Annotated in this window: 58 protein-coding genes, 1 other RNA gene and 6 pseudogenes (2 of these 65 running past the window's edge); 47 read left to right on the plus strand and 18 right to left on the minus strand. The window is 35.6% G+C overall.

The features are described from left to right. The 4 genes from AC5LWL_RS05480 to ssrA all read left to right on the plus strand — a co-directional run. On the plus strand, window positions 1-539 hold the 3' portion of the coding sequence (locus tag AC5LWL_RS05480; RefSeq protein ID WP_493433383.1) for an alpha/beta hydrolase. 205 nt of this gene lie to the left of the window's left edge; only the last 539 of its 744 coding nucleotides appear in the window; its start codon lies off the left edge, out of view; the stop codon is at window positions 537-539. A 30-nt stretch (window positions 540-569) separates the two neighbouring features. Beyond that, window positions 570-2,906: a ribonuclease R gene (gene rnr, locus AC5LWL_RS05485; RefSeq protein WP_493433384.1), complete on the plus strand. Its 2,337-nt coding sequence runs from the start codon at window positions 570-572 to the stop codon at window positions 2,904-2,906. Between the two features lie 101 nt (window positions 2,907-3,007). Next, a complete protein-coding gene (gene smpB / locus AC5LWL_RS05490) occupies window positions 3,008-3,475 on the plus strand; it encodes an SsrA-binding protein SmpB (RefSeq protein WP_493433385.1) in 468 nt (155 codons plus the stop codon). Window positions 3,476-3,636: 161 nt separating this feature from the next. Beyond that, window positions 3,637-3,972: a transfer-messenger RNA gene (ssrA, locus tag AC5LWL_RS05495) on the plus strand. A gap of 776 nt (window positions 3,973-4,748) precedes the next feature. On the opposite strand, the gene AC5LWL_RS05500 is transcribed toward ssrA, so the two are convergent. Beyond that, window positions 4,749-5,156, minus strand: coding sequence for an LAGLIDADG family homing endonuclease (locus AC5LWL_RS05500; RefSeq protein ID WP_493433386.1), 408 nt, complete (start codon window positions 5,154-5,156; stop codon window positions 4,749-4,751). Between the two features lie 325 nt (window positions 5,157-5,481). Here AC5LWL_RS05500 and AC5LWL_RS05505 point away from each other — a divergent pair, with 325 nt between their 5' ends. Continuing rightward, the gene (locus AC5LWL_RS05505; protein ID WP_493433387.1) at window positions 5,482-5,652 is read left to right on the plus strand and encodes a hypothetical protein; all 171 of its coding nucleotides are present in this window, start codon (window positions 5,482-5,484) and stop codon (window positions 5,650-5,652) included. Window positions 5,653-5,989: 337 nt separating this feature from the next. Beyond that, window positions 5,990-6,613, plus strand: coding sequence for a CPBP family intramembrane glutamic endopeptidase (locus AC5LWL_RS05510; RefSeq protein ID WP_493433388.1), 624 nt, complete (start codon window positions 5,990-5,992; stop codon window positions 6,611-6,613). Between the two features lie 844 nt (window positions 6,614-7,457). On the opposite strand, the pseudogene AC5LWL_RS05515 reads toward AC5LWL_RS05510, so the two are convergent. Both AC5LWL_RS05515 and AC5LWL_RS05520 read right to left on the minus strand, forming a co-directional pair. After that, a pseudogene (locus AC5LWL_RS05515) lies at window positions 7,458-8,775 on the minus strand (IS1380 family transposase). Between the two features lie 152 nt (window positions 8,776-8,927). After that, a pseudogene (locus AC5LWL_RS05520) lies at window positions 8,928-9,765 on the minus strand (IS1380 family transposase); the annotation flags it as partial. A 104-nt stretch (window positions 9,766-9,869) separates the two neighbouring features. Here AC5LWL_RS05520 and AC5LWL_RS05525 point away from each other — a divergent pair. From AC5LWL_RS05525 to AC5LWL_RS05555, 7 genes and pseudogenes are all read left to right on the plus strand, one after another. Further along, window positions 9,870-10,097, plus strand: coding sequence for a hypothetical protein (locus AC5LWL_RS05525; protein WP_493433389.1), 228 nt, complete (start codon window positions 9,870-9,872; stop codon window positions 10,095-10,097). 159 nt (window positions 10,098-10,256) lie between these two features. Beyond that, window positions 10,257-11,597: a transposase family protein gene (locus tag AC5LWL_RS05530; protein ID WP_493432582.1), complete on the plus strand. Its 1,341-nt coding sequence runs from the start codon at window positions 10,257-10,259 to the stop codon at window positions 11,595-11,597. Window positions 11,598-11,860: 263 nt separating this feature from the next. Beyond that, window positions 11,861-11,965, plus strand: a pseudogene (locus AC5LWL_RS05535) (2OG-Fe(II) oxygenase); the annotation flags it as partial. 87 nt (window positions 11,966-12,052) lie between these two features. Beyond that, window positions 12,053-12,703: a bifunctional transcriptional activator/DNA repair enzyme AdaA gene (locus AC5LWL_RS05540; protein WP_493433390.1), complete on the plus strand. Its 651-nt coding sequence runs from the start codon at window positions 12,053-12,055 to the stop codon at window positions 12,701-12,703. Further along, window positions 12,687-13,211: a methylated-DNA--[protein]-cysteine S-methyltransferase gene (locus AC5LWL_RS05545; RefSeq protein ID WP_493433391.1), complete on the plus strand. Its 525-nt coding sequence runs from the start codon at window positions 12,687-12,689 to the stop codon at window positions 13,209-13,211. Before AC5LWL_RS05540 ends, AC5LWL_RS05545 begins: the two co-directional genes overlap by 17 nt. Before the next feature lie 40 nt (window positions 13,212-13,251). Continuing rightward, window positions 13,252-13,549: pseudogene (locus AC5LWL_RS05550) on the plus strand (radical SAM protein); the annotation flags it as partial. Continuing rightward, window positions 13,548-13,717: pseudogene (locus tag AC5LWL_RS05555) on the plus strand (IS5/IS1182 family transposase); the annotation flags it as partial. The pseudogenes AC5LWL_RS05550 and AC5LWL_RS05555, both read left to right, overlap by 2 nt. Here the strand turns inward: AC5LWL_RS05555 and AC5LWL_RS05560 are convergent. Beyond that, a complete protein-coding gene (locus AC5LWL_RS05560; RefSeq protein WP_493433392.1) occupies window positions 13,679-13,966 on the minus strand; it encodes an FTR1 family protein in 288 nt (95 codons plus the stop codon). The pseudogene AC5LWL_RS05555 and the gene AC5LWL_RS05560 sit on opposite strands and share 39 nt — an antisense overlap. A gap of 217 nt (window positions 13,967-14,183) precedes the next feature. On the opposite strand from AC5LWL_RS05560, the gene AC5LWL_RS05565 reads away from it, so the two are divergent. After that, window positions 14,184-14,714 (plus strand): hypothetical protein, encoded by a 531-nt coding sequence (locus AC5LWL_RS05565; RefSeq protein WP_493433393.1) that lies wholly within the window; start codon window positions 14,184-14,186, stop codon window positions 14,712-14,714. A 174-nt stretch (window positions 14,715-14,888) separates the two neighbouring features. Here AC5LWL_RS05565 and AC5LWL_RS05570 read toward each other — a convergent pair whose 3' ends face one another. Then, window positions 14,889-16,451, minus strand: coding sequence for a multicopper oxidase family protein (locus tag AC5LWL_RS05570; protein WP_493433394.1), 1,563 nt, complete (start codon window positions 16,449-16,451; stop codon window positions 14,889-14,891). A 247-nt stretch (window positions 16,452-16,698) separates the two neighbouring features. Here AC5LWL_RS05570 and AC5LWL_RS05575 point away from each other — a divergent pair, with 247 nt between their 5' ends. The 3 genes from AC5LWL_RS05575 (at window position 16,699) to AC5LWL_RS05585 (ending at window position 19,714) form a co-directional block, all read left to right on the plus strand. Further along, window positions 16,699-16,902, plus strand: coding sequence for a DUF2933 domain-containing protein (locus AC5LWL_RS05575; RefSeq protein WP_493433395.1), 204 nt, complete (start codon window positions 16,699-16,701; stop codon window positions 16,900-16,902). An 84-nt stretch (window positions 16,903-16,986) separates the two neighbouring features. Beyond that, window positions 16,987-17,802 carry a prolipoprotein diacylglyceryl transferase gene (lgt, locus tag AC5LWL_RS05580; protein ID WP_493433396.1) on the plus strand — a complete coding sequence of 272 codons (816 nt, stop codon included), beginning with the start codon at window positions 16,987-16,989 and terminating at the stop codon, window positions 17,800-17,802. 457 nt (window positions 17,803-18,259) lie between these two features. Further along, window positions 18,260-19,714: an anion permease gene (locus tag AC5LWL_RS05585; RefSeq protein ID WP_493433397.1), complete on the plus strand. Its 1,455-nt coding sequence runs from the start codon at window positions 18,260-18,262 to the stop codon at window positions 19,712-19,714. 339 nt (window positions 19,715-20,053) lie between these two features. Here AC5LWL_RS05585 and AC5LWL_RS05590 read toward each other — a convergent pair whose 3' ends face one another. After that, window positions 20,054-21,559 (minus strand): transposase, encoded by a 1,506-nt coding sequence (locus AC5LWL_RS05590; RefSeq protein WP_493433398.1) that lies wholly within the window; start codon window positions 21,557-21,559, stop codon window positions 20,054-20,056. Between the two features lie 257 nt (window positions 21,560-21,816). On the opposite strand from AC5LWL_RS05590, the gene AC5LWL_RS05595 reads away from it, so the two are divergent. From AC5LWL_RS05595 to mdh, 9 genes are all read left to right on the plus strand, one after another. Beyond that, window positions 21,817-22,662, plus strand: a complete 846-nt coding sequence (locus AC5LWL_RS05595) for a fumarate hydratase (protein WP_493433399.1) — start codon at window positions 21,817-21,819, stop codon at window positions 22,660-22,662. Window positions 22,663-22,675: 13 nt separating this feature from the next. Continuing rightward, window positions 22,676-23,236, plus strand: coding sequence for a Fe-S-containing hydro-lyase (locus tag AC5LWL_RS05600; protein ID WP_493433400.1), 561 nt, complete (start codon window positions 22,676-22,678; stop codon window positions 23,234-23,236). A gap of 24 nt (window positions 23,237-23,260) precedes the next feature. Next, window positions 23,261-24,970: an FAD-binding protein gene (locus AC5LWL_RS05605; protein ID WP_493433401.1), complete on the plus strand. Its 1,710-nt coding sequence runs from the start codon at window positions 23,261-23,263 to the stop codon at window positions 24,968-24,970. After that, window positions 24,970-25,929 carry a succinate dehydrogenase/fumarate reductase iron-sulfur subunit gene (locus AC5LWL_RS05610; protein ID WP_493433402.1) on the plus strand — a complete coding sequence of 320 codons (960 nt, stop codon included), beginning with the start codon at window positions 24,970-24,972 and terminating at the stop codon, window positions 25,927-25,929. Before AC5LWL_RS05605 ends, AC5LWL_RS05610 begins: the two co-directional genes overlap by 1 nt. Beyond that, window positions 25,926-26,801, plus strand: coding sequence for a CoB--CoM heterodisulfide reductase iron-sulfur subunit B family protein (locus tag AC5LWL_RS05615; RefSeq protein WP_493433403.1), 876 nt, complete (start codon window positions 25,926-25,928; stop codon window positions 26,799-26,801). The genes AC5LWL_RS05610 and AC5LWL_RS05615 overlap by 4 nt, the downstream gene beginning before the upstream one ends. Before the next feature lie 136 nt (window positions 26,802-26,937). Beyond that, window positions 26,938-27,327 (plus strand): hypothetical protein, encoded by a 390-nt coding sequence (locus AC5LWL_RS05620; protein ID WP_493433404.1) that lies wholly within the window; start codon window positions 26,938-26,940, stop codon window positions 27,325-27,327. After that, window positions 27,302-28,666 (plus strand): 4Fe-4S binding protein, encoded by a 1,365-nt coding sequence (locus AC5LWL_RS05625; RefSeq protein WP_493433405.1) that lies wholly within the window; start codon window positions 27,302-27,304, stop codon window positions 28,664-28,666. The genes AC5LWL_RS05620 and AC5LWL_RS05625 overlap by 26 nt, the downstream gene beginning before the upstream one ends. Before the next feature lie 16 nt (window positions 28,667-28,682). Beyond that, window positions 28,683-29,618 (plus strand): F510_1955 family glycosylhydrolase, encoded by a 936-nt coding sequence (locus AC5LWL_RS05630; protein ID WP_493433406.1) that lies wholly within the window; start codon window positions 28,683-28,685, stop codon window positions 29,616-29,618. A 78-nt stretch (window positions 29,619-29,696) separates the two neighbouring features. After that, window positions 29,697-30,647, plus strand: coding sequence for a malate dehydrogenase (gene mdh, locus AC5LWL_RS05635; protein WP_493433407.1), 951 nt, complete (start codon window positions 29,697-29,699; stop codon window positions 30,645-30,647). A 394-nt stretch (window positions 30,648-31,041) separates the two neighbouring features. On the opposite strand, the gene AC5LWL_RS05640 is transcribed toward mdh, so the two are convergent. Further along, window positions 31,042-31,260 (minus strand): hypothetical protein, encoded by a 219-nt coding sequence (locus AC5LWL_RS05640; RefSeq protein ID WP_493433408.1) that lies wholly within the window; start codon window positions 31,258-31,260, stop codon window positions 31,042-31,044. Window positions 31,261-31,524: 264 nt separating this feature from the next. Between AC5LWL_RS05640 and AC5LWL_RS05645 the strand changes: the two genes are divergently transcribed. The 8 genes from AC5LWL_RS05645 (at window position 31,525) to AC5LWL_RS05680 (ending at window position 36,656) form a co-directional block, all read left to right on the plus strand. Further along, the gene (locus AC5LWL_RS05645) at window positions 31,525-32,148 is read left to right on the plus strand and encodes a class I SAM-dependent methyltransferase (protein ID WP_493433409.1); all 624 of its coding nucleotides are present in this window, start codon (window positions 31,525-31,527) and stop codon (window positions 32,146-32,148) included. 435 nt (window positions 32,149-32,583) lie between these two features. Next, complete coding sequence (locus tag AC5LWL_RS05650; protein ID WP_493433410.1) at window positions 32,584-33,288, plus strand: response regulator transcription factor; 705 nt, start codon at window positions 32,584-32,586, stop codon at window positions 33,286-33,288. Beyond that, the gene (locus AC5LWL_RS05655; protein ID WP_493433411.1) at window positions 33,285-34,706 is read left to right on the plus strand and encodes a HAMP domain-containing sensor histidine kinase; all 1,422 of its coding nucleotides are present in this window, start codon (window positions 33,285-33,287) and stop codon (window positions 34,704-34,706) included. Before AC5LWL_RS05650 ends, AC5LWL_RS05655 begins: the two co-directional genes overlap by 4 nt. Next, a complete protein-coding gene (locus tag AC5LWL_RS05660; protein ID WP_493433412.1) occupies window positions 34,703-34,909 on the plus strand; it encodes a hypothetical protein in 207 nt (68 codons plus the stop codon). Before AC5LWL_RS05655 ends, AC5LWL_RS05660 begins: the two co-directional genes overlap by 4 nt. A gap of 89 nt (window positions 34,910-34,998) precedes the next feature. Next, a complete protein-coding gene (locus tag AC5LWL_RS05665; protein ID WP_493433413.1) occupies window positions 34,999-35,334 on the plus strand; it encodes a hypothetical protein in 336 nt (111 codons plus the stop codon). Window positions 35,335-35,352: 18 nt separating this feature from the next. Next, window positions 35,353-35,508, plus strand: coding sequence for an SHOCT domain-containing protein (locus AC5LWL_RS05670; protein ID WP_493433414.1), 156 nt, complete (start codon window positions 35,353-35,355; stop codon window positions 35,506-35,508). 221 nt (window positions 35,509-35,729) lie between these two features. Further along, window positions 35,730-36,002, plus strand: a complete 273-nt coding sequence (locus AC5LWL_RS05675; protein WP_493433415.1) for a DUF2933 domain-containing protein — start codon at window positions 35,730-35,732, stop codon at window positions 36,000-36,002. 411 nt (window positions 36,003-36,413) lie between these two features. Further along, window positions 36,414-36,656, plus strand: a complete 243-nt coding sequence (locus tag AC5LWL_RS05680) for an SHOCT domain-containing protein (protein ID WP_493433416.1) — start codon at window positions 36,414-36,416, stop codon at window positions 36,654-36,656. A 595-nt stretch (window positions 36,657-37,251) separates the two neighbouring features. Here AC5LWL_RS05680 and AC5LWL_RS05685 read toward each other — a convergent pair. From AC5LWL_RS05685 to AC5LWL_RS05705, 5 genes are all read right to left on the minus strand, one after another. Beyond that, window positions 37,252-37,752, minus strand: a complete 501-nt coding sequence (locus tag AC5LWL_RS05685) for a DUF2269 domain-containing protein (RefSeq protein WP_493433417.1) — start codon at window positions 37,750-37,752, stop codon at window positions 37,252-37,254. Then, complete coding sequence (locus AC5LWL_RS05690; protein WP_493433418.1) at window positions 37,749-37,988, minus strand: hypothetical protein; 240 nt, start codon at window positions 37,986-37,988, stop codon at window positions 37,749-37,751. The genes AC5LWL_RS05685 and AC5LWL_RS05690 overlap by 4 nt, the downstream gene beginning before the upstream one ends. Window positions 37,989-38,073: 85 nt before the next feature. Then, window positions 38,074-39,138 (minus strand): sensor histidine kinase, encoded by a 1,065-nt coding sequence (locus AC5LWL_RS05695; RefSeq protein ID WP_493433419.1) that lies wholly within the window; start codon window positions 39,136-39,138, stop codon window positions 38,074-38,076. Further along, window positions 39,135-39,827, minus strand: a complete 693-nt coding sequence (locus AC5LWL_RS05700) for a response regulator transcription factor (RefSeq protein WP_493433420.1) — start codon at window positions 39,825-39,827, stop codon at window positions 39,135-39,137. Before AC5LWL_RS05700 ends, AC5LWL_RS05695 begins: the two co-directional genes overlap by 4 nt. A gap of 310 nt (window positions 39,828-40,137) precedes the next feature. After that, window positions 40,138-41,385: a type II restriction enzyme NmeDI-related protein gene (locus tag AC5LWL_RS05705; protein WP_493433421.1), complete on the minus strand. Its 1,248-nt coding sequence runs from the start codon at window positions 41,383-41,385 to the stop codon at window positions 40,138-40,140. A 214-nt stretch (window positions 41,386-41,599) separates the two neighbouring features. On the opposite strand from AC5LWL_RS05705, the gene AC5LWL_RS05710 reads away from it, so the two are divergent. Next, the gene (locus tag AC5LWL_RS05710) at window positions 41,600-42,133 is read left to right on the plus strand and encodes a hypothetical protein (protein ID WP_493433422.1); all 534 of its coding nucleotides are present in this window, start codon (window positions 41,600-41,602) and stop codon (window positions 42,131-42,133) included. Between the two features lie 273 nt (window positions 42,134-42,406). Here AC5LWL_RS05710 and cysK read toward each other — a convergent pair whose 3' ends face one another. Together cysK and AC5LWL_RS05720 are read right to left on the minus strand one after the other, a co-directional pair. Continuing rightward, window positions 42,407-43,354 carry a cysteine synthase A gene (gene cysK / locus AC5LWL_RS05715; protein ID WP_493433423.1) on the minus strand — a complete coding sequence of 316 codons (948 nt, stop codon included), beginning with the start codon at window positions 43,352-43,354 and terminating at the stop codon, window positions 42,407-42,409. 27 nt (window positions 43,355-43,381) lie between these two features. Beyond that, window positions 43,382-43,519 (minus strand): hypothetical protein, encoded by a 138-nt coding sequence (locus AC5LWL_RS05720; protein ID WP_493433424.1) that lies wholly within the window; start codon window positions 43,517-43,519, stop codon window positions 43,382-43,384. A 203-nt stretch (window positions 43,520-43,722) separates the two neighbouring features. On the opposite strand from AC5LWL_RS05720, the gene AC5LWL_RS05725 reads away from it, so the two are divergent. The 9 genes from AC5LWL_RS05725 to AC5LWL_RS05765 all read left to right on the plus strand — a co-directional run bounded on the left by AC5LWL_RS05725 (window position 43,723) and on the right by AC5LWL_RS05765 (window position 50,076). Further along, complete coding sequence (locus tag AC5LWL_RS05725) at window positions 43,723-43,833, plus strand: DUF2933 domain-containing protein (RefSeq protein ID WP_493436548.1); 111 nt, start codon at window positions 43,723-43,725, stop codon at window positions 43,831-43,833. Between the two features lie 239 nt (window positions 43,834-44,072). Continuing rightward, complete coding sequence (locus tag AC5LWL_RS05730; RefSeq protein WP_493433425.1) at window positions 44,073-44,414, plus strand: metal-sensitive transcriptional regulator; 342 nt, start codon at window positions 44,073-44,075, stop codon at window positions 44,412-44,414. 20 nt (window positions 44,415-44,434) lie between these two features. Further along, on the plus strand, window positions 44,435-44,641 hold the full coding sequence (gene copZ / locus AC5LWL_RS05735; protein ID WP_493433426.1) for a copper chaperone CopZ: 207 nt from the start codon (window positions 44,435-44,437) through the stop codon (window positions 44,639-44,641). 268 nt (window positions 44,642-44,909) lie between these two features. After that, window positions 44,910-47,342 (plus strand): heavy metal translocating P-type ATPase, encoded by a 2,433-nt coding sequence (locus AC5LWL_RS05740; protein WP_493433427.1) that lies wholly within the window; start codon window positions 44,910-44,912, stop codon window positions 47,340-47,342. A 587-nt stretch (window positions 47,343-47,929) separates the two neighbouring features. Then, complete coding sequence (locus tag AC5LWL_RS05745; protein ID WP_493433428.1) at window positions 47,930-48,640, plus strand: cytochrome c biogenesis CcdA family protein; 711 nt, start codon at window positions 47,930-47,932, stop codon at window positions 48,638-48,640. A gap of 109 nt (window positions 48,641-48,749) precedes the next feature. Next, window positions 48,750-48,953, plus strand: coding sequence for a hypothetical protein (locus AC5LWL_RS05750; protein WP_493433429.1), 204 nt, complete (start codon window positions 48,750-48,752; stop codon window positions 48,951-48,953). Further along, window positions 48,947-49,291 carry a TlpA disulfide reductase family protein gene (locus tag AC5LWL_RS05755; RefSeq protein ID WP_493433430.1) on the plus strand — a complete coding sequence of 115 codons (345 nt, stop codon included), beginning with the start codon at window positions 48,947-48,949 and terminating at the stop codon, window positions 49,289-49,291. Before AC5LWL_RS05750 ends, AC5LWL_RS05755 begins: the two co-directional genes overlap by 7 nt. A gap of 4 nt (window positions 49,292-49,295) precedes the next feature. Then, on the plus strand, window positions 49,296-49,526 hold the full coding sequence (locus AC5LWL_RS05760) for a hypothetical protein (protein ID WP_493433431.1): 231 nt from the start codon (window positions 49,296-49,298) through the stop codon (window positions 49,524-49,526). Window positions 49,527-49,758: 232 nt separating this feature from the next. Next, window positions 49,759-50,076: a hypothetical protein gene (locus tag AC5LWL_RS05765; RefSeq protein WP_493433432.1), complete on the plus strand. Its 318-nt coding sequence runs from the start codon at window positions 49,759-49,761 to the stop codon at window positions 50,074-50,076. A gap of 250 nt (window positions 50,077-50,326) precedes the next feature. Here AC5LWL_RS05765 and AC5LWL_RS05770 read toward each other — a convergent pair. Further along, a pseudogene (locus AC5LWL_RS05770) lies at window positions 50,327-50,734 on the minus strand (heavy metal translocating P-type ATPase); the annotation flags it as partial. A gap of 363 nt (window positions 50,735-51,097) precedes the next feature. Between AC5LWL_RS05770 and spoIIP the strand changes: the two are divergent. From spoIIP to lgt (AC5LWL_RS05785), 3 genes are all read left to right on the plus strand, one after another. Further along, window positions 51,098-52,225 carry a stage II sporulation protein P gene (gene spoIIP, locus AC5LWL_RS05775; protein WP_493433433.1) on the plus strand — a complete coding sequence of 376 codons (1,128 nt, stop codon included), beginning with the start codon at window positions 51,098-51,100 and terminating at the stop codon, window positions 52,223-52,225. Window positions 52,226-52,569: 344 nt separating this feature from the next. Beyond that, on the plus strand, window positions 52,570-54,105 hold the full coding sequence (locus AC5LWL_RS05780; protein WP_493433434.1) for a multicopper oxidase family protein: 1,536 nt from the start codon (window positions 52,570-52,572) through the stop codon (window positions 54,103-54,105). Window positions 54,106-54,227: 122 nt separating this feature from the next. Continuing rightward, window positions 54,228-55,046: a prolipoprotein diacylglyceryl transferase gene (lgt, locus tag AC5LWL_RS05785; protein WP_493433435.1), complete on the plus strand. Its 819-nt coding sequence runs from the start codon at window positions 54,228-54,230 to the stop codon at window positions 55,044-55,046. Window positions 55,047-55,464: 418 nt separating this feature from the next. Here lgt (AC5LWL_RS05785) and AC5LWL_RS05790 read toward each other — a convergent pair whose 3' ends face one another. The 3 genes in view from AC5LWL_RS05790 to AC5LWL_RS05800 are tightly spaced (each overlapping or abutting the next) and all read right to left on the minus strand, a layout consistent with a single transcriptional unit that may run on beyond the window. After that, the gene (locus tag AC5LWL_RS05790) at window positions 55,465-56,022 is read right to left on the minus strand and encodes a TVP38/TMEM64 family protein (protein ID WP_493433436.1); all 558 of its coding nucleotides are present in this window, start codon (window positions 56,020-56,022) and stop codon (window positions 55,465-55,467) included. Next, a complete protein-coding gene (locus AC5LWL_RS05795; protein ID WP_493433437.1) occupies window positions 56,019-56,702 on the minus strand; it encodes a response regulator transcription factor in 684 nt (227 codons plus the stop codon). Before AC5LWL_RS05795 ends, AC5LWL_RS05790 begins: the two co-directional genes overlap by 4 nt. Beyond that, on the minus strand, window positions 56,702-57,671 hold the 3' portion of the coding sequence (locus AC5LWL_RS05800) for a sensor histidine kinase (protein WP_493433438.1). Its footprint extends 410 nt past the window's final position; the window shows 970 of its 1,380 coding nt (coding positions 411-1,380); its start codon lies off the right edge, out of view; the stop codon is at window positions 56,702-56,704. The genes AC5LWL_RS05795 and AC5LWL_RS05800 overlap by 1 nt, the downstream gene beginning before the upstream one ends.

Raw genomic sequence — 57,671 nt, forward strand, 5'->3', positions numbered from 1 at the left:
GGTGGAAGGATGTAATGGCAGGTTATGAATTTCTGAAAAATCAGGGGTATGATGAAATAGCGGTTGGAGGACTTTCTCTTGGAGGCGTATTTTCACTGAAATTAGGTTACACTGTACCTGTGAAGGGTATTATAACAATGTGTGCACCTATGTACATAAAAAGTGAAGAAGTAATGTATGAAGGTGTTTTAGAATACGCACGCAATTATAAAATGCGCGAAAGAAAATCAGAAGAACTAATTGAACAAGAAATGGCTCAATTCGCGCCTATGAATACATTAAAAGAGTTGCAACAGCTAATTGCGGATGTCCGTGCAAACGTGGATCTTATTTATGCACCAACCTTTGTGATCCAAGCAAGAAATGATCATATGATTAATACCGACAGTGCCAATATTATTTATCAAGAAGTAGAAGGAAGTCCTAAAGAAATCAAGTGGTACGAAAATTCTGGTCATGTTATTACCCATGATAAAGAAAAAGAAACGGTATTTGCGGACTTTTATGCGTTTTTAGAACGTTTAGATTGGAAAGAATAAAAGAAAAGCACCTATAAAGGAGGTTGCAAATTGGAAGATATTATACAGATTCACATAGACAAACTTTTAACTTATATGAAAGATGAAGCATACAAACCATTAACGGTACAAGAGCTGGAGGAAGCATTTGGGATTGAAGACTCTGCTGGCTTTAAAGATTTTGTAAAAGCGCTTGTGCAGATGGAAGAGAAGGGATTAGTTGTACGTACTCGAAGCAATAGGTATGGCCTCCCAGAAAAAATGAATTTAGTACGAGGTAAAATTGCTGGACATGCTAAAGGATTCGCATTCGTCATTCCAGAAGAGAAAGGGTTGGATGATATATTTATCCCACCTAACGAAGTGAATAACGCCATGAACGGTGATATTGTATTGGCTCGTGTTACATCGGAGAGTTCAGGTCAAAGACGAGAAGGAACGATTGTCCGGATTATTGAAAGAGGCGTACAGCAAATCGTCGGTACGTATTCTGAAAGCAAACATTTCGGGTTTGTTATTCCAGATGATAAAAAAATCGCAACAGACATCTTTATTCCAAAGGGAAGTACAAAGGGTGCTGTTGAAGGACATAAAGTAGTTGTAAAATTAACGGCTTATCCGGAAGGTCGGAAAAATGCTGAAGGTGCAATCGTAAAAATTTTAGGACATAAAAATGATCCAGGTGTAGACATTTTATCGGTTATACATAAGCATGGACTTCCATTGGCTTTTCCTGATGAAGTATTAGAGCAAGCAGATAAAACGCCTGAAACAATCGATGAGAAAGAAATAAAAAACAGACGAGACTTGCGCAACGAAACGATTGTTACAATTGATGGTGCAGATGCGAAAGACTTGGATGATGCAGTTACTGTTACGAAGCTGGAAAAAGGAAATTATAAGCTTGGTGTACATATTGCTGATGTTTCCTATTATGTAACGGAAACTTCTCCAATTGATGTAGAAGCAGAAGAGAGAGGCACGAGTGTTTATTTAGTAGACCGTGTTATTCCAATGATTCCACATCGTCTTTCAAATGGAATATGCTCCCTTAATCCGAAAGTGGATCGTTTAACATTATCTTGTGAAATGGAAATTAGTCCTAGCGGCGAAGTAGTAGCACATGAAATTTTCCAAAGTGTTATAAAAACAACAGAGCGAATGACTTATTCCGATGTTAATGCTATTTTGCAGGATAAAGATGAAGAGCTAACAAGCAAATATGAGCCACTTGTTCCAATGTTTGAGTTGATGGAAAAGCTTGCTCAAATATTGCGTACGAAAAGAATGACACGGGGTGCAATTGATTTTGATTTTAAAGAATCAAAAGTGCTAGTGGATGAAGATGGAAAACCCCAGGATGTTGTGTTAAGAGAACGTTCTGTTGCGGAAAAATTGATCGAAGAATTTATGCTTGTTGCAAATGAAACAGTTGCAGAGCATTTCCATTGGATGCAGGTTCCGTTTATTTATCGAATTCACGAAGATCCAAAAGAAGAAAAATTAAGAAGGTTTTTTGAGTTTATTACTAATTTTGGTTATATTGTGAAAGGTACTGCCAATTCCGTTCATCCACGTGCTTTGCAGGAAATAATCGAATCGGTACAAGGTTCTCCAGAAGAAATGGTTATTTCAACTGTTATGCTTCGTTCCATGCAGCAGGCTAAATATTATCCAGAAAGCTTAGGACATTTCGGGTTATCAACGGAGTTTTATACCCATTTTACATCGCCAATCAGACGTTATCCGGATTTAATTGTCCACCGCTTGATTCGCACGTATTTAATTGAAGGGGATATTAGTGCGCCTACTCAAGAAAAATGGAACAGTAAGCTGACAGATATCGCGGAACACTCTTCCAATATGGAGAGAAGATCAGTTGAGGCAGAACGTGAAACCGATGAATTGAAAAAATCGGAGTATATGTTAGATAAAATTGGTGAGGAATATGATGGTATCATCAGTTCTGTAACCAACTTCGGTATGTTTGTAGAATTAACCAATACAATCGAGGGGCTAGTCCATGTAAGCTATATGACAGATGATTATTATCGTTACGATGAGCGTCATTTTGCGATGATTGGTGAAAGAACAGGCAAGGTGTTTAGAATCGGTGATGAAATTACTATTCGTGTTGTAAATGTCAATAAAGACGAGCGAGCAATTGATTTCGAAATCGTTGGAATGAAAGGAACACGCCGGAGAGATCCGAAAAAAGACGGGAAAGTTTTCTCTACTGGAAGCACTTCTAAATCTCCACGAAAAGGAAAATCAAGTCGAGATAAAGAGAAAAGCAGTGGCAGTGGTGAGTCAAAAAGAAAAGGCAAAAAAGAAAGAAAGTTTTTCGAGAATGCGCCAAAAGCAAAAAGAAAGAAAAAACGGCGTTAAACGGATAGGGAAGGAAAATCTCCTTCCCTGTCGCAACTTGTAAAATTGTTTGTATAGCTATTATTTGATACAATAATGGCTATAGTCAGGGGGAAGAGATAATGCCAAAGGGCCAAGGTAAAGTAATTGCACAAAATAAAAAAGCAAATCATGATTATTTTATAGAAGAAACATATGAAGCTGGAATTGTTTTGCAAGGTACAGAGATAAAAGCAATTCGCGGCGGCAGAGTTAACTTAAAGGAATCGTATGCCCGCATTCAAAATGGGGAAGTATTTTTATATGGAATGCATATCAGCCCGTATGAACAGGGAAACAGATACAACCATGATCCTTTACGGACAAGAAAACTTTTGCTTCATAATAAACAAATAGCAAAACTAATTGGTGAAACAAAAGAAGTCGGCTATTCCCTTGTACCGTTAAAGCTTTATCTGAAAAATGGGTTTGCGAAGGTTTTAATCGGTTTAGGTAAGGGTAAGAAAAATTATGATAAACGTGAAACATTGAAAAAGAAAGAAGCGAGCAGGAATATCGAGCGGGCACTTCGCGAAAGACAAAAAATGTAATCCAATACTTTACAATTGAAATTTAAGTGAAGTATGTTATAATAATTTATGTCGATAAGACAAGCAAACTAAAGCTCCTATTTTTGAGCTTCCTAACGTTAACGCAATATGCGTGAATCGAGTGATGTAACAATCACAAGATTTTATCCGAATGGGGACGTTACGGATTCGACAGGGATAGTTCGAGCTTAAGTTGCGAGTCGAGGGGATCGTCCTCGTTAAAACGTCAAAGCCTATAACTGGCAAACAACAAAACAACTTCGCTTTAGCTGCTTAATAGCGCTTAGCGGTTCCTCCCTCCATCGCCCATGTGGTAGGGTAAGGGACTCAACTTAAGTGGGCTACGCCGGATTCCACCGTCTGAGGATGAAGGAAGAGAACAATCAGACTAGCTCATCGGACGCCAGTCAGCAGGCAGAAGAATGAGCGAAATACGAATATGTTGACTACACTCGTAGAAGCTTAAGTGCCGATGTTTCTGGACGTGGGTTCGATTAACATTTAGTCGCCTTGTATGGCAACATACAAGTGAAAATCCGGCTTTATCGGTGAAACCTAAGTCACTTAAATGTGATAAGGCAATGCCGAGCGGTATGTGAAGCAATTCAACAGCCGTGTATCGACTTATAGGCTGCCAAGCAGTTGGTAGTACTAGGATGCGAAATTCTGCTGAAAAGCAAATTTATATTTCGTATAATACGCCGGGGGACCTAAATTTTAGGTTCAAGATATAGTCAGTGCCATGACGAAAGCATGGAATAACATGTCCCACCGTCTCCACCAAATACATATTTGGTGGTTTTTTATTTGTCTGTGACGTAGAGCATAAAATTTCCTTTTGGAAACTTTATGCTTTTTTAATAAAAGGAATTTTATGCTTTATTTTATAAATAAAAAGGGGGAATTTGCTTTTTCTAGATAAATAATTTATTAATGAGCCGAAAAACATACTGTCATAACTAGCAAATGGTATTTAAACCAATACTTGTGTGTATAAAATTGAATGTAATCTATTTCTAGCTCATGTATGTTTTATATATCAAGCTCGATGTTACGTTAGAAAAATGCTTAACAATATAATTGCCTATATTCTTTTTATTAAGATAATGTTGCTATTATTAGCATTAAATCATCTTTTTTTGCCTTTAATACATCATCTTATAAATCCTTAAGAAAGAAATGGAGAAAAAATATAGATAAAATATAGATAAATCAAGACTTGGTAAAATGTGATTAAATTCATGGCAAATATATCGTTAAATTCACATTGTCTTTAAATCTTAAAAAAATTTTCCTCAAATAGAAGTTTTTCTTTTAATAATTTTTCTGTATATTTTCCATTTCGTGGGGTGACTTCATTATAATGGTTTAAAATCCATCTGGCCCGCTTCTTTTTTCTGTGAATTCTTAAAAAGGGATAAATCTTTTCTAAAGTAAAAAAGACATCTTCTTTTTTCTTTATAAATAACGTATATGCTTTTAGATGATGCTCTGGATTGTAATTTTTTTTATTCACAATCCTTCCCCCTATTAAAGACTGAACATATATAAGAAGTTCCCAGTCGGTAGATGTGATTGTTATACACGGTCTCCTATTTTCACCTTTATGCATTTTAGTTAAAGTAATACTGCCCTCACCATCTATAATTCCACCTACATATGCTGCTTCCCAAGCTTTCATAAAAACTCTCCTCGTAAATTTTATAAGTTTAAAAATAGAACTATTGGTATAATTATACTTAATCAAAAGAACTTGTGTTCTTTTTTTGATCTTTGTAAGAAATAATTCATACTTTCTAATTTTAAAGACTCAAACTTCGCAGAATGAAATCGGCAAATAAGCATTGATGTAGTTGGGAAGATCGTCCACCCAAAGCTGTAGTTGATTTTTGATTAGTTTTTGTATTTTCTTATTTGTCTTTTTTCTTACTAGAATCTGGTATAAAATAATTATATGAAATAAATAAATATCCATATAATTTACGAAAAATCAGGAGCAAATATAAATGACCAAAGACAAAAAAGATAATATCAGATTAGTAAATAACTCAATGTTGAACAGTGCAAACTCTTTAGGTAAACCATTGACGGAACTCTCAGCTGCTTGGAACAGCGCAAACTCTTTGGGTAAATCATTGACGGAACTCTCAGCTGCTTGGAGTACTACATCTCTATAAATAATGTAGTTAAGTTTTAGCTCACTGCATTTGGAACAAACGATACATTTATTTATCTAAAAAACCTTTAGTATCATTATGGTTTATTCCTAGGAAATCTAATGGTTTACGTCACAGTCTATGTGACTTGAATTATAAGTTCGCCGCTTTGGCAATGTTATGCTTCAAAAAACTTTAGGCAGACTATTGCTTCAAACTTGGCGTTTATCTTGAACTGTAGATTGTATCTATAGTTTTTTTTATGTTTAATAACGTATAAAAGGATTGGAAAAGTAAGTTGTTGGGAAATTAAATGAAATGAGTTAGTATAAGAAATATAAGAGAGGAGTAATCAGCGTTGAATTTATCTATGCTAAAAAAAGCGATTCTATTGATAAGTATAACCTTAATTTCTTTTTTACTCGAAAACTTAAAATTTCCGAAATTTATTTTTTTTCTTAAAGATATTCCTGAGTCATTAACTTTTAAAATCGAGAATCGAATAGTGGTTATAGGATTTGTTATTGTATTATTCCTTGTTTGTGGAAAACAGTATAAACATTTATTTAACATTACCCTACTTAAAGATAAGAAAAGTTATGTATGGATCTTCTTCGTTTTAGTAGCAGTAGTTATTTTAAAGCAAGCTTCAATGGGTTTTCCAGGTTCTTTTGGTATGATTAAAATGCCACAGCTTCATCCATTTCATTTATTAATAGTATTATTTCGAGTTGCCGTTCTAGTTCCTATACAAGAGGAGCTATTGTATAGAGGTCTTTTGATATTGGTTCCTTCAAAAAGAATCCAATATCTAATGCTAATCGTTTCTTCCATACTTTTTGCGAGCATCCATAGTAATCCTTTTCAAATGGTTTGGTTAGGATTTGGATTAGGTTTTTTAGCAATTCGTTTTAATAATATTTGGATTCCCATAATAGCCCATGCAATTTGGAACTTGCTAGCAACATTTGTTCAACTATAAAAAACTAAAAAGCTAGGGATCCCATTTTTTATGCAAACCTGAACGAAGCGCTCTATAAGATGGAGATTTCAGGAGATCGTTTTCTAGCAGAATTAGCAAATGGAGTAGATAAATAAGTAAAAAGAGCAACAAACAATTAAAAAATTGGTTGTTGCTTATTAAGTGGTATAGAAAACCTCTGGCTATGCTGTACTACACCCCAAAAGTTAGATTCTATACTCTAACTTTTGGGGTGCAGTACATTCACACTGGTGGTTTTGATTTAGTTGCCGGGCATGTTCACTAGCTAGGCGGGGCAAGTCTGCTAACTGACTTCCGTTTAGTTGCTAAACCTAAACTTATTCCCAAAATCATAGAGAAAAACATCCTATATTTCTTTAATTCTCTCATACAAATTCATTCTTTTTTATTTTCTCCACGTGCTTTTTATTAACTTCACATTAATTTCATCTCATTTCAAAATGCTGATAGCTACATTATCCTATTTCTACTAGAATACTGTCTTTATCAAACTAATTTTCAAAATTCACCATTCCTTTTTGAGTATGTATATTTGATAGGATTATTAAATAGTTAATAGGTCTGTAAATGGGTATTTTTACCAGTTTTTTTATCCAGAGAAATCAAACAATATATACCTGAATTATTCATACATCCAAATAAAAGCTTGATTTGACATCGAAGCCAAGCATTTTTCTGTTGTGTTATTTAAAAATAGGGTGTGATTATGATAATTATCATGAGGTACAGTTAGTAGCACTAAAAAATGGCCACTTTTGGACATACTTCTCCCTTGGTTTGAAGGAGGCCTTTAAAAAATGTTAGGATGATCATTATTTGTGGTTCATTCTAGCTTGAGGCTCTGAATTCGTTGTAGTACCTTCCAGAAAAACGATTGATACACAAAGCTGGAAGATAATTTAAAGTAAAAGGATCGTCCTGATTTCACCAATTTACTGGCAACTTTAACGATCCTTGTTCGTATCGTCTGAATTTGCATGTTTTTCTGTTCTTCTGGAAAACAAAGTGTGCGTAACCAATTCGTTAGGTTATACGCTAACAAACTTAGCATCATCCTTACTTCGTTTGTCTCAAAGTTATGGCTGCTCATTCGATCCAGGTAAAAACCATTTTTTGCTTCCTTGATATAGTTCTCCATCGTTCCTCTTTTTTGGTAGGATCGAACAATGTCTTTTGGAGAGAATGCATCTATCAAGTTCGTTACAAAGAATGCATGCGTAAAAAACAATTCGCCAGCCGGACGAACAGATTGGATGATCACTTTTCTTGGTTTGGACCATGATTTTGCTTGATATTCGGTTTCCTCATAATAGCATTCCGACTTTGTCACGTCGGTTGGTGTGGTTGAGGGATGAAGTTCGTCGGCAAGTCGCTGCAAGTTTGCATTGGATTTCAAACGAATGACATAATAAACGGATTCCTCTTCACAAAGCTCATACAAAGCCGGAACAGCAAAACCACTATCTCCACGTAAGAATGGTATCGTCTCTGGAAACTTTTCATTGTAATGGCTGATGAGTGGTTGTACAAAATCCACAACACCGTTGGAAGTATAGACATTGCCTGGTCGCAGTTTACCCTTTATAAAATCACCTGTTACGCCATCGAACGCAACCAATGGGTGAAAACCGATGGTCCCATAATGCGTGTTGAAAGCTGTAGCTTCTTGGTCTCCGTATGTATCCGCATGGGTGGAATCCAAATCCAGAATGATTGCTTTGGAATCTCTAAATTGATGTACGTTGTCCAAAAGTTCTTGGTTTGCTTGATTTAATTGTTTGATGGATTGGTTATCAAATCGTGGGAACAGACGAGACAAACTGGGTTGAGAAGCTAACGCATTTGTGTCAACAATTTGTGTAAAAACAGGATCGTTCGTCAATTGATCAGCAGCGTCATCTTCAGGATATCCAGCAATGATTTGATAGATTTTTTGACGAAGCTAATTGCTCATTTGAATGAACAAAGTAACGTCTGTCGTCCTTTAGCTCTAAATGCTTCTCCAATGTGGAGAAGCAACCAATTTTCTCATCGAATTCTCTAAACAAGAATTCACCCGTATCGGATGATAGAGCACCTCCATCATTAGACAACTTAATTTGACGATTGAAATCTAGTGTTATTTGCGGTAAAGTAGCCATTATAAGAACCCTTTCTGTTGGTTATTTGTTCGTACTTTAACTGTAACAGAAATGGGTTCTTTTTTCATTTATTTGATGCATGACTAACACAGCTGAATCCCTTGATATACAAGGGTTCGTAAGTGATCTTTGAATTTCTATGAATAATTCAGGTAACATTCTGTTTTTGTCACATTGGTGATGTTAGAAGATGGATAATATTCTTGTGCTATTTTTTGAAGCGTAGCATTTGATTTCAGACGAATCACATAATAAACCGATTCCCTTTCGCATAAATCATACAAAGCAGGAACCGCAAAACCACTGTCCCCACGAAGAAACTGGGATGTCTCAGGAAATATCTCCTTGTAATGTTCGATCAGTGGTTGAATGAATGCCACCACACCGTTAGATGTATAGACATTTCCTGGGCGTAATTGAGCTTTTAAAAAATCGCCCGTTACGCCGTCAAAGGCAACGAAAGGATGAAAACCAACTGTTCCATAATGAGCATTGTACGCCGAAGATTCTTGGCATCCGTAGGTATCGGCATGAGTAGAATCCAAATCCAAGATGAGTGCCTTCGATTCTCTATACGAATGAACTTTATCGAGTAGTTCCTGATTGGCATGCCCCAATTGCTCGATGGATTCGGTATCAAATCGTTTAAAAAATCGAGATAAACTAGGTTGGGAAGCTAAGGCAGGCGTTCCAAGGATTTCAGTAAATACAGGATCTTCGGTTAAATAATCAGCTGCATCATCTTCGGTATATCCAGCAATCATTTGATAAATCTTTTGACAAGGTAGATTTTCATTGGAATGGACATAGTAGGCTCTCGTGTCTTTCAAGTGTAAGTGTTTCGCCAATGTCTTAGAGAAATCGATTTTTTCATCGAACTCTCTAAACAAAAGTTCACCTGTATCCGAAGAAAGAGCACCTCCATTATTTGTTATTTGTTATTTTTATTTGACGATTGAAATCTAGCGTTAATTGCGGTAAAGTAGCCATTATAAGAATCCTTTCTGTGGTTATTTCGTTGTTGTTTTAACCTTATCAGAAATGGATTCTTTTTTCATTTATTTGATGCACGAAATAGTTATGGAGGGATTCTTATGGGAAAATGCAATATAGACCATTCTTACGAAAGTGTAGTTAAAAAGCTTGAGATTCAACAAAACTTACTACCTGAATCTTTAGTTGAAGATTTATATAGCTTTCTAAAAAAAAATCATTCACAGCAAATATTAAACATACTATTTCATCTTTTAAAAAAATATGATTTAGCATCTGAGGAAGAGCAGAATAGAAGAAATAAAGAATTAATTCTGCTTATAAGCTAAAGAAAGATTTCATCATCATATATTAACGGGCTGTATGAATGTTACCTCAGCTCTGAAGAGTAAAAGTTTTTCGAGATAATTCCACCTAACACTCGCCAAATATAGGATAATTAGGATATACAAAACCCTATTATATTGATATTTGGGAGGATTTTTTTTATGATAACTAGAAAAGACAAACGTGATAAAGAAAAAGGGATAAACTTTTTATTCGAGTTTCTGAAAACGCAGAAACACTTTTTTAAAGATTTTAATAAGTTGCTTAAAAAAGTAAAGGATCCAAGACACCAGGGCTATACCATTTATGACCCAGAAGTCCTTTTGATGATGGTTATTTTAAAAAACACCTGTAATCTAAAAAGCATGCGTGAAATGACGAATGAATTCAACAAGGACGAGTGCATTGAAAATATAGGAAAAATTTTAGGGATTGAACATTTGGAAGAATTACCCCACTATGACACAATCAATAATTTTCTTTCTCGGTTGAAACCAGCAGAACTTGAACATATCCGAACGTACATGATCAAAGAATTATTGAAAAAGAGGTGCTTTGATTCTTATCGGATTGAGGGGAAATATTGGGGCGTTATCATTGATGGTACAGGCATTTTCACGTTTAATGAAAAGCATTGTGACCACTGCTTGAGACGAAATTACAAGGAAAAGGATAAGGAAACGGGTGAAGAAAAAACAAAGACCATCTATATGCATCACGTCCTAGAAGCTAAATTGGTTGTTGGAGATATGGTGCTGAGTGTTGACTCAGAATTTATTGAAAATGAATCGGAAGACGTGGAGAAACAAGATTGTGAACTAAATGCTTTTTATCGATTGGCTACAAGACTTAAAGACACATTCAAACGGCTGCCCATCTGTATCATTGCCGATAGTCTTTATGCGTGTGAAAAGGTCTTTAACCAATGCAAGAAATATAAGTGGAACTATTTATTTCGATTCAAGGAAGATCGCATCAAAAGTATTGCCAGTGAGTTTCAGGTATTAAAAAATATGGAAGACAATGTCTTGAATATAAATGAAGATAGCCAACAAGGAAGAATTACTTGGGTGAACGGAATTGTTTATAGGGAACATCAACAAAGTGTGCTGGAATACGAAATGGAGACGAAAAAGGGAAAACAAAAGTTTCTTTTCCTTACCAACATAAAAATCACAAAAAAGAATGCCAAAAGGCTCGTTAACACTGGACGAAGCCGTTGGAAAATAGAAAACGAGGGATTTAACAGACAAAAAAACCTACGCTATCACATTCAACACGCAAGCAGTAAAAATTACAATGCCATGAAAAATCATTATTTATTGGCCCAGATTACAGAAATCATAATGGTGCTTCATGAGCAAGGGTCGAAAGCATTGAAGCGCGTCAAAAAAACGGTAAAAGAAATATCCTCGCGACTGTTAGAAGCCTTGCGCGGGCAAACACTAACAAACGAGGATATAGTACAACTGGGAAAACCAATGCAAATTAGATTTACCTAGTGCCATAATTATAACAAAAGGATGTGGTGTTGGGAAAGAGAAAAGTAGTTATCCACAATTTCACAATGGAAATGACGAAATTGGCTTGTCTTTTTTGGTAAAAAGGACGAAAATGACAATGGTAAATTTTTACATGTGAATAAGTTACTTTAACATCTTTCACATTTTTTTATCAAAGTTTACTCCTCGGAGCTGATGTTACCTCACATAGCTTGACAATAGTAGACCTAAAGTGCACTTTTTTAAGGATTTCTCTTTTTGAAATTGGTAAAAAAGGATATTATAAATATACGGTTCGTCACGGTGTAAGTACAATTACTTCTGGTGAACGAAACGGTCTTGGAATCATTTTTCACGATTCTAAATAAATGTTCAATTTCAATATCTTGCTATTTTATTCCCGGAATCATACATTCTGAATTCATAGAGGATATAATGTAGAAGAGGTGAGATATATGAAGGACAATATCAACAATCGATTTTATATGAATCATGAACATGACGTGTTAAATGATATTGGAATAATGACAGACGAAAAGTGGCAAGCAATAATAGACAATGACGCTTCGTACAATGACCAGTTTTTTTATGCTGTTAAAACAACGGGGATTTTTTGTAAACCATCATGCAAATCTCGCATTCTCAAAAAAGAAAATGTACGGTTATTTCAAAATGCCGAACAAGCTCTCAAAGCAAATTTTCGTCCTTGTAAACGCTGCAAGCCTACTAATGAGAGATTGCCTGATAATGAATGGATTACACTTGTTACTGAATTCATTGATAAACATTTTACAGAAAAAATAACGCTAGATACGCTAGCGGATATGAGTCATGGGAGTCCCTATCATTTGCATCGAACATTTAAAAAAATGAAAGGTATTACGTCCACTGAATATATACAACAGGTTCGATTAAACGTGGCAAAAAAGTATTTAATACAAACAAATAAAGCTATTGCAGATATCTCCGTATGTGTAGGTATGGCTAACACACCCTATTTTATTTCTTTATTTAAAAAGAAAACGGGGTATACACCAGCACAATATCGTCAGCTGCATCGTCAAAAAAATAATATGGAGGAAATGAAGAATGGAATTAAAGAATAAGCCAGAATTTTATTGGTCTTTGCTGTGTTATGAAGATTGGAATTTTTATATAGCATCCACATCTAAAGGGTTATGCTATGTTGGCTCACAGAACAAACCATTCGATGAATTGTCTGAGTGGGCTAAGAAACGTTTTCCAGGGAGTCTCCTTTTTGAAGACTATAAAAAGCTTAGACCTTATGCAGTTGAAGTCATGGAGTATTTAGAAGGCAAACGGAAAACTTTCACTGTTCCATTTGATTACAATGGAACACCATTTCAGATTGCAATATGGAATGCTCTTTGTCAGATTCCATATGGGCAGACAAAGTCTTATTCCGACATTGCAAACGATATAAATAACCCTGCTGCTGTTCGTGCCGTTGGGATAGCAATTGGGGCTAATCCAATTTTAATCACAATACCTTGTCATCGTGTAATAGGGAAAAATGGATCATTAACTGGTTATCGTGGTGGTTTAGAAATGAAGACAAAACTTTTGGTTATGGAAAAACGAGATATCCAATAATGAATGAGATTTGCCCTGCAAAGAATGAGAGGGGTTCATTCTGAAAAGTGACTTACTCTATAAGTACCCAAAAACAATTCTTCATAAAGGTACTGGCTTTCTTTTGGGATATACACATTCACTAAACCCTTATGCGAGCTGCTCGTTTGGTTGTTCCTATTGTTGTTATGTACACCAAATGCCTGACTCTCTTTAGAGAGGGAGAATGGGTTGATATTAAAAACGGGGCATCTAGTTTATTAAGAAAAGAACTTGGGCGTGCGAAAACTAAAGGGCCCGTATCTATTTTTATGTCATCAAGTACCGACCCATATCAACCCATAGAGTATAAGGAAAAAGGAAGCGATGAATAAAGGATTGGTTGATCCCTCCGTAGCTTTTATTCTACCCATGTTAAAGCGAATTTCAATAAAAAGAAGTTCGAAAAGAAGGTCGTTCGTGTTGAAACAAGATGCTACCAAGCTCAATTAGATGAAGAAATTAATGTTGACCGTGAGGAAATAGGCAATTAATCCTGCAGCTATCAATTTCATATATCCTCCTAAAAATACTTCAGAGGACTCCTCTATTTCTTTAAAGAAACTAAAAACGATGTAACCTCCAACTGCACATACTATAAAGCCAAAAACTACTCCAAAATGAACATATTTTGATAATGATTTACGATCCATTTTTATTAATTGTGCAAGTATAATTCCAATTACTAACGCTGCTTCTAGTCCTTCGCGAAAAGCCAATAAAAAGCTGGATACCATATTTTTTCATCTCGTGTATAGTTGATAACGAATCTCATTTCTAATAATAATTTAGGCTATAAATTATTGTCAATAAATTTTTTATAAGAAATAAAGTCTCTGAGTAAGAAGAGGCTATTTGCGTAAGAGAGTCACAAATTGTTCATATTTCTTCAACTGTGTCTGCATAAATTTTTGAGACTATTACTAGGTGAACAATTTATGAGGAGGAAAAAAAGTGAATAAAAATAAGTATTTTATGATTGTTGGAGCCTTTATTATTATTATATTTATTGGTTGGTTTTATATAAAGCAGTTGGCACTACCTAATATATTGTCAGAGAAAAACACCATCGCAGCGCAAGGTGAAAATACACAATCAAACGATTCTACAAAAGATAAAGAATCTGAATCCTCCTTATCGAGATTAGATATACAAGGCACAGTTTCTGTAAAAACTACATTTTTACCAGATAAAAGTACATCTGATGAGTTAGTGTTTGAAGTTGAAATGAATACTCACTCTGGAGATGTATTACAATATCAGTTGGATAAGCTGGTACAACTTGCATTTGGAACAGTCGTTAATACAAATGGTGAATTTGAATGGGAACCAATCAAAGAGGACTCTCATCATTTAGTAGGTTATCTAAAATGGAAAGGAACAATATCTAAAGATAGTATTACACTTCAATTGAAAGACATTGATAATATTCCTTCAAGATCATTTACTTGGGAAAGAGATGTTGTCAACTTAAAAGGAAAATAAATATAATCTATATGCAATTATCTAATGATGCTATTTATGTAACAGTAAAGTACATTTGTTGGATTATTACCAATAAAAATATCACAAGGATTTTTTATCAGAACAAAAAAGGATAAAAATAATTAAAGAATACGGTGGCTATCTTACGCCCACCGTATTCTTTTTCTAGTTTGGTTATTCAGGTTTATTATCTGTGTTAGGATCCGGCGCAAAGTTTGCTTTGTATCCATCATATTTAATAATATCTACCATTCCTGCGGTTGCATGATGCAAATCATGGCAATGGAACAACCAGTTACCTGGATTATTTGCTTCAAAAGCAACCACATACTCTTCGCCTGGTTTCACATTGACTGTATCTTTTATAATGGCTGCACCTTCTAATGCCTTTCCATTTTTGCTTAGTATTTGAAAAGAGTGTCCATGGAGATGCATTGGATGATCGGCAGAAGAACTATTGGTTAGTTTCACTTTTACTAAATCTCCTTTTTTAACCGTAAGTCCATCAATATTTGGAAAGGATTTACCGTTGATTGTCCAAATATTATCCATGTCATTTCCATTAAGATCCATTGTATACTCCACATCGTATTTTTGGTCTAAAGAAAAATGATCATTTTTTGTTTTGCCGTAATTAGTATAGGAGAATATAGGTAAGTTATCCTCTTGATTTGATTGATCCTTTGATTCATTAGTTCCTTCATATTGAATCATCGTTTTCATTCCTTTTGTGTCTGTCATATTTCCATGGCACTCCAAATACCATTTGCCAGGATTATTGGCAACAAACTCAATATCATAGCGTTCACCAGGAGCAATCGAAATTAACTCGTTTTTGATTTCCTGTGGTTCATTCAATTCCTGGCCGTCTATAGCCACTACTTTAAAGGTATGGCCATGAAGGTGGATATTGTGAGATAAATAGCCGATATTGGCTAAACGAATTCGAACCTTTTCTCCTTCTTTTACTTTTAACGGTTCTATTGCATCACCGCTTTTCCCGTTCATCGTAAAAATATCATAATTATTCATGCTATGAGCCATACTTTTATTCGAAGTGTTTTTTTGGTCACTTGATTTTGTACTTTTCTCCATATTATTCATACCTGCCATATCGTCCATGGACATACTGGAATCATCAGGATTGCTCATCCATTCGTCTAGCATCAGGGTGTAATCTCGGTCATATGTTTTTTCTTTTGGATCGACAATAAAAGATCCATATAATCCTTTATCTAACTGATTTACAGCATTTTGATGAGTATGGTACATATAAGTTCCGGGAACTGAGGCAGTAAATTCATAGGTAAAGGTTTCCCCTGGCTGGACAGCGTTTTGTGTTACACCTGGAATTCCGTCCATTTCATTTGGGACAGTAATACCATGCCAATGAATGGATGTAGGCTCAGGTAATTCATTTTTAAAATTAATTTTCACCTTTTCTCCTTCTTTTACACGGATTTGGGAACCTGGAACAGAACCGTTAAATGTCCAAGCTTCCACAGTTACTTTATTATTTAATTGATGGGAAACTTTTTTTGCCACCAGATTAAATTCATTGCCTATCAATGTTTTCGTATTGGTTGTTACCATCTCTTCAACTTTGGTGTTTTTTCCGTTTTCTTCCGTTCTTTCTTGATTTTTTTTATTCTCATCTGTACCTGTGCTCTTATTAGCCGAACACGCTGCCAATATAAGAATTAGAAAAACAAATAATGCAGTAAATTTAAGCTTCATCTTTATACCTCCATTTATTGTAATCAAAAATGATTATAATAAGGAATGGTGCAGAAATTGTGAAGTTTTTAACAAATTAAAAAAATAAACGATAAAAATCACTTGTATGTAAATAAATAGAAACCTTTCGTTCAATAAAAAGAAGAAAACCCCCATTGATGGAAGTTTCGCTTTATAGTGTTTGATTTCTTCATAATTTCTCCTTATTTTATTTGTATGATTAACAAAATGATTAGGAGTGATTTGAATGGAATGGTTATTATTATTGATCTGTCCAATTATGATGCTTTTTATGATGAAAGGAATGGGAGGTCATGGTCATCATAAAAATGATCATGATACATCCGATTCAAAAGTTTTGGATACAAAATTGTCAAAATTGGAATTAGAAAATGAAAAATTGAAAAAAGAAATTGACGCTCTTTCAACAATGGTGAAAAAAGAATCATAATTTAAAAAGATATTGCCTTTGGAAGAAAACGGCTTTGTTTTATAAAGGGTAAGATAGAGTATTTTTAAAGAGGAGAGATACAAATTGGAGAATATTCAGCCGTTAAATAGAGTGGCAGTTGAACTTGGGCCGTTTACTGTATATTGGTACGGTATTATTATAGGGATAGGAATATTAATGGGGTGGCTTATATTACGAAGAGAGTCAAAAAAATTAGGAATATCCCAAGAAATATTTGCTGATTTGTTAATCTTGGCAATCCCCATTTCCATTATAAGCGCAAGAATTTATTATGTATTGTTTGAATGGGACTATTATTCTGAAAATCCAGGAGATATTATTGCCATTTGGAATGGTGGCATCGCAATACATGGAGCAATCATTGGTGGAGTTATAACAACCATATTTTTCACTAGAAAAAGAGGGGTTTCATTTTGGAAACTTACTGACATTCTTGCACCAAGTATCATTCTGGGTCAAGCAATCGGACGGTGGGGAAATTTTTTCAATCAGGAGGCCTACGGAACCGAAGTAACAAGACTCTTTTTAGAAAACTTCTATTTGCCGGATTTTATTATCAATCAAATGTATATTAATGGATCTTACTATCATCCTACATTTTTGTATGAATCACTGTGGGATATTGTAGGATTTGTTCTTTTGGTTGTTCTTCGTAAATATCCTCTAAACCGAGGAGAAATATTTCTCTCGTATTTGGTGTGGTATTCAATCGGAAGATTTTTTGTGGAAGGATTAAGAACGGATAGTCTAATGTTGACTAATTCATTGAGGGTGGCCCAAGTGATTTCCTTAGTTCTAATAGGAACAGCGATACTGCTTATTTTGTTTAGACGCAGGAAAGGAACTCTAAAATACCGAGATGAAGAGACTTCTAATTAGATTAATGGTATAAAAAATTAACAGAGAAAAGAGGCAAGCATTCTATAAAGTGCTTGCCTCTTTTTTAATAAATTATAAAGTAGTTAAATTCTAATAAAAGCTTTATCTAAAAAGATAGCGTTTGTACCAAATTTGCACATTGTACTCATAATCACATCGAAGATCGGAAAAAGAATATAGGAAATACTGTACAGTTGATACTACTGAAAAGAAAGCCTTATTATTTCCTATTACTAGTGACTAGTTTAAAACAATTAAATTGCTGTTGTTAAATTTATCACACATCAGAAAACTATGTACAAAATATTTACTAAAAAAATTCAAAATAACTGCACATTTATAATCTAAATTTAAGTAAGAAAAAATTCAATTTATTTTTTCTTGGGATATATATGATTTTAGCTTTAATTATGTTGTATTGTAGCGATGAAATTACATGTAAAAGGAGTGTAAAACAATGGCTTTTCCTATTGCGAAAATACATCAAAAGTCGACTAAGACTATAGGAGAAATAAAATTTATTCCTTTATTGGTAACACTGGTTCTTGGTGCTTTGATTTGGTTTATTAATCCACCTGAAGGCTTGTCTAATCAGGCATGGCACTTATTCGGAATTTTTGTTGCGACGATTGTAGGCTTGATAATTAAGCCAATGCCAATGGGAAGCGTAGCAATCCTATCGCTGACTGCAACTGTCATTACGCAGACACTTTCCATTGATCAGGCTCTCAGTGGATTTCAAAATACAACTATCTGGCTAATTGTCATCGCATTTTTTATTTCGAGAGGTTTCATTAAGACAGGATTAGGTACGAGAGTTGCCTATATGTTTGTTAAAAAATTTGGAAAAAAAACACTTGGTTTATCCTATTCATTAGTTGCCAGCGATTTAATTCTATCACCCGCGATGCCATCAAACACGGCCCGGGCAGGCGGTATTTTGCTGCCAATCATCAACGCTCTTTCTGAAACTTACGGATCAAAGGTTGGTGATGGAACGGAGAGGAAAATTGGTGCTTTTTTAACAAAAGCATCTTTCCAAGGGGACATGATTACGTCAGCAATGTTCTTGACTGCAATGGCTGCCAACCCTCTGGCTGCTCAAATTGCTGGGGACATTACTGGTCAACGTATATCTTGGATAGAATGGGCCACAGCTGCAATTGTTCCAGGGGTGCTTAGCTTAATTTTGATTCCATATGTCATCTATATACTGTATCCGCCAGAAATTAAAGAAACACCTGCAGCATCAAAGATGGCTGAACAGAAATTAAAAGAAATGGGACCATTGAAAAAAAATGAATTTTATATGATCAGTATATTTCTTTTAATTCTGGTTCTATGGATTTTCGGATCAAATATAAATATAAACGCAACTACAACTGCTTTTATTGGTCTTGGGGCATTGCTTGTAACACAAGTATTGACATGGTCAGATATTAAAAAAGAGGAAGGTGCCTGGGATACATTGATCTGGTTCTCTGTTTTGGTCATGATGGCTAGCTTCCTATATGAACTAGGTATGATTCCATGGTTTAGCGAAATAATGCAAGGTGCTGTAAGCGGCATGTCTTGGATTTGGGCATTAGTTGTCTTATCCATGGTTTACTTCTACTCCCACTATTTGTTTGCGAGCAACACGGCCCATGTGAGTGCAATGTATGCAGCATTCCTAGCTGTTTTGGTAGCTGCTGGAGCACCGGCGATTGTTTCGGCACTATTATTAGCTGTATTTAGTAATTTATTTGGCTGTTTAACCAATTATAGCAGCGGACCAGCTCCTGTTTTCTTTGGAACTGGGTATGTAACCCAAAACAAATGGTGGTCACTTGGATTTATCATCTCCATCATTCATATTGTTATATGGTTCGTTGTCGGAGGTGCATGGTGGAAGTTATTAGGACTTTGGTGATCCTGATTTCTAGGAGATAGAACTCTTGAAATCTACTTGCCATACTAAAGGTTTAAATACTATTAACTGAAATTGTACTACGATTAGGACGATGATGTTGATTACATATCTTTATGTGCAAAATATGTTGATATTAATCTCTAAAAATATAGAGGAAAAGAAAATATAAAATATTTCTCAATATACTCTCGGAATTTCTAAGTGAAAAGCCATCAAAATTCCAAATAATTACTGGGAATAACGAATGTTTTGATGAACGAGAGTCTATTTTCAAAGATTTTCAAAAAAAGTGCATGCCAAAATAAGCCTAACCTATACTATTTTTTAAAAATCTTACGATTAGGCTATGGAAGGAAAAATGTGACCTTTAAGAAAGGCAAGTTCATCTTTTTGATGGGCGTACCAAGCGTCTATGTGCTGACAAATCATGATTCCAAAAATACGGATGTACCACATCATGGTTGACCGATGTTTTCCAGCTTCTAAATGATAATCAATCTTCTCTCGCTTGTTTGAGCGTTCTATGGAAGAGCGTCGTTTATAGATTAATTTCCATTTATCTGTTTCCCTTGACGTTTTCGGGAATAGACGTAGATTATCCTTACTGTGCGTATGGTAGGTTCGTCCGTACTTAGCGGTGGAACAAGGTGTTTTACAAGTGTTTTTCTTCCCGCAAGCCATTGGACAACGCCATTTTTGGCGATTCTGTGTGTGATCGTGGCCGTTTGGTTTCATCTTTTTCCCGATTGGACAAATAGGAACGCCTTCTGGTGAAATTTGAATATCACTTTCCGTTTTCATGTTTTTCTTGGACCGTTTGTTTAGATCTATGATAGGTTCCACCTGTTTATGGTCAATCAGTTGATAAATGGCTTCGGCATCATGTGCAGCGTCAAGAAGCATTTTATCTACCGCGCCCAAGTTGAATCGTTGTGAAAATTCAGTCCAACTAACGACAAAGCTGACCGAGTCGTGGCAAGAAGCTAAATTAAGACGCGGATATAAGGGTAAGTCGTATGGACTGTCGCATGCATTAATCATGTAGAGATGATACCCGTTGAAGTACTTTTCTCGATGACTATCCCAATCGCTGTCACAGTCTGGCTGGGAGTGCGTGCGGGCATGATTGCATTTCACTATACCTTGGGCGCGACAGTTACAAGTGGGCTTGCTTCGGATGTGGGATAAAGTGACAACGGGCGTACCGTCGCCGGCAACGTTCAGTTGTTCCAGATTTCCGAGTAACCCTAACTTGGCTGAAATGGTAAGAATTTGATTTTGAAAGAAGTGGAAAAGGCGGTCTGACGGAAGTTCCTTTTTATGATCGAGTCTAGGGAGGATCCATTCCACCAATCGCTTTATCCGGCCAGGTTTAGAGATAGGCGCCTTTTCCCCTTTCTTTCCTCTTTTGGGTTTACGCTTGCGGGACCTTTTACTTTTCTTTTTATGGGTGACGTTCTTTTTATCAAAGACCCATAAGCGGTCAAAAAAGTCGTGAAATGTACCAACACCAGGCGTATCGCCCGGTTCAAACCCACTAAGAATGGCATAGAGAGGAACACGCACAAGCTCATCGACCCATTTCGTAATACTCATGGTGGGATTCGTTAAAATCAACAGTAGATAAGATCGCATCATGGATGCTGGATCTCGAGGTAATGGTCCTTTTTTTCCGTAAATATCGGCTAACAGTACGGTGATTTCGGAAAGATCAGTAATCCAAAGTTTAGTGATGACAGGCCAGTCCCTATTTACAAGTGTTAAGAGACCACCTGAATAGTGTTTTTGGAGTTGATCCATTACAAAATTTTGATAGGTTTCTTGCGGAATAAAAATCGGTTTCATAATAAACACCTCAATCATGGTTAGTAAGGAAAAATGTCCCTTCAACCGCGATTATTGGGGTGATTTTGAAAAGTCAAGTGTTTTTCGTTGGATTTAGCTACAATATTTTGACAATTCATTTCCAATTCGAAATATTGCTCTAAATAAAAAAACTCCTACAAAGTAGGAGGGAAATCATTTGGATGGGGGAAGGAAACCCTTGTCCTATCTAGCTCGGCAAATGCCGAGAGTCTATCTCAATAACAGGAGGAGAAAAAATGCGTGAAATATCTGTAAAACTAGTAAGCAGCTCGATCAGAGATCTTTGTATACATGCTGCTTGTGATCTTCCAAAAGATGTGGAAAACCTGATTATGACTGGTCTTAAAAAAGAAGAGTCTCAATTTGGAAAATATAGCCTTGAGAAAATTCTTAAGAATATCAAACTTGCTAGGGCAGAGGATGCACCAATGTGCCAAGATACTGGAATGACTGTTGTGTTTGTTGAAGTTGGTCAGGACGTCCGAATTGTGGACGGGGATTTAACAGAGGCTATTAATGAAGGAGTGCGTCAAGGGTATGAAGAAGGGTACTTGCGCAAATCTGTCGTCTCTGACCCTGTTTTAGATCGAAAAAATACAGGTGATAACACCCCAGCTGTTATCCATATGAAAATCGTTCCAGGAGACAAAGTGAAGATTGAGGTTCTCCCTAAGGGAGCAGGAAGCGAGAATATGGGTGCAGTAAAAATGTGCAAACCAGCTGAAGGCATTGAAGGAGTCAAGGACTTTATTGTGAATACTATCAAGCAAGCAGGAGGAAATCCCTGTCCACCGGTTATTGTTGGAGTTGGAATTGGTGGAACAATGGATAAATGTACATTATTAGCGAAAAAAGCATTGGCAAGAAAAGCGGGTAAACAGAATCCAAACTCTGCTTATGCAGAAATGGAAGTAGAACTGTTAGAACGGATCAATAAACTTGGAATTGGACCACAAGGGTTCGGAGGTAAGGTAACAGCGTTTGCCGTTCATATTGAAACCTATCCAACACATATTGCCATGATGCCTGTCTGTGTCACTTTAAATTGCCATGCAGCACGTCATAAAGAAGCGATATTATAAGGGGGGGAACATTATGACAACCATAAAAAAATTAACCACACCATTAACATATGATCAAATTAAAGATTTGAAGGCAGGAGACCAAGTGTCAATTTCCGGAATCATTTATTCTGCACGTGATGCAGCTCATAAAAAAATGGTAGAAGCCTTGGAAGAAAACAAGCCTCTTCCGATTGAAGTGGCAGGGCAAATCATTTATTATGCAGGTCCGACTCCTGCCAAGCCAGGAAAAGTGATTGGATCTTGTGGACCAACAACTAGCGGTCGCATGGATCCTTACTCGCCGCAAATGATGAAACAGGGGTTGAAGGGCATGATCGGTAAAGGTCCACGAAGCAAAGAAGTAATTGAATCGATAAAGAAAAACGGAGCGGTCTATTTTGCAGCAATTGGCGGAGCTGCTGCTCTCATTGCCGATACAATTAAGAAGGCAGATATAGTCGCCTTTGATGAACTGGGGCCTGAAGCAATCCGTTGTATGGAAGTGAAGGATTACCCTTGTATAGTGGCTGTTGACAGTGAAGGAAACGACTTGTACGAGATTGGAGTAGAAAAATACAGAGTAGAATCTTAAACACTATAAGGAGGTGAAATAAAAATGATTAGTTATGATGTTGTAATTGTAGGCGCTGGAGGGGCTGGAATGATGGCGTCCCTTTCAGCCAGTGAAGATAAAAGCTTGCGTGTCGCTTGTATTTCAAAAATCTTTCCGACACGTTCACATACTGGGGCCGCACAAGGCGGTATCAATGCAGCAATGAGCTACAGAGATGCAAATGATTCACCTGAGAGCCATTTCATGGATACGGTAAAAGGAAGTGATTTCCTGGCTGACCAGGACGCAGTAGAATTTTTCACAACGAATATGCCAAAGGTGATTTCCGAATTAGATTATTACGGGGTACCCTTTTCAAGGGATGAGAATGGTCGCATCGCCCAGCGTCCGTTCGGCGGTGCATCAAGTCCAAGAACTTGCTATTCTGCTGATAAGACTGGACATGTCATTTTACATGCTCTTTATGAACAGTGTCTAAAAAATGGTGTAAAATTTCATAATGATTGGCATCTTCTGTCGCTTGCAGTAGATAATGGAAATTTTGAAGGAATCATCGCTATGGATATACGGAGCGGTGAAATACATGCCATACAGGCGAAATCCGTTGTCATTGCAACAGGAGGATTTGGGAGGGTTTATTGGAGCAGAACGACTAATGCAATCAATATGACGGGGGATGGTACGGCTGCTTGTTTTAACGCGGGTATTCCTTTAAAAGACCCGGAATTTATCCAATTCCATCCAACAGGCCTTGCATCTACCGGTATTCTTCTCTCAGAAGCATGTCGCGGGGAAGGTGGATATTTAATTAATAGAAATGGGGAACGGTTTATGGCCCGATATGCCCCGGATAAAATGGAGCTTGGTCCGCGCGACCTCGTTTCAAGGGCAATTGAGACAGAAATTAAAGAAGGCCGTGGTTTTGGGGAAGCCATGGATTCTTATGTAGTAATGGATCTTCGCCATTTGGGTGAAAAGAAAATAATGGAGCGATTGCCACAAGTAAGGGAACTGGCCATGGATTTTGAAGGTGTGGACCTCATTATAGAACCAGTTCCAATTCGCCCGAGTTGTCATTATACAATGGGAGGTATTCATATAAGTGATTATCGAACTTGCAGCACACCAATTGATGGAATCCATGCTGCAGGTGAGTGCTGCAGCGTTTCCATTCATGGAGCAAACCGTCTTGGCGGCAATTCAGTGGCTGACGTAGTACTTTTTGGAAAGTATGCTGGATTAGGGGCGAAGGAAAGCGCCAAAAAACGTTCCTTCACAACGACGAGAAAATTGATGGATGAAACAGAAAAATGGAAAGAGAAGTTCCATTCAATCCGCTTGAAAAAGACTGGAATAAATATGTTTAAGATTCGAGATGAACTTGCCGAAACAATGTGGAACAATGTAGGCATTTTCCGCAAAGAGAGCGAAATGAAGCTTTCCTATGAAAAAGTGTCTCAATTATTGGTAGATTATAAGGATGCCGTGATTGAGGATTCCTCCGTAAAATATAATATGGCATTTATTAACTATGTCGAAATCGGAAATATTCTAAAGTTGGCAAAGGCAATTACATTGGGTGCATTAAATAGGAAAGAAAGTAGGGGATCTCATGCAAGGGCTGATTATCCAAATCGTGACGATGTCCATTTCCTTAAACATACATTGATATATCAAGAAGGAGACCATTATCGTTTAGAATATAGCCCGGTGAAGATTACAAAATATCAACCGGAGGAGCGAAAATACTAATGTATAATACATTATATTTTAAAGTTAAGAGATTTGATGGGGGAGATGAATGGTATCAGAATTATCAGCTTCCATATGAAAAGGGGAAAACGATCCTATGGGCTTTAACGTCTATTCGAGAAAAGCTTGACCCTAGCCTTGTATTCACTTCAGCCTGCCGCCATGCAATTTGCGGTAGTTGTGCAATTAGAGTCAATGATCATTCTTTTCTGGCTTGTAAGACTTCACTGGATGAAGTGCTTGAAACGTTTCAAACAAACTATTTAACTTTTAAACCTTTAAAGAATTTTGAAGTAATAAAGGACTTGGCTATTGCTTGGGAGCCGAAGATGGAAAAAATGGAACAAGTGAAGCCCTGGCTACTTCCTTCTGTGGAAGGAAGCAAAGAAACCGGATTTATTCAGAGTGAAGATGATTATCACGAAATCGCAGTTCCTACCGATTGTATCTTATGCGGCGTTTGTTCTTCTGAATGTAATCAACTTTCCTTAAATGATGGTACATATTTAGATCCATTCATTTTAAACAGAGCATACCGGTTTGCCGTTGATTCAAGGGATAAGTGTCCCGAAGAACATATTCAGCCAGTTTATGAAAAGGAGTTATGGAAATGTATGCATTGTATGCAGTGCGTAACAAAATGCCCGAAAGGAATTCCGTTGACTGATCAAATTGCCTACTTGAGACAAGAGTCAATCAAGATGGGAGAAGTGAAAAATCAAGGTGCAAAACATGCTTTTGCCTTTCATGATGATGTCAGGAATAAAGGACGTTTAAATGAAATGATGCTACCTATCAAAACAGATGGCCTTGTCAATACCGCAATGAGAAAGGTTCCGTTTGCGATAAGAATGATAAAAAAAGGGAAGATAAATCCGTTTCATATACCGAAAGCAGTTGAAGGTATCGAGGGAGTAAGAGAAATCTACCATTTTGCAAAGGAGGTTAACAAACAATGAGATACGCTTTTTTTCCAGGCTGTACACTTGAGTCTGCTGCCGAAGAGCTAATGATTTCTACAAAAAAGATAGCAGCTGCTCTAGAAATTGAATTAATTGAACTTAACGGCTGGACCTGCTGTGGGGCAAGTCATATCCAGGACGTAGATGATTTTTTAGCAACATCCATTAACGCTAGGAATATTTCACTTGCTGAGGATTTGAAAGTAGATAAATTATTGACTGTATGTAATACCTGTACATTAATGCTTCGTACAGCGAAACTTAAAATGGATAAGAACGAGAAGTTGCGTACTAGAGTGAATGAAGGGCTTGGGAAGGCTGGTATTAAATATAAAGGAACGGTTGAAGTAACCCATTTATTATGGGCTTTGATTCAAGATTATGGGTTAGAAAATTTGAAGAAAAAAGTTAAACGCCCACTTACAGACCTTAAAGTTGCCAATTTTTATGGATGCCATATTCTGATGCCGCCAAATGTAATGGGATTTGAAAACCATATGAATCCACAATCAATGGAAATGGTGGCAGATGCTTTGGGAGCTGAGAGTGTTCATTTTGGTCAAAGGCTAGCATGTTGTGGTTTTCATGCCGTATTTCCGGCCGAGAAAGAAGTGATGAACCTGACTGGGAAAAATTGCTTATCATCTAAATATGCAGGTGCAGATTGTATTGTTACTCCTTGTCCTTTATGCCAAATGCAGCTGGATGCATACCAGCCAGATGCACAAAAAGGGTTTAATGAAGATATTACGATTCCAATCCTTCACTTGCCACAGCTAATTGGTCTCGCTTTAGGATTCTCCCCAGAAGAACTGGCAATTCAAAGGCATGTGGTGGATGCGATACCAGCTTTAAAGAAAATAAGATAGTGATCATTATCATAATACAGTCATAAACGTTCCATAAAATAACCATAGATTCTGCAAATTCTTTTATTAGAATTACATTGTTCGTATTTTCTGAAAATAGAAATATACAAAAATTACATTGTAGGTGGTGAGTATATTGAAATTTAAATTGATTTTAATCACGTCTTTATTATTACTTCCTAGCTCCATTGCTTTGGCTGATGAAGGGAACGCAAACAAAACCAATTCTTCAAATGATATGGAAATGTTTATGAATGAAGGTAGTTCCCACGAAGGTCATACGATGAATTCAGAAGAACAAGGAAATACAACAAATGAAACAGGGAGTACGGCACACAATGAATCTGGTGCTGGTAAAGAAGGAGGGCATAACCACTCAGAACAGGACATCAAAGAAACCCCGCCTAATTACAAAGTGTTAAGCGTATTTGGAGCCATTAACCTATTATTTTTAGTTATAGGGTTTTGGAATAAAAGAATAAGAAAGAGGGGAAAGATAGATGTCACTACTGGACAAAAAGCATAAACAAACTAATCAACCGATTAACTTATTGAATATTCCAATAATCAATGCGTTTATTAAGAGTAGATGGTATCCCGGTATTTTTCAATGGGCAGCTTTTGTTGTTTTTTCCATCATTGTTTTTCAATTAGTAGTAGGTACAGTCAGTCCACAAACTAATTTTGGCACATCGATGACATGGGTGTTGTGGTGGCCGATTATTCCCGTTCTTTTTATTGTGGCAGGGAGATTTTGGTGTGCCGTTTGTCCGTTTGGAAAACTAAGCGACCTCGTTCGAAAATTTGCCGGAAGTGAAAAGCGAATGCCAAAGTTTCTAAAGAAATACGGCATTTGGTTCATTGATTTGTTTTTTATCATGATTACATGGAGCGACCATGTGTGGGGAATTGTAGAATCACCAAGAGGTTCAGGCTATTTGCTGCTTGTACTTGTGACAATGGTAGTCACGACATCTGTTTTATATGAACGGCGTACGTTTTGTAAAACGCTTTGCTTTCTAGGAGGATTAGCAGGAAACTACTCACGCTCGGGAATGCTGGAATTAAGAGGGACACCAGAAATATGCCGTACATGTAAATCACAGTCATGTTTTAAAGGAAATGAAAAAGTAGAAGGATGTCCAATGTTTCAATATGTTAGGACGATGGATTCAAGTGCTGAATGTAATTTATGTGGAAATTGTGTGAAATCTTGTCCTAATAACTCGATTAGAATTTCTCCTCGTGTACCGACCAAGGAAATATGGAGCATTAAGAAACCGAAACTTGAACATGCCTCTCTTGCGGCTGTCATTATGGGAATTGTATTTGTACAAAACATTACGATGTTAGAGATTTGGGAAGATATTCTTAGAGTGATTGGTTCATTGACAGGTACAACAAACTATACTGTAAACTTTACCGTTGCTTTTGTCATTTCCATGATACTTCCTATTCTCTTATTATTAGGAACAGCAAAACTAGCTAGTATGTTAAAAGGAGATAAAGAAAAGGTAAAAGAAAACTTCGTACGGTTTGGTTATGCGATTATTCCTTTGGATTTAGCTGGACATTTAGCTCATAATCTATTTCATATTTTAACGGAGGGGAAAGCGATTTGGTTTAACTCAGCGGCGTTATTTGGAGCCAGCTTGAGCGGTGATTTGAGCTTGGCATCTGTCTCATCTGTTCAGTGGATTCAATATGCTATTATCATATTGGGGTTTGTTGGTTCCATTTATACGGTCTTTCGCATCGGTAAGAAGGGTTCGTTTAAACAATTAGCTCCATACTATGCTTTTATGCTTCTCTTAACTGTGGCAAATCTCTACTTATTTTCATTGCCAATGGTTCATCGAGTGTAAAAAGAAAGGAGAAAAAATGAAATTAAAGCTTTTGGCAGGAATGACAGCTGTAGGATTGCTCCTTTCCGGGTGTAGTTCTGATGGTGAAAAAGAGGATTCAAAAAAACTGGATAAAGGATATAACGTGGAACATGTTCATGGCGTGGCTTATTCAAAAGACGACTTGATCTATGTGGCTTCCCACAATGGAATGATTGTGACAAAGGATCGTGAAAAAAAGTGGTCATTTGTTGGGAAAGATGATTTTGATTTTATGGGATTTCATCTACAATCGGATGGAACAATGCTGACGAGCGGACATCCAGGACAAACTTCTGATTTGCCCAATCCGCTCGGATTGCTGGAAAGTAAAAACAATGGGGAAAATTGGGAGGCGAAAGCATTAGGAGAAGAAGTTGATTTTCACATTCTAACCTCAAATGAAAAGAATCCAAATATTATGTATGGTGTCATTCAAATGGGAAGCGGAGATTATAAAGCGGGAATCTATAAGAGTACTGATAAAGGAGAAAGCTGGGAGAGGGTAGAAGGAACTGGTTTAATGAATAATTTGCAAGGTATTTATTCACTGCTTTCCCTTCCAAACAATGAAAACGGATTGCTTGCTGGTACGAATGCAGGTGTTTATCGTTCAGAAGATGGTGGAGCAACATGGAAAAGCGTATACGAAAAAAGGTTAATTACTGCATTAAGTGTCATTCCGGGTTCCTATGATCTGATCAGCTACTCTATAACTGAGGGGGAGGCTGGAATGATGATCAGTAAAAATAATGGGGCAACGTGGGAAAAAATCGGACTTGATCTTAACAAGGATGCCGTTTCCTATATTGCTATTCATCCTAAGAAAACAGAAAAGATAGTTGCAGTGACTTTTGAAAATAACCTCTTGTTAAGCGTTGATGGTGGACAAAACTGGGAATCATTAATGGAAAAAGGAAAATTGAAAGATTAAGTAAGGAATAAGTATAGAGCATTGGAAAATTTTATTTCATTGCTCTTCTTTATATATTAAAAAAGGGGAAATAAGGTTGTGGCGATTAAACGAAAAAAAATATCGGTTATCGGTAGTGGATATACTGGAGCAACAACATCTTTTTTATTGGCACAAAAGGAATTAGGAGATGTTGTATTAGTGGATATTCCACAGATGGAAAATCCAACAAAGGGGAAAGCACTGGACATGCTTGAAGCAAGTCCAATTCAAAGGTTTGATGCTAGAATTACAGGAACGGCTAATTATGAAGATACGAAGGATTCAGATATTGTAGTGATTACTGCAGGAGTTGCCCGCAAGCCTGGGATGCATCGTAATGATTTAGTTCAAATCAATCAACGGATTATGATAAATGTTACAAATGAAATTGTAAAATATTCACCAAACTGCTTTATTATTGTTTTAACAAATCCTGTTGATGCTATGGCTTATACAGTATTCAAGGAATCAGGTATTCCTAAAAATAGAGTAATAGGTCAATCAGGTATTCTTGACACCGCTCGCTTTCGAACTTTTGTTGCCCAAGAGTTGAATCTTTCTGTGAAAGATATAACAGGTTTTGTACTAGGTGGACACGGCGATGATATGGTACCGTTGCTTCAATATTCTTATGCAGGAGGCATACCTCTTCAAAATCTTATTCCGAAAGAAAGGCTTGAAGCAATCGTTGATCGAACTCGTAAAGGGGGAGGGGAAATTGTAAACTTAATGGGGAATGGAAGTGCTTATTACGCACCAGCAGCATCATTGGTTAACATTTGCGAATCTATATTAAAAGATCAGAGACGTGTTCTTCCTACTATTGCTTATTTAGAGGGGGAATATGGTTATAAAGGCATTTATTTAGGAGTCCCAACGATTATTGGCGGCAACGGGATGGAGAAAGTCATTGTATTAGATTTAAGTATGGAAGAAAAAATAGCTTTAGATAAGTCAGCAGATTCGGTAAAAGAGGTCATTGCTATTTTAGAAGATTTGAATAGTTGAAGACCAATAAAGAAGGGGAAGTATTGAAATGGAAAAGGGGAAAAGGGGAAAAGGTCTCCCTTTACATCTGGGTGACCTTTTATAGGAAAATAATGGTCCAGTCATACTTTTTACGTCAATTCCTTTTGTTCTGATTCCTTTGCAACTCCTGGTTGTTGTGATTTTCGTGTCCATCTTCACTGTAAGGATTTGATTTTGATAGAGTCGACTGTTTATCCAACTGATTACCAAAAAGCAAGTAGGCTGCGAGAAAGAAAAAGGTAAAGAGAGGTTTAAACAGCCATTTCTTATCATAATCTGTTTCTTTTTTGTATGGTTTTGATAAGATTTGAAACAATAGCAATGTACTGACTGAAAGGGTAAGAAAAATATTTATCATGGTAACAGATTGATTTTAAGTAATCATTTCCCCAAACATAGCACCCATCATTCCTGACATAGATCCTTCAAGTGCAGGGAGTATCCCGAGAGTTAAACCGCAAGCTGTTCCTGCAAGAATACCAATAAGAATGGAGAGGATAGTAGATTGAAAAAGGTTGCCTTTAAAAAGTGAACCAAATAAGGTTCCGCATGTTAATCCAACATTCATGGCCGTTGCCATTGATAGAATCATCCTTATCATTCCTCTTAATCTTGTTTTAAAGTAAAAAGCCATCGTCACAGTTAAAATTGTCACCAATAAAAGAGTAATCAGTACAAAGTAATAAAATCAGTTCATTTAATCAACTCCCCTTTACTTGCTACATCATATGTCTTGCAGAGACAGGCCATGCAAGAAAGTTAGAAAAAGATTTAAAAGAGAAAAAATATGCATGGTTTCTCTATATTTTTATGTGAAAATAAAAGAAAGCTACTTAGTAGAAAGCGGGTGATATTTTTGAATCCCACTATTAATGAAAAAATCAAAATGAGATATAACCGGGTTTCTAAAATTTATGATTTAATGGATCGGATGATTAAAGAACAATGGAGAATAAAGCTACTTTCTCAAGTCTCTGGAAAAGTGCTTGAAGTAGGGATTGGGACAGGAACGAATTTGAAATTTTATCCAAAACAAATTCAGTCTCTAACGGGAGTTGATTTTAGTGAAGGCATGCTTAAATATGCGAAAGAAAAGGCATCAAAAGAAGAATGTAAGTTTCCAGTTGAATTAATAGAAGCAGATATACAGGAGCTGCCATTCCCAGATCATACTTTTGATTCGGTGGTATCTACATGTGTGTTTTGCTCCGTTCCTGATCCTGTAAAAGGTCTAAAAGAGTTAAGAAGAGTATGTAAACCATCAGGACGCATTTATATGCTGGAACATATGAGAAGCGAAAACAATCTGGTTGGGTTAGCTATGGACTTGCTTAATCCAGTAACTGTAAGACTCTGGGGGGCGAATATCAATAGAGAAACATTAAAAAATATTCACCTAGCTGGACTCAAAATAGAAAAAAATGAGCTTCTAATGAGAACGATTGTGAGAAGCTTGATCATAACTCCTAACAAGGCATAACACATTGATTGTATGTACGAAGAGTGAGTTTCTTGCCCACTCTTTTTTGTACATCTTTTGCGTTCTTTTTGATGGTTTGCCTTTTTTCCTTCTGCACTTTTTTCATCTTCTCAATCTAATTTTGTTCGTCCACTTATAATATTTCTTCACCATTTCTTCATATTTTCTTGTTAGCATAATTACATGTGATGAAAAGAACGAGAAGGTACAACATGAGGGTTATTTTGTTTGAAATAGGAAATTTTCCTGTGCGGTCTTAGGGACTTATTGTAGCTTTAGCCATTTTACTTGGCATAGGGGCGTTACCTATTACTTATCAAAAGGTGCAAAATACCAGAAACATGTGATTGAAATAATGTACTTATCCTTTAGTGATGCTAAAATGGACTCAATTAGGGAAACTAAACATAAAAAAGTAGGATATGAGGGATTCTTATGAATAAATTACAGGTACTTATAGTAGATGATGAATGGAATGTACGAAATCTTCTTCGTATTTATCTTACCAAAAATGGTTTTGAGGTGAAAGAGGCTAAAAATGGATATGAGGGAGTACAATTAGCTGACCAATATTCTTTTGATCTTATTATTTTAGATATCATGATGCCGGATTTGAATGGATGGGAAGTGTGTCAGAAAATCAGAGAGTCAAAGAATACGCCTATTTTGATGTTATCGGCTCGTACAGAGATAAAAGATAAGGTGAAGGGATTAACAGAAGGGGCAGATGACTATTTGGTGAAACCCTTTGATCCAGAAGAATTAATGGCTCGTGCGTTTGCACTCTTGAGAAGATCAAGCATCTCACAGACAACACCCGTACAAAAAACGATTACCTATTTAGACCTAACGATATATCCTGAAGGTAGACAAGTATTGGTTCAAGAACATCCTGTAGAATTTACCCCTAAAGAATTTGAATTGCTGCTCTTATTGACGGAACAACCTCGTCGGGCTTTTGAGCGTGAGACTTTGTTGGAAATGGTATGGGGAATTGATTACTTTGGGGACTTTCGCACAGTAGATACACATGTAAAAAATATACGTGAAAAAGTAAGAAAAGCAGGGTTGTCCTTTAACCCTATCCAAACAGTATGGGGAGTAGGGTATAAATTTCAATGGGCAGAGGAGAGAAAATGATCGGAAATCGTATTGGGTTGAAACTAGGCATAGCCATCCTTTTGCTTTTTTTGATGGTGTTACTTCCCCTTGGATTTGTTATCGATCGGTTCTTTTTTGGATTTTACTACAAGGAAGTACGAACAGAGATTGAGGAACTATCTTCGCGCTATGCTGAATCAATCGAAACTTCCAGAAATCCGCAAACTCCTTTCATGTTGGAGATGATGGCAGAATTCTCTAATATAAAGCTATATATCGTTGACACAGAAGGAACTATTATTGCAAATTCAGGTATCCACAGTTTAGTAAAAGGCTCCTCGATACCAGTTGATGAACTTAAAAATCTATCACAAGGGAAATCCGTAGAAAAAGAATTTAAAGATCTTGTTGACAATCAACGGTATCTGGTTTCTGGAAAGCCAATTATTTCTCAAAACCAATTTTATGGAGGGGTTTATGTTGTTTCCTCTGTTAAAGCGATTGATCAGTCTCTTGAAAAAATACGCAGCATGTTATGGTTATCGGGAATCGGTGCTTTCTTTCTTGCGATAGGATTTACGTATGTCCTCTCAAAAAAATTATCAGATCCTTTGATTCAAATGGAAAAAGCCACTCGTAAGATTGCCAAAGGGGATTTGACTATACGTGTCACTCCGCCATCGAAGGATGAGATAGGCTCGTTAGCCCATGCCATTAATGATTTGGCTTTCGACTTACAAAAATATCGTGAATCTCGAAGTGAATTTTTCTCAAACATTTCTCATGAACTAAGAACGCCGATGACTAGCTTAGAGGGATACGCAAAAGTTTTAAAGGAGAAGTTGTATGAGACAGAAGAAGAAAAAGAGCAATATCTTGATATCATTTATCAAGAGTCTATCCGACTTACAAGAATAATAGGAGATCTGTTTGAACTTTCCAAAATGGAAGAGGGAAAGATTGGTTTCCACTTTGAATGGATCGATTTATCAGAAGTGATGGATAGTGCTATTCAAAAAACAAAATGGAGAGCACAAGAAAAAGGATTGGATATGCAAGCATATATACAACCTAATCTTCCGTTTGTCTATTGTGATGGGCATCGCATGGCGCAGGTTTTTATAAACTTATTGGATAATGCTATCCGTTACACAGAACTAGGGACAATTTCAGTAAAAATATCGAATGTGAATGATGCAGTGAAGATTTCAATAGAAGATACAGGAATTGGAATTCCAGAGGACGAATTAGCCTATATTTTTGAGCGGTTTTATCGAGTGGAAAAATCCCGTTCACGTGAATTTGGGGGAACGGGACTAGGGCTGGCGATTGTTAAAAACCTGGTAGAACAACAAGGAGGTTCTATCCAAGCGTTTAGTGATATGGGAAAAGGGACTCGGTTTGAGATGATGTTCCCTGTTTCATTGGATACAGAAAAAATGGAGGGAGAGTCATGAAAAGACTAGACTGGCTCATTGTTTTAGTATTGATTGTGATTGGATTAAACTGTTTGACCATGTCCGCAACGTGGATGATGGATACCAGTTCCATTCATTCCTATTTCACAAATCTTCTCCAAATTTGCCTTTGGATAGGGATACCGTTCCTTATTGGAGGAGTCATTTATTACGTTATGAAAAAAAAGAGGAGAGATTCATGAATGAACTTCACACATTCTTCAAATTTTCCACAAAGTTTGAACAAATCTATTGCTTATACTAAAAGCATCAAGTGAAGGAGGTAGTGAAGATGAAAAAGAAGATGAAAATTGCAGCTGTGGTGCTTTCATTGGGGGCTGTTTTGGTTACAGGAAAACTGGCATTTGCTGCGGATTCTAATAATGAAACTAATCAGATGATGAAAACTAGCAATATGTCAACAATGATGGATAATGAAAGTATGTCCAACATGAAGAAGATGATGGAAGATCCAAATATGAACAAAATGATGGATGACATGGATTCTCCAGAAGGAAAAAAAATGATGAAAAGTTGTGATAAATTCATGGAATCTTCTCAAGATAAAAAAGCTTCATCTAAAGATAAAGATAATGACTTAAAATCTAAGCAAACATCATCTTTATAAGAAAAGGAGAGATTAGAGATGGGATGCTGTGGATCGACGAACAATAAAAAACAAGTGGCAAATAATAAACCAGCAGGAAATTTAAGTCCTCTTGATTTGCTGAAAATTCGTTTAGCTCGTGGAGAAATTCCATTTGAAGAGTACGAAAAAATAAAAGCTGAATTAGTGAAGTAAACGGGACGGGCCAGTCTGAGTCAGAAACTGGTCCGTTATTTTAGAAATTTTTATATTTCAACAATCGAAATTCTGTATATAAAATATGAATCGGGAATATAGTATGGAAAAAAATTTATGAAATTTGGTCATAAACCACTTGATTTCTACTTATTTTGTACAATGTTTCATCACATTTATAATCTATACTTCAATTATAAAGTTAAAAAGGAGTGAACAAAATGGCGTGGATTCAGACTTTACTTTTGCTAGCATGTCCTTTGATGATGCTGTTCTGTATGAAGGGGATGTTTAGTAAAAATAAAAATAAAGGTACAGAATCAGATCATCAACAATTGTCAGCTGCGGAATTACAGAACCTTCAAATAAAAATGGGTGAGTTGATTGAACAAAACCAGATTCTTTCGAAGGAAATCCAATCAATGAAAGAAAAGAAGAACTTTACAGTAGCGCTCAAAGAATTACCTAAAAAGAACAACAAGATATCAATGTAACAGGAATCATTTTTTAGATTGAATAAAATTGTAGTGAGCTCTTTATGAGATTTGTGCCGATTACAGAAACAGTTATTGCAGTTTCAGTGACAGAGTCTCATAAATAGTAGATATCCTTTTTTATTAGTTTCTGCAATGTAAAAAACATTGATTGAAGGTGGAAAGAGTGGATTATTTGTACACTCTTTTTTTTCTTTTAGAGAAAAATTCAGTTCTACGGAGAAATCTAGGGTTGTCTCTGTGGTTATATGATTAAAAACATTTTCTTGAGATAAAAGATATATTGGGGAAATTAGATTAAATGAATGCAAAAAAATAAAATGCGATGTTAAATACGTATTTTGTATCGTTATCTTAACTCTTGTAAACAATAGAAACAGAGATGTTATTAAACGGGAGTGAAACACGATAATGATGAATGATATGATGATGATGAATAACAATTCAATGATGATAGGTATGTGCATTATGATGATTATTGGAATATTTCTTTTAATTGTTCTTATTGGAGCCGTTGTGTATATTGTAGCTCGTCTTTTAATGAAGAACAGTAGAATTTATGATCGTCCTTTAATGATTTTAAAAGAACGTTTTGCAAAAGGTGAAATAAACGAAGAAGAGTATAAACAAAGAAAAAAATTTTTAACGGAATAGCTAGATTTAAAAATTGGGGAAGTTGGTTTTTACCCAAGTAATATAGGAAATCCTATATCTATCCTAATATTTGAATGAAAATGTAAAAATATTTTTTATTGTAGTTGTTTTTTTGTATACTTTAAATTAAGAGCAAGTAAAATATTTATCTATCAATTTTTAGACTTGTTTCCTTAATTTATTCCTCCCAGTATATTTCTATATAGTTTGCTTGTTCCTTGAAATAACGTGAAAAAAGGAGGACAAAAGTTCATGAGTTGTTGTTCAAATAATAAAGGTAAAAATAAAATATCTTGGAAAATATATGGAGTATTTTGGTTTGTGATTGTTGTAGTATCAATTCTCATAGGTGTTTTAGGAAAATAAAACCATTATGTAATTAGAAAAATACAATTCCACTTTTCAGTATAGTATGAGATGAAATTCCTGATCTATGTAAAGGGTTTTAAATCTTTCTAATGCAAAAAGGATTGGTAGAAATAATAACCAATCCTTTTTGCATTAGAAAATATCTCTACTATAGGGTTGTCACCTAGCAAATTAGGACAGGGTATGCTCAATTGAGGACGAGCAGGAAACGCTACGACATCTTACGTTATTTTTGCTGTTTACGCAGCCCATACCGGGTCATTCCTCTTGGTTTGTACACCGACAGTACCGTGGTTACGAGCAACACTACCATGCCGCCACCGGCATGAAGGAGTTCGCTCCGCAGCCCGATGACAAGATCGGTACTTCCCATCTCTTTTGCTGCGCCTGCTAGGAAGCTCACTGTCTGCATGTTTAGCAGCAAGACGATGATAGCTAAGATGGTTAGCAGCAATTTGAAAAGGACCCAATAGTGTTGGAATAGGCCCCATTTGGTACATAGTGACATGATAAGCCCGGTTAGCAGAGAGGAGAGGGCTAATGGGACGATAGCATACCAGCCGATCAACTTCATCGCAATCCAGAAGGCACGTATTGTCTGGTCATCATGGGTGATCAGACCGGCAACAACGAGAGCTAGGAAGGCAACTACCGCGCCGATCCAGCCGACCGAGGAAGTAATATGTACTGTGAGAGCAAACTTACGAAGGCGGGATGTCATGATCATAGCTGTTGCCCCTCGTATTCTACTGGCGATGACTGGCTACTAGCGTTATCAAATTTTAAGTGACGACCAGGGCCGTGTTTACCACCACTAATGATCATGATAATGACAACTAGCAAAACTAGGACAATTACAATGATCCCAAACACTTTCACCCAACGCGGTGTACTGTGGGGAGATTCGGGGGCAGGCTTGTTTGTGTCTTGCCCTGCTGTACGTCCTGATATTAATTTTTTCATTAAGATGTCCTCCTCTTTAATTTCATAATCTCCAAAACAGTATAGCAATGCATTATGAACGGAAGATGAACAAGGAATTGCCTCTTTATTCTTTTGATTTAAATGGAGCTATTGGTAGCATAAAAGTAAAGGTAGCACCTTTTCCTACTTCACTTTCCACTTGAATGTCGGATTGATGAAGGGATAATATATGCTTCACAATAGCCAAGCCAAGCCCTGTACCTACCTTTTTAGTTCGGGATTTATCTGCCTTATAAAATCGTTCCCAAATAGATTCAATATCCTCTTGGCTGATTCCTGGGCCATAATCTCGAATAGAAACCACTGCTTGTTCTTCTTTTTTTAAAAGTACTTCGACGGAACTATCGGGTGAGGAAAATTGTAAGGCATTTTGAATCAAATTGACAATCACTTGATCAATCCGATCCGGGTCAGCAAATACGTAGATGTCTTGTAATTCTTCAGATATCAATTCCACATTTAGTTTTTTATTTACAAATTCAGGTTCCATGCGAGCCACAACTTGGCGAACAAGCTCCGACAAGTTAAAGATAACCGTTCGGATTTCGAGTTGCCCTGCTTCTAACCGAGCCATATCGAGAAGATCATTAACCAGCTTAATCATTCGCTCGGTTTGTTCTTTCATAATCGTAAAATAATAGAGTTTTCGTTCGTTGGGAACCGCTTCATCAAGAAACGCCCTGACAAATCCATGAATTGATGTAAGAGGGGAGCGCAAATCGTGGGAAACATTGGCAACAAAATCCTTTCTCATCTGATCCATACCGGCCAACTCCTGAGCCATATAATTGAACGTTTCGCCCAATTCACCAAGTTCATCACGAGTCCTGATTTTGACTCTTTGATCAAATTGTCCTTTAGCGATCTGAAGGGCAACCTGATTCATTTCCCGAAGTGGAGCGGTAATTCTTTTAGAAAGGTAGTAGGCAAATAAGCCTGTAATGACAATTGAAATAATAGAGGCTAAGATAAATAAGTAATTCATTTGATGTATTTGGTTACGATCTGAATTTAGATGTATGTTAGTCAGATTGTTCTGAAATAACAAATAGGAAGATATATGCGATAGAACTAATATGACGATATACGTGATAAACAGCTTTAAAAAAATACTTTTTATTCGAATCATTGGTTGTCCACCTCAAATTTATATCCGACTCCTCTTATGGTTTTTACTTTCCAGTAAGGGTTGGAATCTCCTAATTTTTCTCGGATCCTTTTTATATGCACGTCGACTGTTCTCGGATCTCCTTCAAAATCCAACCCCCATATTTGATCGACCAACTGCTGGCGTGTGAATACTTGATTTGAATGTGAGGCAAGAAAATAAAGCAAGTCCATTTCCTTGGGCGGCAAGATGATCTCCTTTTTCTCACAGGTCACTTTGTATTGTTGAAGATTAATGTTTAATAAGGGAAGCTCAATAATCTCATTTGCATTTAACGTTAGGTTGGCTCGCCGCAGCACTGCTTTTATCCGTGCCATTAGTTCGTTGGGATCAAAGGGTTTCACCAAGTAATCATCCGTTCCTAGGTTGAAACCTTTCAGTTTGTCGTAGCTCTCTCCTCTTCCAGTCAACATGATAATAGGTGTTTTATCAAATCTTCTTATTTCCTTGCAAACGTCCCAACCGTTCATTTTAGGCAGCATAATATCTAGAATGACAAGATCAGTAGGAAAATCATAAAACATTTCTAAACCTGTTAGTCCATCATTTGCAATTCTAACTATATACCCGATTTTTTCAGCGTATAAAGTGATCAAATCACATATGTAAGGATCATCTTCAATGACAAGAATGTTAACTTGTTTGTTCATTCATAGTCCTCCTAATTTATTTATTTCTATATTAGCATCTATTTATGAACAGCAAGTGAACACAATAGGTTATGTTGACTAAAGAGGAGTCATATAAAAATGAAGGAAGAAGGCTAAATCGATTGAAAGTTCCTTCTATAATGAAAAAAAATAGCTCATCCCGGCCATATCTTGCAGCGTGGAAGAGCCATTAGTTACTTTAGTAAGTTCGTATGTCTAAAAAATAGTAGGAGAAACCAAACACTTTATAATATGTTCATAAAAAATATTAAATGGTGTAGATACTAGCGTAGAATTTAATTTGATAGTTTTACATAGTATACGCAATTTGATCCAGAACAGTTATATCTTTTCCGAATTTACACATTGCCTCACAATCACATCGTAGGTCTGAAAATAAGATATAAGAAATAGTACACATTTGATTATGTTGAAATGAGGGTCTCAATAATTGTGCTTTTATTTCTTTTTCTCTTTTGTTTGGAGCTACTAAATAAAAATTACAATGATAATCTTCTAGAGAAAAAGATAAATCTTGTAATCGGAGTATTCCAGAATAAATAGAAGTAGATTTTTCCACTTCAAAAGCACTAACTATTTTATTCTCATGATTAACCCAAAGTACATCTATTAAGGAAATCGTTTCTTTAACAGTCGAGGGAATACTATCTAATTCTAGTTTCGGAATAGAAAATTCTCCTAGCTTATGTTCGTTCCATTCTCTTTTATGATCATTCTTTGCAATCCATACATGATAGCCGAGAGAGATTCCCAATTTTGCTAAATAATACTGCATTTCGGAATGGTCATTAGCTTCTTGTAAATCCTTCAATACTTCTGAATGTCTCTTCTTGTTTTTTTGTTCCTGTTTTAATAAATTTTCTGATACTATGATAAGGTTTTCCTGTATGATTTGCCTTCCACTGCCAATCTCAAATAGTAGACCTCCTATTGCTCCGAGGTCCTTAGAAAGTAATAAACTCTGTTTTTCATTATAGTCGATTATTATTTCTCTCATTTTCAAATAATCTTCCCACGAACCAAGCTTCAGTTTTTGGTTAAAAAGAATATTGAATCCTTTCACAATACTAGTATTAAAGGGAGGAAAGATAGTTGGATGTAGAAAATATAATATATTCGCAACAGCAGGTCCTAGCCCTTTTATCTTCTTTTGATTAAGTTTAATGATTTCATTTATTAACTGTATTTCATTGTTATGTTGCATACAACTTTTTAGGAATCTGCCAAAGTCTTTTTTATTTCTCTCATTTTCGTATATATCAGGTATTCTTAGCTTTGGTTTCCAGTAAAAAGCGTGTGCGGCTCCTTCAAAAATTTGTTTTTGTTCAGCAATGGCTGAAACGGCAACTTCCAAGGAGGAACCTTTGAAATCGCAAGGAAATGTATTATTTTCGATTTCCTCAATAACCATTTTTATCGCATTTTTGATCGTTCGGAATGCTTTTAACCGCTCGTCATTATTAATAAACCATGTTTGGTAAACGGATTCAGAATCTGTTTTATATTTTTGGATTATATTAGGAAAGCTAAAAGACATTATTTATACTCCCTTTGAGATATTTTTAAGATAGAAAAAGTTTACAGAAAAATTATGCATTTTTTGTGCAGAAATTAACATTGGCTTTTTGGAATAATACTGAAAATCTAATTAAAAGTAATCGTCACGAAATATTCATTTTTATTCAATGATATCTGCAAACATTTATTGGAATATAATAAGGAAATTATCGAGTTGAAGGAGAGAAACTCTAATGAATAAAAAAACAGTTTTGCTTTTACTTGGAGGAACAATTCTTGTTTTATTTATAGGATGGTTTTATATGGACCAATTGTCGTTGTCAAAACTCTTTTTTAAAGAGAAGACAGGAGAAGTGAGCATGGATAAAAATAATAAAAAAACTAGTTTAGAAACAGAAAACTCAATGCCAAAAACGGATGCACAAGGTAAGGTTGATGTTGAAGCTACACTATTACCTGAGAAAAGTAAATCAGATTTTCTTCTTTTTAAAATAGCATTAAATACACATACTGGCGATTTGCCTTCTTATAAATTAAAAGATTTAGGAAAGATTTCTTTTGGATCGACGAATGATACATTAGGAACTTTTGATTGGCAAATAGTTAGTGAGGATTCTCATCATACAGTTGGTTATTTAAGTTGGAAAGGAGAAGTTAACGAAAATCGGAGTATAACACTTGAATTAATGGACATTGATGAAGTTCCTTCAAGAAGTTTTACTTGGGGAAAGGATGAAGTTGAAACAATAGTAGGAATAAAAAATTAAACAAGTGTTAAAAAAACAGATTCTCGGCTGAAAAATCAAAAGTTTTTACTAAGATATAATTTTTTAAAGTCCAACGGGTTTTTAACCATTGTAAAAAATAACCCTATGCCTCAAAAATGCTTTTACTTTTAGAGGCTTAGGGTTATTTGCTGCAGAACTGAACAAGGTGCCTGCACTTATCCTATTTTATGCATAAACCTTTTGTCTAAAGCGCAAGAAGAGACCTCCTCATAATTAAATATAAGGAGGCCTCTTCTTTTCTATGTTAACACTTTATTCCTGAAACAATTCAGTTGACAAGTATCTTTCACCTGTATCTGGGAGAATTACTACTATTGTTTTTCCTATATTTTCAGGACATTCCGCTATCTGGGATGCTGCGGCAATAGAAGCGCCAGAAGAGATCCCGACAAGAATTCCTTCTTCTTTAGCAACTCGTCTTGACGCTTCAAAGGCTTCTTCATTGGTGATTTTCATAATATTATCATAGATTTCGGTATTCAAGACTTCAGGAATAAAACCGGCTCCGATTCCTTGAAGTTTATGTGACCCTGGGATTCCTCCTGATAAAACAGGAGAAGACTCTGGTTCAACGGCTATAGAAAGAACGGTAGATTTTCGATCTTTTAGAACTTCTGATATTCCGGTAATAGTACCTCCAGTGCCGATACCGCTGATCACAATGTCTACTTTTCCTTCTGTATCATTCCAAATTTCCTCTGCTGTTGTTTTCCGATGCACCTCTGGGTTTGCCGGATTGCTAAATTGCTGGGGAATAAAATAATTTTCAATTTCATCGGCTATTTCATAAGCTTTTTCAATGGCACCTTTCATACCTTTTGTTCCGTCTGTCAGGACGAGCTCTGCCCCAAATGCTTTCAGTAATTTTCGTCGCTCTATGCTCATGGTATCTGGCATAACAAGAAGAATACAGTGATAGCCTTTTACTGCAGAGATATAGGCTAATGCGATTCCTGTATTCCCACTCGTTGGTTCGATAATAACAGTTTCTTTATTTAGCAGACCTTGTTCTTCTGCGTTTTCGATCATTGCAAGTCCTATGCGGTCTTTAACGCTCCCTAATGGATTAAAGTATTCTAATTTCGCCAGGATTTCCGTTCCTGTTTCATCACTGATCCTATTCAGACGGACAAGAGGGGTTTTTCCTATTAACTCGGTAATGTTTTTAGCTATTTTAGAACGTTTAATCATATTTGACATGTACAATTTCTCCTTTTTTTAATCTGTTTAGTTGAAAAAATAAAGTACTCCGAAAATTGCTGCAATTCCAATCAGCCAAGTCCAGACAGTCGTTTTTGCAAAAGCATTATGAGAATCACTATGTTTTTTAGATAAATGTCCACCACCACCACCACAACATCCCATTCCAAATATTCCTTTCTATATAAATTTAAATTTATGACATTTATAGTGTAAAGAAAGAATGTCGAGAATGTATGAATTCACAAATAATTAACATAATTTAAACCAATAAACTGATTTTTCGTTTTTTTTGCTTGAACATATAATAATATCCCAATAAGGATAAAGTTGAAATTTATACACATTTTCTCGATAAAAAATTCATTATTAGTCTATATGATAGGTTAGGGTGGGGAGTTTTTCTTCTCTGTCCATTAATGCATCTATTTGGGCATAACCATTCAGGACATAATAAAAACACAAAACAACACCATTAATTGGGCATAAAGGAGGTTGTGTAAAAATTAGTATAATTTTACAATTTATGTGTAAATTTAGGTATTATGACTTGGGAAAGAATGCTAGCCAACTTATAAATAACTGGCCAATTCTAAATTGTTTAGGAAATGGAAAGACAGCTGATAATATTAATACCCCAAAATATTACAAATTGTATGTTTATCACTAGCATAGGGTAGGAGGGTATAGTATTATAAGGGTAAGGGGGGGAAGCTAAATGACATCCGAATTAGAAAAATATCCACTTTTTGAGGAAAGCTGCCGTTTTCAATCAACTGAAAGAAAAAGTCACCATTCCGAAAAAGTGAAACAAAACCTTGTATCCCGCTTAAATCGAATAGAAGGTCAAGTTCGGGGCATAAAAGGATTAATTGATAAGGATATTTATTGTGATGATGTGATAACGCAAATTTCTGCCACCCAAGCTGCTTTAAACAGCGTAGCAAAAATTCTTCTCGAAGGTCATATGAAAAACTGTGTTGTAGAAAGAATTCAAAAAGGCGATATGGAAGTTTTAGATGAAGTATTAGTAACGATTCAAAAACTAATGAAAAAGTAAATTTAAAGGAGACGATTGAAATGGAAAAAATAACTCTTAATGTACAGGGAATGTCTTGTGGTCATTGTGTTAAATCAATAGAAGGAAGCGTTGGAGAACTAAAAGGTGTATCCAATGTGAAAGTAAATCTTGAAAGCGGTACTGTAGTTGTGGAATTCAATGCTAACGATGTGAGTTTAGAATCCATTAAAGAAACGATTGATGATCAAGGCTATGATGTAAAATAGAAAAATGAGAGCGAGGTGCTAGGTATTAGCGCGCTCTCTATTTTTAATAAAAATATACTCTGTATAGGTATAAAATGATATTGATCAATTAGACTCAAAAAAATCAAATAAGAGGAGAAAATATTCATGTCCTCTATTAATCAAGTTATCCAGCGATTAAAAGAAAAAAAAATACAGGTTAGTAAAGTCCTATCTAGAGCCGAGTTAACCAAGTGTTTAAATGTTTCTATTCAAAATAGAAGCAATTTAGGCAAGGAGGAAATTAAATATGGCAGTACAAACAAATGCAAAAGTACAATCCAGTGCAGCTGCTAGTGAAAATGTCACTTTAAGTATTACCGGTATGACCTGTGCAGCGTGCGCAACTCGGATTGAAAAAAATTTATCTAAGGTTCTAGGAGTCGAAAAGGCGAATGTAAATCTTGCGACAGAAAAAGCCGCTGTTACGTTTAATCCGTTAGAGGCTTCTGTTGATGAAATCATTGCAAAAGTAAAAAAGACAGGATACGGCGTTCAGGAAGAAAAGGTGCAGTTAACTATTACCGGCATGACTTGTGCGGCATGTGCTACCAGAATTGAGAAGAGTCTAAATAAAGTTAATGGTGTAACAAATGCAGCAGTCAATCTTGCAACAGAAAAGGCTAGTGTTGAGTTCATGCCTGGAAATACAAATGTTGATCAATTGATTGCCGCTGTAAAAAAAGCTGGCTATGATGCTAAAGTTATTGGTGAAGCGGATGGGGATTATGAACGTAATGCCCGTGAAAAAGCTTTTAAGGCGCAAAAAAGAAAATTCACTTTAGGTGCAATTTTATCAAGTATTTTCTTGATACAGATGATATCAGATTTTTCAATGGAATATGGAAATGGCGGATTTTTTCATCTGAATCCATGGATTCAGTTTTTACTTGCCACCCCTGTCCAGTTTTATGTGGGAGGTCATTACTATCGTGATGCCTATAATGCTGTCCGCGGCGGCGGTTCTAATATGGCTGTGCTTGTTGTACTTGGAACATCAGCAGCCTATTTCTATAGTTTGATCGTTACTATAATGGGAACCGGGCAATTTCTATACTATGAAGCTGCTGCTATCGTTATGACATTGATTATACTTGGAAAGTTGCTTGAAACAAGAGCTAAAGGTCAAACCTCAGAAGCCATCAAAAAATTAATGGGGCTCCAAGCAAAAACAGCTCGAGTTATTCGAGATGGAAAAGAAATGGATATACCACTCGAAGAGGTTGTGACTGGCGATATAATATTTGTTCGTGCAGGAGAAAAAATACCGGTAGACGGAGTCATTACTGACGGAAGTACGTCAATTGATGAATCCATGTTAACTGGTGAAAGTATGCCGGTTGGAAAGAAAGCCGGCGACAACGTGATTGGTGCAACCGTCAATAAACATGGTTCTTTCACATTCAAAGCAACAAAAGTGGGGAAAGATACAGCACTCTCCCAAATTATTAAACTTGTTGAAGAAGCTCAAGGATCAAAAGCGCCTATACAGCACCTAGCTGATAAAATCTCCGGTATCTTTGTGCCGATTGTTATTGTTATTGCTTTGGCTACGTTTGCTATAACTTTCTTCCTAGCAGGATTTACCCCTGCATTAGTAAGCATGATTGCCGTGCTTGTGATTGCATGTCCATGTGCATTAGGTTTGGCAACTCCAACAGCGGTTATGGTTGGTACAGGTAAAGGCGCGGAAAACGGACTTCTAATTAAAGGGGCGGAACATCTTCAAAATTCACAGCGTGTAACCACTGTTGTTTTAGATAAGACAGGAACCATTACTAAGGGTGAACCTGATGTAACAGATATAGTTGCTTACGGTAATTATTCAGAAGATGAGTTGCTCGAGTTAGCTGCTTCAGCTGAAAAAGGATCAGAACATCCACTTGGCGAAGCCATTGTGAATGGGGGGAAAGAAAGAGGTCTGCAGCAGCAAGAGGGAAAAAACTTTACTGCTATACCAGGGCACGGGATTCAGGTTGAAATCAATAATCAATTGGTGTTGATTGGAAATAAAAAATTAATGACAAAAAATAATATAGATATTCAAGATGCTCTTAAACAAATGGAAAAATTTGAAGGAGAGGGAAAAACGGCAATGCTTATGGCTGTTGAGGGCAGACTAGCTGCAATTATTGCTGTCGCAGATACCGTAAAGGAAACTTCAGCAGAAGCTATAAAGGCTCTGAAGGAACTTGGTATGGAAGTAATTATGATTACCGGTGATAACAGACTTACTGCAGAAGCTATTGCCAAGCAAGTTGGAGTAGATCGGGTGCTTGCAGAAGTTCTACCAGAGGATAAATCTGCAGAAGTGGAAAAATTAAAGCAGGAAGGAAAAGTGGTAGCGATGGTGGGAGATGGCATTAATGATGCCCCAGCACTTGCTGCTGCCGATGTAGGCATCGCCATTGGCACAGGAACAGACGTAGCAATTGAAGCAGCAGATATTACGTTAATGAGAGGCGATTTAATGGGTATTGTTGATACCATTCGCTTATCAAAAGCCACAATGCGAAAAATTCGCCAAAACCTATTCTGGGCATTTGCATATAATATTGTATTAATACCGGTTGCCGCAATAGGGCTTCTAAATCCAATCCTTGCCGGTGGGGCAATGGCTTTTAGTTCTGTATCAGTTGTTGGAAATACACTATTCTTGCGTAAATGGGAGCCTGTGCGATAGAAATGGTCTTGCTTTAAAGGGAATAGAAAAGCGTTGAACTATTAAACAGATTAGATGATTAAAATGGTGGCTTCAGCAAATTGAGTTGAAGCCATTTTTATTTATTTTACAGTTTTAGAACACCATTAACTGGCTTCGGGGAATGCGATGAGGTGGTGATAATAATTGTAATTGCAGCTTCAGGAAAATGAAGGTGGAAAAAAATCGCGTTTTGATAGGCTTCTTTAGCATACCTACTTTTCCATCTCTCGCTAGTTTTGAAACAAGGATCATTTCGTATCTAGTAATTTACATTGTTAGCTTGATGGGCATGTGGCGATACCCCTTTATTGAAAAAAGTTGGTTATCTACAGATAATATGCAGGTAAATAGGTGGGGATTATTTGACGCTTACTTATAGATAATAAAATAGAAATTTCATCTGGAAATGGTAGGGGTATTTAGAAAAAACGTCAGCAGAGTGCAGGCGTTTTGTTTGTCACTATAATTAACTTAGAAAAATTAATAAAGCTCCATAGTTTCTGCATAATAAGGTTCTATAATAAAATTTGTATATTTTTGCTAGAGAAAGGTGGGCCACCCCATCCATGTCAGATGTAAATATATTTTTAGCCATTGCTGCAGGTTTTTTGTCATTCATCTCCCCATGCTGTTTACCACTTTACCCGGCATTTCTTTCTTATATTACCGGAGTTTCCCTTGATGAACTCAAGGAGAATAACGGAATGACACAAAAAAGGGCAATATTACATACCATTTTCTTTTTGATTGGGCTTTCCATCATTTTTCTTGCTCTGGGATTATCTACATCCTTAATAGGAACTCTTTTTACTGAATATAAAGATTTAATAAGACAGATCGGGGCCATACTTATTGTTTTCCTTGGACTAGTGGTAAGTGGTTTGCTACAACCTAAGTTATTAATGAAAGAAAAAAAGGTGAATTTTAAAAATAAACCCTCCGGTTATATAGGTTCCATCCTTATAGGAATGGGTTTTGCTGCCGGATGGACCCCTTGTACAGGACCTATTTTAGCAGCTGTAATTGCAATGGGGATTACAAACCCAAGTGAAAGCACCCTATATATGTTTATGTATACCTTAGGTTTTTCTATTCCATTTTTCATAATGGCTTTCTTTATAGGAAAGTTAAAGTGGATTAAACGGTTTAATATGACATTCGTGAGATTTGGCGGATATTTGATGATTGTTATGGGTGTTTTCCTATATTTTGACTGGATGACTAAAATAATTTCATTTCTAACTAATAATGTATTTGGCGGGTTCACAGGATTATAAAGAAAAAATTACAAGGAGAAGAATAAAAAAGTATAGAAAAAATTTAATCGCTAGTAAAGGTGTTTCAATCAAATATTCTAGGAATGATAGTGAGAATCGGAGGTCTAATATGATGAAAAAAATGGTTGGCGGCGTACTAATTCTGGCACTTCTTTGGGCAATCGTGATGACCATTAATAAAGAAAATACCTTTTCTATTGATTCAAAGAATGTAGAAGAAGCTTCACAAATAAATTTTAAAAGACCCAGTTTTACTTTAGAAGGACTTGATTCTAAAAACTATTCGACTGATAAAATAAAAAACCATTGGTAGTAAATTTTTGGGCTTCTTGGTGTGGCCCATGTAAGATTGAGGCTCCTGAGTTAGTAAGTCTGAATAGAAAATATCATAATCAAGTGAAGATCTATGCAGTTAATCTTACATCAGGTGATTCAGAGAGCGAAGCTCGAGCATTTGCTGAGGAATATGGTTTTAACTTTCCTGTGTTATTAGATAAGGACGGAAAAGTAGCCAAATTATATAATGTTGCCGCTATTCCTACAACTTATTTCATTTCAAGTGATGGAATTATTGTAGACCGTATCATCGGTTTTAGAGGAAAGGATGCACTAAAGTCTAAATTTAACAATCTAGTAAAAGCTGAGGAGTAATCAAATGGAAGATGTGTACAAAATAGGTCCATTTTTAATCAGTTACAAATTAATCATAATAGGTTTATCTGGGCTTTTCGGATATTTAGCACTATTAGCGGCAATAAAAAGAACGGAGGTTAATAAAAGAATTATTTTAGATATGGTTTCATCTTTCATATTAATACTCTTATTCACTTGGAAATTTGGAGGTGTGCTTTTTAATCCTCATTTCATCTGCAATAATCAATCCTAAACAATTACTCGAAAATCCCTTATTAATTTTATTTGCAACAGGCAATAATGCTACGCTATTGTTAGGGTTCATTCTTTCCGCTGTGTACATTGTCTATAAGCTATACAAAAAAGGTATACCAAAAAGTACATTTTTAGACTTAATCTCATTGAGCTTCCTTTCGTTTTTGTTTATCTATAATCTTTTTATTCCAGTCTATGGGTATCGTACTCGTTTTCCATGGGGGATTTCTTTGGGAAGTGAAAATGTGATCTATCATCCAATCCATATTTATTTTGCTATAATTATTGCCATAATAATGATACATCTACTTAAATCCATTAGAACCATAGGAAATGGTAATCTATTTATGAAAACTGCGTTGTTAATAGGGATAAGTGGATTATTGTTAACATTTTTATCCCCACAAATGAACTATATAATCGGAATTTCACAAAAACAATGGATGTTTATTTTATTAATATTTGCTAGTTTATTAGCTTATTTTAAACAGAAGAAAGAAAGATTAAATACAAATGAAAAAAGTGAAGAGGTTGGATCAAAAGATTGAATTCTTTTGATTCAGCCTTTATTTTTATTTAGTTCGATTAAGCTGGTCTAAACGTCTGTTTATTATTTTATACTTCTGACATAAAAGAAAAAAATAGAAATAGCGGATTCTTATATCGGAATTATCTTGTCTTAATTCTTCCAACAACAAGGGGAAAACCCAGAAGGAATAATCACAAAATTAATTACAAAAATTAAGGGGGAAATTAGTCAAGTGAGTTTCTTAATCGTTAAAGTAATAGACCCTTTTCCATTAACTTTACTAATTCTTCTAAAGCTCGAGATGCTCCCATAACAGATCGCATTTCTATCCAATGACCAAGTAACATGATGTCAATTAAGGTTGCAAGTTCCCAAAAAAAGTTGTTTCCTTCTAAAAGAAATACTGACAAACTACTGTAAACATATGCTACAACAATAGCCAGTGCAATTAATGTCATCATTCCTGGATTTTTATTTTTAATTTCATCTTTAGCTCCTTTTAAAAAGGACCAGCCACCATAGAAAAAGATTAAGGCTGATAGTAAAAATAAAAGATAAATATCATATGGAAAACGCCAATCTACATAAAGAAACATTTGAATCATTGGAGATAAAACTAAAATAGGTATAGTAATAAGAATAGATACCCAGAAACGCCTTTTGTAATCTGCAACCAAATAGAGCAAATGGAGATTTAACATCAGCAATATTCCTACAGTCAAAAAACTGTTAAAGATTTAAGAAAAGTAAATAGGTTTTTGATTTCACACCAAACCACTAAAATGGATAGATTATCTCTTGGTGTTTACCTCATCTTAATATATACAAATTACTTAAGATTTATAAATAAGTATAGAAAATATACAGAAGTAAGCATAATATAATCTTATGCTTTTTATTCATTATTTTAATTTGAAATATCCATCAATATAAAAGATTATCCGAATACATAATCTTACAATTTAGTTTACGTATTCTATTATTTTATTTTCTTCATATATATTAATCATCCGTTGAATCTAGTAAAAAAGGAGATTGATATGAGAAGAATATTGCATTTTTATTTTATATCTATATTTATTACAATGTTTAGTAGTATATTCATAGTAAATTATGTAGACTGGAATTTTAAACTGTCATCAAACTTAGTTTCCAATTCAATAAAAATGATTTCAGCTGATGCCTTATCCTTATCCTTATCTAATGAAATAGCACTGTTCAGCTTATCAGATACAAATAAAGATGTAAGAAAGCCCTCTATCGTTAAAGGTATCGTATTAATGACTTCTAGTATTTGGCCAAGTGATGTAAGGACTTATTTAGGTAGAGAGTTAATAGGATTTTCTAGCTTTAATACAGAGATTGCCATAGCCGGCAAGGGAACTGATATAACTACTTTGCCAATAGAATCTCAACCCCCTATAGAAGTTTTATTTAAGGAAAACGATGCAATAGAAAAAGAGCAGAAAGAAACCCAACAAAGTAACAAAGAATCCAATCATTCCATATCTCCTGAAAAAAATAGTGTTGTATATATATATCATTCGCATAGTTGGGAGGCATTTTTACCTCAACTTCCTGGACATAATATAAATCAAGCAGCAAGTCTTGATGAAGATAAAAATGTGATTCAAGTAGGGAAGCAATTACAAAAGGAATTGTTAGAAAGAGGAATAGGAGCTGCACATAGTACGGCAAATGTAACAGAGGAATTAAAGAAAAAAAATTGGAACTACGCTCACTCCTACAATTATACAAGAGAACAAATACAAGAAGTAACAGCAAAAGAAAAATCAATAGTTTACTTGATTGATATACACAGAGATTCACAAACTAAAAAAATAACAACATTAAATTTAAATGGAAAATCGTTTGCAAGATTATTTTTTATTGTAGGCAAGGAAAATAAAAATTATGAGCACAATCTTAAGCTTGCGAAGAATTTAAATGAAAAATTAGAACAAAGGCTTCCAGGAGTAAGTAGAGGGGTTTTTATAAAGAGTAAAGATGAAGGAAATGGAGTATATAATCAAGATCTATCAGGTAATGCCATGCTATTAGAATTTGGTGGAGTTGAAAATAGTCAAGAAGAGCTTGATAATACAATTGAAGTCTTTTCCGATGTATTTAGTGATTATTATAAGCAGGTAGAGAAAGTAGACGGTTGAAGAATCTCTAGTCATGTTTTTAAAATCTCTAAATCTAAAAATTAATTAAAAATTCCTCTACTGTTGCAAGGGGATTTATTTACTTTCTACTGTTTGCTTTTACTGTTTCTAATTTTATCTATAATTCCTGAGTTTTATTGGTATTTTGTCCAACTGGTTCAGCTGATAGATATAAGGCTAGCACTTTCTTAGCAATTTGAGTTGAATATCTACTTGGATAAAATCTTTATCAGTCATTCCCTTATAACATCTCAACAACAATCCTTAATATTTCAAAAAAAATGCATACTTTCTACAAATTTTTATAATAAGATTGTCCATGAAAAGACGAGGGAGGGAACATAATGAAATTAAAAATGATAGGATTATTAACATTCATTATACTAGTATTAGCAGCATGTTCTTCAAAGCAAGATGGGGATATGAGCAGTACGGATAAGGAAAATAACAAAGTAAAGGAAGAAGTAGAAGCAGTTAAATCAACCAATACTGAAACACTTAAGGGGAATGAATTTACTATTGTTGCGAAGGAAGCAACTCATCAATTAAACAATGATGTTAGTGTAAATGCATGGACTTTTAATGGGTCTGTACCTGGTTCCCAGATCCGTGTAATGGAAGGAGAGAAGGTTAAGATTCATTTGAAAAATGAACTTCCGGATCCTGTATCGATTCATTGGCATGGAATCACTGTTCCAAACAATATGGATGGAATTCCAGGTGTAACACAAAATGCTGTTAAACCTGGTGAAACTTTTACTTATGAATTTACACCTAAAGATCCAGGAACATATATGTACCATACCCACCAAGATGGAGTTAACCAACTTGACAAAGGGCTATATGGTTCTTTTATAGTAGAGCCGAAAGAAAAAACATACGACCGTGATTATTCCCTCATGCTTGACGAATGGATGAGCAATCCTGAGGAAGCGATGGACATGGGAGACAGCAATGATATGGAAGGTATGGATATGGGGAATGATAATAGTGGAGACAAAATGATGGACGATATGAGTGCGTATGACATCTACACTATTAACGGTAAAAGCGGTGACAGCGTAGAATCTCTTAAAGTGAGAGAAGGAGAAACAGTAAGAATTCGTTTAGCAAATATAGGATACATGACCCATAAAATGCACCTTCATGGCCATAAGTTTAAAGTAGTCGCAATTGATGGTCAGGAATTAAATAAACCAGAGGAAATAAAAGATGAATTAATATCAATAGCACCAGGTGAGCGGTATGACATAGAGTTTGTTGCTGATAATCCTGGTGAATGGTTGCTTGAATGTCATGGAAAGATGGAAGGTACAGATGGAATGAAGGTAAAGCTACAATATGAAGGAAGTACAAAATCAACCGACAAGTCCAATCAGGAGAAGGATCTTCCAGAATTCACCTACACGAATTACGGCTCTAAAAAAGAAAGTGAGTTCACATTAAATCAAACATATAATGTGGAATATACAATGAATCTTAATACAGAAATGAAAAATAATGCATTAGCTTATACTATCAACGGAAAAACTTTTCCAGACACTGAGAATATTAATGTAAAAGAAGGAGACCTTGTAAAGGTAAAACTGGTAAATAATTCGAAGTCCGACGACCATCCAATGCATTTGCATGGGACGTTCTTTCAGATATTGAGTAAAAACGGAAAACCACTTGAAGGTTCACCTATAATAAAAGATACGGTTAATTTAAAACCTGGCGATGAATACGTAATAGCATTTAAAGCGGATAATCCCGGGAATTGGCTATTCCACTGTCATGATTTACATCATGCTTCAGCGGGCATGGTAACCCAGGTGAAATATATGGACTTTAAGCCTGATTTTATACCGGATGAGAATGCAAAAAACAAGCCAGAATAACCTAGATTATAACTAGAAAAATGCGGCCGTTATTGGTCGCATTTTCCTTAACTTTACAATTATAGCACTCTTAACAATTTGTAATCTCGTTCAATATAAAAATTCAAAGAGGTGAAGTAATTATGGGGAATATTCAACCGTTAGATAGGGTTGCTTTTGAGATAGGACCGTTTACCGTTTATTGGTATGGGATAATTATAGGAGTAGGTTTATTATTGGGATGGCTACTTGCAACAAGAGAAACCAAAAAACTTGGTCTTCAGCAAGATACTTTTTCTGATCTTTTACTTTGGGCGATTCCAATATCTATTATCAGTGCAAGAATATATTATGTTGGATTTAAATGGGATTATTATTCAAATAATCTTGAAGAGATCATTGCAATATGGGAAGGCGGTATTGCGATACATGGGGCTTTAATTGGTGGAGTAATAACAGCTTGGGTATTTGCAAAGAAAAGAGGATACTCCTTCTGGCAATTAGCTGATATTACGGCACCAAGCCTTATTCTCGGTCAGGCAATAGGACGTTGGGGAAACTTTATGAACCAAGAGGCTCACGGTACAGAAGTAACAAGAACCTTTTTAGAAAATTTGAACTTGCCAAATTTTATTATTAATCAAATGTATATAAATGGTGCATATTACCATCCAACATTTTTATATGAGTCCATTTGGAATATTTCTGGATTTGTTCTCTTAATTATTTTTAGGAAATTTCAACCAAGGATAGGAGAACTGTTTTTAACCTATATTGTTTGGTACTCTATCGGAAGATTTTTTGTAGAAGGATTAAGAACCGACAGTCTAATGATTGCAGATACAATGCGAACAGCACAATTGATGTCCTTAGTTCTCCTTGGAACAGCCATCTTTCTATTTTGGTTCAGACGAAAAAAAGGATATGCAATTTATCGATATTCAGAAACTGTGAAACAATAGCTTAATGGAATCATTTTAGTATTGAGAGGAAATCAAGCATTTGAAAAACTGATAAATTTATAAATAAACACAATGCTGACTAGTCTTAATTTCAATTATAGAGATTCAGAAAAAACTCCTATGCAATAACCAGGCCCTGTTAGTTTATCAGGGCCTGGTTATTTATTTTAATTAAATTATTTAGTTGAAAATAATAATCCTTATTAAGCTCTCCTTTAAAAACTATTCCGATACCAACTGCTATAATCGTAAGTATAATTCCAATTAAGGAAGTCTTATCTATTGTATTCAACTATCTTATTAACATTTATCATTTTATTTTTTTATAACGAATTTGTTGCTTTATTTTAGATATTGCTCCTATTGCAAGTAAAAGGGGTTTAATTTACTATTGCATATGGTAAGTATTAATAACTAATTATTTCTTTTTCATTGTTTTTATAAAAATAAATAATAGTAATAGGATAATAGTGATATAAATAATATTCTCCTCCAAGAAAGCTGATTTTATATTTAACACCTTATTTATAGAGTAAGCTTCAATAAATAAGGAAGGAATCTTCCCTATTGTGCTGGCAATAGTATAAGGAACAACCTTAATCTTACTAAGTGCTGCAGCTAGGATAACTACTCCTGACGGAATAAAGGGAAGAATCCTTAAAAGAATAATCAGAATGATCGCTTCAGTTTGAGAAGCACTCTGCAATTTCTTTAAAATTTTACTTTTACCCTTACTATGGGAACTTAGTTTGTATATTCCTTTTCGATACAGAATAAAACTAAATACAGCTCCCAAGGATTCTCCAATTATGGATATCATCAACCCTTTTTCAAAATCAAAAAAACTTATATTTACCCCAGTAAGAAAGGCACTAGGAAGGAATCCAAATATGGCAATTAATATGTTCAAACTAATGCTAATAATACCTACCAATATAGGATTTGAAGGTAAATGATTAAGTAGATAATCTGTCAATTAATGTCCTTTCCGGTCCATTTGTACCCAACTCCCCAAACAGTCAACAAGTATTCTTCAGCGGAAAATCCAGATTTTCGGAGTTTGTCACGTAAATTTCTGATATGGGAATCTATCGTTCGATCTTCTGTGGTCACACCATGCCCCCAAATAGAGTTTATTAAATGATCTCTTGTGAAGACTTTATTATGATTTTGAAGAAAGAGGTTCATCAATGCAAATTCTTTTGGAGTTAGCGTAATTTCTTTCCCTTGGTATTGTAATTCGAAAGATTCCTGATCTAATATAAGTCCTTCAAAAAATAATTTTTCCATACTTTTCTTGTTTCTTCTTAATATGGCTTCTATTCTTGCAACAAGTTCTTCTCCATCAAAGGGTTTCGAAATATAATCATCTGCACCAATGTTTAAGCCTTTTACAATATCTTGTTTTTCTGTTCTTGCTGTAAGCATAATAATAGGGGTGTCCCATAATTTTTTTATTTCTTTACATGCTTCCCACCCATCCATTTCCGGCATCATTAAATCTAGTAAGATTAGGTCAACTGGATTGGATTCTAAATAGATGATGGCATCAATAGCGGAACTCATCTTCCTACATTTATATTCCAAAGGGGATAGGTAAAGGGCAATCAAGTCTAACATTTGTGGTTCATCATCTACTATTAGAATAGTTTTCATTATTTTTCAGCTCCATTATTATGAAAAGTTAAGATAAAGGTTGTACCGCTATTTAGTTTGCTGTGAACATTTATTGATCCACCTTGAGCGTATACTAATTCTTGAACAATGGCTAATCCTAGGCCTGTTCCACCTAAAGATCTTTTCCGAGACTTTTCCACTCGATAAAATCGATTAAAGATGTAAGGAAGATCTTTTTCAGGTATGCCTTTCCCGTTATCCTTAATCATGATTTCAGTTGTTTTCTTACTTGGATTGACGGTAACCAGCGTTTTACTGCCGATAGATGAATACTTGATTGAGTTATCCAATAAATTGATCATAATTTGTTCAAGCCTTGATGGATCTGCATATAAATAAGTCATTTCTGGGCAACGGACTATAAGACTCATATTTTTCTCCTTAAATGCAGGGGATAGCTTCAGTTCCATTTTCTTCAGCAAATCATTAAGTGAAATTTTTTGTTTTTGGATGACAAATGAATTTTTATCAATTTTCGCTAAAGCAAATAAATCTTCAATTAAAGAAGAGAGACGATTTGCTTCATCTACTATGATTTGCAAATATTTCTCTTGGTCTTTGCTGGCAAGGTTCCTTGTCATAACAATATCTGAATACCCTTTTATATAAGTCAAAGGTGTTCTAAGCTCATGGGATATACTGGCTAAAAAGTCATTCCGTTCTTTTTTTAAATAATTTAAGTCTTGTGCAAGTAATTTTATGGATTCAGCCAACTCTCCTAATTCGTCGTTTCCTGTTTTCGGAAGGGTAACGGAAAAATTCCCCTTACTGATTTGATAGGTTGCTTCTTTCATTTTCACGAGTGGCTTCGTAATGGCTTTTGTTAAGATGATAATGACGACAAAAGTTAGAGATAGCGCAATTAAACCAGCAAGTAAAAAATGTTTATTTAATCTTTCTATCAATGATTGGATAGTCGTAGTCTCTTGATACATATAAACATAACCA

This window comes from Niallia sp. WK069_GA_01 (genome assembly GCF_983173855.1).

Coding starts and splice junctions, on each gene's coding strand:
- AC5LWL_RS05560 (WP_493433392.1), bottom strand. CDS start 13,966: ATGGTATCCAGCTTTTTATTGGCTTTTCGCGAAGGACTAGAAGCAGCG.
- AC5LWL_RS05795 (WP_493433437.1), bottom strand. CDS start 56,702: ATGAAAACTATTCTAATAGTAGATGATGAACCACAAATGTTAGACTTG.
- AC5LWL_RS05730 (WP_493433425.1), top strand. CDS start 44,073: ATGACATCCGAATTAGAAAAATATCCACTTTTTGAGGAAAGCTGCCGT.
- AC5LWL_RS05575 (WP_493433395.1), top strand. CDS start 16,699: ATGGAATGGTTATTATTATTGATCTGTCCAATTATGATGCTTTTTATG.
- copZ (WP_493433426.1), top strand. CDS start 44,435: ATGGAAAAAATAACTCTTAATGTACAGGGAATGTCTTGTGGTCATTGT.
- AC5LWL_RS05720 (WP_493433424.1), bottom strand. CDS start 43,519: ATGGGATGTTGTGGTGGTGGTGGTGGACATTTATCTAAAAAACATAGT.
- AC5LWL_RS05700 (WP_493433420.1), bottom strand. CDS start 39,827: ATGAACAAACAAGTTAACATTCTTGTCATTGAAGATGATCCTTACATA.
- AC5LWL_RS05525 (WP_493433389.1), top strand. CDS start 9,870: ATGGGAAAATGCAATATAGACCATTCTTACGAAAGTGTAGTTAAAAAG.
- smpB (WP_493433385.1), top strand. CDS start 3,008: ATGCCAAAGGGCCAAGGTAAAGTAATTGCACAAAATAAAAAAGCAAAT.
- AC5LWL_RS05630 (WP_493433406.1), top strand. CDS start 28,683: ATGAAATTAAAGCTTTTGGCAGGAATGACAGCTGTAGGATTGCTCCTT.
- lgt (WP_493433435.1), top strand. CDS start 54,228: ATGGGGAATATTCAACCGTTAGATAGGGTTGCTTTTGAGATAGGACCG.
- AC5LWL_RS05660 (WP_493433412.1), top strand. CDS start 34,703: ATGAAAAGACTAGACTGGCTCATTGTTTTAGTATTGATTGTGATTGGA.
- AC5LWL_RS05690 (WP_493433418.1), bottom strand. CDS start 37,988: ATGAAAAAATTAATATCAGGACGTACAGCAGGGCAAGACACAAACAAG.
- AC5LWL_RS05615 (WP_493433403.1), top strand. CDS start 25,926: ATGAGATACGCTTTTTTTCCAGGCTGTACACTTGAGTCTGCTGCCGAA.
- AC5LWL_RS05710 (WP_493433422.1), top strand. CDS start 41,600: ATGAATAAAAAAACAGTTTTGCTTTTACTTGGAGGAACAATTCTTGTT.
- AC5LWL_RS05655 (WP_493433411.1), top strand. CDS start 33,285: ATGATCGGAAATCGTATTGGGTTGAAACTAGGCATAGCCATCCTTTTG.
- AC5LWL_RS05585 (WP_493433397.1), top strand. CDS start 18,260: ATGGCTTTTCCTATTGCGAAAATACATCAAAAGTCGACTAAGACTATA.
- AC5LWL_RS05590 (WP_493433398.1), bottom strand. CDS start 21,559: ATGAAACCGATTTTTATTCCGCAAGAAACCTATCAAAATTTTGTAATG.
- AC5LWL_RS05640 (WP_493433408.1), bottom strand. CDS start 31,260: ATGATTCTATCAATGGCAACGGCCATGAATGTTGGATTAACATGCGGA.
- AC5LWL_RS05780 (WP_493433434.1), top strand. CDS start 52,570: ATGAAATTAAAAATGATAGGATTATTAACATTCATTATACTAGTATTA.
- AC5LWL_RS05685 (WP_493433417.1), bottom strand. CDS start 37,752: ATGATCATGACATCCCGCCTTCGTAAGTTTGCTCTCACAGTACATATT.
- cysK (WP_493433423.1), bottom strand. CDS start 43,354: ATGTCAAATATGATTAAACGTTCTAAAATAGCTAAAAACATTACCGAG.
- AC5LWL_RS05665 (WP_493433413.1), top strand. CDS start 34,999: ATGAAAAAGAAGATGAAAATTGCAGCTGTGGTGCTTTCATTGGGGGCT.
- AC5LWL_RS05540 (WP_493433390.1), top strand. CDS start 12,053: ATGAAGGACAATATCAACAATCGATTTTATATGAATCATGAACATGAC.
- AC5LWL_RS05545 (WP_493433391.1), top strand. CDS start 12,687: ATGGAATTAAAGAATAAGCCAGAATTTTATTGGTCTTTGCTGTGTTAT.
- AC5LWL_RS05625 (WP_493433405.1), top strand. CDS start 27,302: ATGTCACTACTGGACAAAAAGCATAAACAAACTAATCAACCGATTAAC.
- AC5LWL_RS05650 (WP_493433410.1), top strand. CDS start 32,584: ATGAATAAATTACAGGTACTTATAGTAGATGATGAATGGAATGTACGA.
- AC5LWL_RS05570 (WP_493433394.1), bottom strand. CDS start 16,451: ATGAAGCTTAAATTTACTGCATTATTTGTTTTTCTAATTCTTATATTG.
- AC5LWL_RS05505 (WP_493433387.1), top strand. CDS start 5,482: ATGACCAAAGACAAAAAAGATAATATCAGATTAGTAAATAACTCAATG.
- AC5LWL_RS05595 (WP_493433399.1), top strand. CDS start 21,817: ATGCGTGAAATATCTGTAAAACTAGTAAGCAGCTCGATCAGAGATCTT.
- AC5LWL_RS05740 (WP_493433427.1), top strand. CDS start 44,910: ATGGCAGTACAAACAAATGCAAAAGTACAATCCAGTGCAGCTGCTAGT.
- AC5LWL_RS05600 (WP_493433400.1), top strand. CDS start 22,676: ATGACAACCATAAAAAAATTAACCACACCATTAACATATGATCAAATT.
- spoIIP (WP_493433433.1), top strand. CDS start 51,098: ATGAGAAGAATATTGCATTTTTATTTTATATCTATATTTATTACAATG.
- AC5LWL_RS05750 (WP_493433429.1), top strand. CDS start 48,750: ATGATGAAAAAAATGGTTGGCGGCGTACTAATTCTGGCACTTCTTTGG.
- AC5LWL_RS05745 (WP_493433428.1), top strand. CDS start 47,930: ATGTCAGATGTAAATATATTTTTAGCCATTGCTGCAGGTTTTTTGTCA.
- AC5LWL_RS05675 (WP_493433415.1), top strand. CDS start 35,730: ATGGCGTGGATTCAGACTTTACTTTTGCTAGCATGTCCTTTGATGATG.
- AC5LWL_RS05695 (WP_493433419.1), bottom strand. CDS start 39,138: ATGATTCGAATAAAAAGTATTTTTTTAAAGCTGTTTATCACGTATATC.
- AC5LWL_RS05605 (WP_493433401.1), top strand. CDS start 23,261: ATGATTAGTTATGATGTTGTAATTGTAGGCGCTGGAGGGGCTGGAATG.
- AC5LWL_RS05760 (WP_493433431.1), top strand. CDS start 49,296: ATGGAAGATGTGTACAAAATAGGTCCATTTTTAATCAGTTACAAATTA.
- AC5LWL_RS05610 (WP_493433402.1), top strand. CDS start 24,970: ATGTATAATACATTATATTTTAAAGTTAAGAGATTTGATGGGGGAGAT.
- AC5LWL_RS05530 (WP_493432582.1), top strand. CDS start 10,257: ATGATAACTAGAAAAGACAAACGTGATAAAGAAAAAGGGATAAACTTT.
- AC5LWL_RS05680 (WP_493433416.1), top strand. CDS start 36,414: ATGATGAATGATATGATGATGATGAATAACAATTCAATGATGATAGGT.
- AC5LWL_RS05705 (WP_493433421.1), bottom strand. CDS start 41,385: ATGTCTTTTAGCTTTCCTAATATAATCCAAAAATATAAAACAGATTCT.
- AC5LWL_RS05500 (WP_493433386.1), bottom strand. CDS start 5,156: ATGAAAGCTTGGGAAGCAGCATATGTAGGTGGAATTATAGATGGTGAG.
- AC5LWL_RS05670 (WP_493433414.1), top strand. CDS start 35,353: ATGGGATGCTGTGGATCGACGAACAATAAAAAACAAGTGGCAAATAAT.